This window comes from Pseudomonas sp. 22189 (genome assembly GCF_052045635.1).
GTDB lineage: Bacteria > Pseudomonadota > Gammaproteobacteria > Pseudomonadales > Pseudomonadaceae > Aquipseudomonas > Aquipseudomonas parakoreensis.
The window spans coordinates 1-50,709 of record NZ_JBQEPG010000033.1 but is presented as its reverse complement, the minus strand read 5'-3'; the positions used below and the strand labels follow the sequence as shown (position 1 = coordinate 50,709).

Genomic DNA, 50,709 nt, shown 5'->3' with positions numbered 1-50,709 from the left:
CGCTCATCGTGTTGAGTGGGGCGGCTTCGCCGCATGGGGTGTGCGCGAATAAAATTGTGGGAGCCAGCTTGCTCGCGATGGCGGCCTGACAGCCGACCAATCTCTAACGATGACACCCGATCCCACTGTGGGAGCTGGCTTGCCAGCGATGGCGGCCTGCCAGCCGACTAATCTCTAACGATGACACTCGATCTCACTGTGGGAGCTGGCTTGCCAGCGATGGCGGCCTGATAGCCAACCAAATTTCTAACTGAAAACACCCGATCCCACTGTGGGAGCTGGCTTGCCAGCGAAGGCGGCCTGATAGCCGACCAATTTCTAACTGAAAACACTCAATCCCATGTAGGAACTGCCGAAGGCTGTGATCTTTTGATCTGGCTCTGGCTCTGGCTCTGGCTCTGGCTCTGGCTCTTGATGTGGCTTTTGATCTTCAGCCCCTTCGGCAGGCCGAGCGGAGGTGTTCATCCGGGGGGAGGCGCGCAGCGCCATGCGGCGAAGCCGCATACATCGAGAGGAGGTGCAGCGAAGCAAACCGTAGGCGATGCCCCCGGATGGGCACCGTAGCGAGGGAACACTGAGCCTAAGCGAAGTGCCGTACGCCGGGGCAAAGCCTTTTGGGTTACCTTTTCGCTGGGCCGGCACTCCGGCGTTTGGAAAAGGTGACTCGCTGTAAGAGCGAAACCGCCAGCGGCAGCACCCGAAGAAACGGATATTCACCCAATATCGCCAGCACAAATGGATATTCATCCAATATCGCCAGCACGAACGGATATACACCCAATCCCGCAAAAAACACCAGATCAAAAGATCGCAGCCTTCGGCAGCTCCTACACTGCTATTTACGGCTTATCCCACAAGCCCAGACAACCACCCAAAAAGGAGTCTGCCCCCATGCCCGATAGAAAATGTGACTGCCCAAACTGCAAATGCACCATCAAGGAAGGCGAACACGCCTACGCCGTGCACGGCAAACACTATTGCTGCGAGGCTTGCGCGCATCACCACAAGGGCGGTGAAGAGTGCTCAAGCAAAGGCTGCCATTGCGCCCACCCCAAATAACCGCGCGCAAAAAAAAGTGGAGCCTAATCAGGCTCCACTTGCAGTTTCAGGCTTTCATCATCCAGCCGTTCGGTATGGCGAACCGTGCCTTGCAGACGCCGGCCTTCGACCCTGACCACCACGGTTTTCGCCTGGTCGAGGTCCTCCGGTAACGGCGCCGGCACGCGCAAGGCGAAGCGATAGGGGTCGTCTTCGACAGCTTCAAGACCCACCTGACAGTCCACGCTTCTGGTGATACGTCCGAAAAAGGTGTCCAGGCCATAATCCAGATGCGCCGGGCTGAAGATGCTGGTCATTGTGTACGCCCCCAAAGAGTCCCCACTGCCTGGCGAGAGTCTAGCTCGCCGGTCGCCATGTGACGTTTTCCACGCCGAATTTCTCCGCCATCGGTTTGCTGGTCTTTTGCACTTTTTCCCGGCCGAAACGCGGGATGCGACCCACGCCGGCATCACAGCTTGCCCAGTGCCACGCCTCGGCGTTGTCCATTTTGTCCGAGCGGATAATGAACGACTTGGGCGTGCCGTGAAGGGTGTAATCGATGACAAACAGTTTTGCGTTGTTCATAAAGCCCGTATTCCTCCCTGTGGTATTAGAAGGATCGCGGCGCGTCGCGAAAATTCATTCGGATTGTCCGACGGTATCTATCGTTGGCGGCGCTGTGACCGACTGGTTACCATGCGCCTTCCGCCAACCCCAATGAATACTCGCCATGGCCCTCGCCGCACCCCCCGATCTGACGGATACCGATGTGCCGGTGCAACCGCTGGCGCGTACCTATCCGCGTGGATTGTTCATCGAGCCGCACGAGCATGTCTGGGGGCAGTTGCTGTATGCGATGAGCGGGGTGATGTGGGTCGAGACCCCGCAGGAGGCGCTGGTGGTGCCGCCGCAGCGGGCGGTGTGGTTGCCGCCTGGAGTGCCCCACGGGATTCGCGTGGTGTCGGACTTGCAGATGCGAAATATCTACCTGCGCCCGGTGCTGGCGGCAACGCTGGATGCGACGGTACAGGTGATTGAGGTCGGTGGGCTGCTGCGTGAGTTGATCGTCGGTTTGGTGGAGCAGGGTCACAGCGGCGAGCCGGCTTATTACGACGCCTTGGTCGGGCTGGCGTTGCTGGAACTCAAGCGTGCCCGGCGCTCGCCATTGAAGATCCCGCTGCCCGACGATTCCGACCGGCGTTTGATGAACCTGTGTCAGGCGGTGATGGCGGCGCCGTCGCTGGACATTCCGTTCGAGCAGCACGCGGAAAACGCCGGAGCCAGTGTGCGCACGCTGGCGCGGCTGTTCAAGGACAGCCTCGGCATGGGCTTCGCTGAATGGCGGCGGCAGGTGCAACTGGCGACGGCGGTGGCCGAGTTGATTCAGGGCGTGCCGGTGAATGCGATCGCTCGGGAGCTGGGGTATTCGCCGAGCAGTTTCAGTGACATGTTCCGGCGTGAGTTGGGGGTGGCGCCTTCGCAATTCTCCACCACCTGAACGCGACCCTGTAGGAGCTGCCGCAGGCTGCGATCTTTTGATCTTGTTTTCAAAATCAAAGTCAAAAGATCGCAGCCTGCGGCAGCTCCTACAGGGGAATGTCGGTCTTTTGGCCGAAATTCAGAAGTCCTTGGCCGACACCTCTGCCGATCCTTCCCTAGACTTTGCCCATTCCTTTCACGCGGCGGAGTTTTCCATGAACTACCTGATTTCGCTGGCCATCGGTCTGGGCGTCGGCCTGCTCTATGGCGCGCTGGATTTCCGCTCCCCGGCGCCACCGGCCATCGCGCTGGTGGGGCTGCTGGGCATGCTCGCGGGTGAGCAGCTGTGGCCGCTGGGCCGGCAACTGGTCGCCGGTTGGTTGTCCTGAATGTCCTTTTTTTCCTTTGGTGGATGTCCTCATGAAAGCACTGCAATTCGATAAAACCGGCGACCTGTCCTCCCTGCGTTTCGTCGACGTACCGACCCCGGTGCCCGGCGCTGATGACGTGCTGGTCGAAATCAAGGCCGCCGGTCTGAACCCCAGCGATGTGAAGAACGTACTCGGGCGGTTTCCCTACACCACATTGCCACGGATTCCCGGGCGCGATTTTGCCGGTGTCGTGGTCGAAGGCCCGCAGGCGTTGCTCGGTCAGGAAGTCTGGGGCACCGGGCGCGAACTGGGCTTTTTTGCCGATGGTTCGCACGCGCAATTCGTCAAATTGCCGGCCAATGGCGTGGCGCATAAACCGTCGCACTTGAGCTTCGCTCAGGCGGCCAGCCTCGGCGTGCCTTACACCACCGCTTGGGATGCGTTGGAGCGCAGCCTGGTGAGCGCTGAAACCCGTTTGCTGGTGATCGGCGGTGGTGCGGTGGCGACAGCGGCGTTGGCATTGGCCAAGGTGCGCGGCGCGCAGATCCTCGCGGCTGCGCGGCGGCCGGAGCAGGTCAAGGCGTTGCAGGCACAGGGCTATGCGACGATTCAGCTGGATAAGCCCGAAGACCTCGGCGCGCAGGTCAACGCGGTGTACGGCGGCGGCGCTGACGTGGTCTTCGATACCACCGGTTTCTGGCTGCCCGCCTCGGTGGCGGCACTGGCCGCGTTCGGCCGCATCGCGATCATCGCCGCGCCGGTCGACGGCCACGTGCAATTGCCAGCGCTGGCGTTGTACCGCAAGGGCGGCTCGGTGGTCGGGATCAACTCGCTGCTGTACGGCGTGCAAGCCTGTGCGGCGATGCTCGAACAGTTCGGACGGTTCTTCGATGAGGGGCTGTTGCCGTTGCCGCTGGGGTTGGTGGAGGTGCCGCTGGCGCAGGGAGTGCAGAGCTATGCAGAGGTGAATCATGGGAGTGGGGACAAGGTCATCCTCATCCCCTGATCTTCCAGACACCGCATAACCTGTGGGAGCTGGCTTGCCAGCGATAGCGGTAGAACAGTCGATGAAGATGTTGACTGAACTGGCGCCATCGCTGACAAGCCAGCTCCCACAGGATTCTTTGTCGGGCTCAGGATTGCGGGACGCCGTTTTCCCACGCCGACCAGTTTTTCAGAATGTCCTGCACCAGCGGATTACCCGCGCGATAGAGGTTTTCCAGCGCCGGCACGAACCCGCCCTGATCGGCGTACTTCAGCAGATTGTCCACCTCGCTACCGCCCGGCGCCGGGCGGTCGAAGTCGGAACCGGCGCGCACCACCGCCAGACGCTGCACATCCACCAGACCTTCGCGACTGGCGCGCAACAAGGCTTCATAAGTGGAGTTGTCTTCCTGTTGCGTGGTGCAGTACTCGCCCTTGTTGTCGGTCAACAATTGGGTCCAGACCTCGGCGCGTTCGCTCAGGCGCGTACCGGAGAACCAGGTGTTGCCAGCCAGCGTGTCGCAGCGCGTAACCACTGGCGGCTGATTGGCCGGGGCCGAGGGGTATTTCAGGCGCCAGGCCGCCGATTCCTTGCTTTCACTCAGCTCGACCTTGTGGCTCAGGGCGAAGGCTTTGGCCTGCAGCTTCGGGTTGAGTTCGAAGACTTCGGTCTTGTAGTCCAGCGGCGGTTTTTCGTTGGGGCCCTTGGTGTTGATGCCCAGGTAGCCGGTCGGCCAGCTCGCCGGCGCATCGCGCGAATCCAGCTCCCATTGCGTACCGAACTCCACCAGGTAATGCGCCCACGCGGCGGTGCCGAGGGTCCCGTGTTTCGGGCTGATGCCGGCGATCCCGGCGATCAGGAACCAGCTTTTGCGCAGGTCGAATTTCGGCGACAAGGCCAGTGCCAGGGTTGAAGCAGCGGCGTTGGTCTGACCCATGCCGGTGGTCAGCAGGCACACCTGTTGTGCGTTGCAGCGCACGGTCGGGTACTCGGCGGACAGGCCCGGCACGCGGATTTCCTGCTTGAGATCGAGGCGCTCGATCCAGTGCTGCGCCTCGGGGGCGAACATGGTGATCAACACCACTTTCGGCTGGATCGGCGCTTCAGCCGCCCAAGTGGTGGAAGAGAGCAGGGCCGCAGCGGCCAGGGTCAGACGCGTCATTGCTTGCATGAAAATCTCCTGAATTCAGAACTGGTAGCCGATGCCGGCGTAGTAACCCCAACCGTTGGAGCGCGCGCGGAAATTGCCGTCGCCGAAGTTCAGCTCGCTGCCATCCTCCCAGTTGCCGCCGTTGTGGAAATAACGGCCGACCAGGGTGAAGCGCAAATGGGTGAACGAGTACAGCAAGACGTTGGTCGCCACCGTGGCGTTGGCGGTGCGCGCCGGGTTGTCCTTGTGGATGTCGGAGCCGAAGTCGAAGTTGGTGAAACCGATGTAGGTCAGCGACGCGCCGTTGCTGAACTTGTCGATAGGCACGATGTACTTGAGCTGCGCGCGGTAGCCGTCCCACGAATACTCATTGCTCGCACCGTAGTTTTCCCACTGGTAGCGCCCGTACAGGTTGGCCGACAGGTTGACCCGCGAATGGGTGTCGATGTCGGTGCCGAAGCCGCTGTACAGGGTGTTGGCGCGGTTCTCTTTACGGCTGCCGTGATCGTAGATCCAGTCGAACGCCACGTACCATTCCTTGAACGGGCCGATGGCCAGGCTGCGGCCGGCGAGGTAGTCGATGGAGATGCGCGGCTCGTGCTCCATGAACACCGGTGAGCCATGGTCCCACACGCCTTTGTCGTGGCTGTTGCCGATGTTGAAGATCTTCGGAATGTCGACGTAGCCGTACAGCTCGAACGGCCCCTTGCGCCCGAAGTACTCGTATTCCAGATAAATGTCGTCGGCCGGTTGCGGGCCGAAGCTGATGTCCTTGCTGCCGATCAACGTCAGGTCCTGGTTGTACCAGTCCGACAGATAAGCGCCTTTTTTCGCCGGGGCAGCTTCCGGGCTGAGGGCTTCGCCCTGGGCCGATTCGTCGGGCAGCGCCGGTTGCGCCAATGCGCTGTGGCTGAGAACTCCGGTAACGCCGGTCAGTAGCAGGGAAACAGCAAACGTGCGCGCAAACGGGGCGCGAAGAAGGGAAGCAGCGTGCATTCAAAGTCCTTTTTTGCGGATCAAGGCCCGGGTTCTGCGGGTCTGTACGGTTTTGTTACGAAAAAGCCGATATAGGCAGGTCGCAAACGTTTGCACAACACGTACCAAGTCGCACCGTTCGCCCCTGTAGGCGCAGCGTGCCGCAGCTCCTACAGGGGGATATCGTTTAGGCAAAGTCCTGTGTTTAGGGGCCGAAACCCGCGGTTTAGACGGCCCTAGTATTAAAGTATTAACACCATTTAATCAGTGCCCCATCGCGGGGCGTCTACTAGCTTGTCACCCATAACGCGGTTTTGTGATGACCGTCGCAGTCTTGATTCGCGTGTGGAATAAGCCCGACTTGCACGCCTTCAAGGAAGAATTTGGCCACGACAAGGAGTAGCCCGTGGAAGCAAGGTTTGGTGTCGCCCTCGTTTCGCGTTTTTCCCCTCTTTCCCTTGCCGTGCACCTGAGCGTTGCCGGACTTTTGTTCGGTGGGGTCAGCGAGCAGGCGCTCGCGACATGCTCGGCGGCAGGTTCGACGATTACCTGTTCGGGCGTCCCGACGCTGCCGCTGTTTCTCAATGACTACAGCAGCGCCACCAGCGGCTTGACGGTCAACGTCAACTCCGGGGCGCAGATGAACGCGACGCTGGGTGGCAAGGTCATCAACCTGACCGGGGCCAATATCAACCTGAACAACTCCGGTACCCTCGACCCGGCCTTGCTGGGCCTGGTCTCGATCCTCAGTGGTGGTGCGTTCATCGGTACCGGCGCGACCAGCACGGTGAGCATCGTCAACAACGCCACCGGGATCATTCGCGGTACCGGCATGCTGCTCGGCCTCAACCTGACCAGCATCGACGGGCTGGGGATTGGCGTGAACAACTCGGTGTCGGGCACCACGACCATCACCAACGACGGCACCATCACCTCCACCGGACTGTCGGTCGGCGGCATCACCCTGGCCGATACCCCGGTGGTCGGGGTGTATGGTGGTTCGCAAGTCAACATGACCAACAGTGCCAGTGGCACGATCAACGGCCGGATTGCGTTCGAGACGTCAGTGGCGGGCAACACCTTCACCAACGCCGGCAACATCACCGGCGGTGTGTCGATGGGGGCGGGCAGCACCAACACCTTCTACGCGATCACCGGTTCCAGCGTTAACGTCGGCGACGGTGTGCAAGTCTCCGTCGGCCTCGGGGGCTTGATCGGCATCAACCTGACCTTCGCCCCGACCGGGACGATCGATGGCGGCGCGGCCGGCACTAACACGCTGATCCTGCAAAACCCGATCGGCCTCGGCGGCGGCACCACCGGGACCGGCACGGCGTCCAGCGCGACCTACGTCAACTTCAACAACCTGACCCTCAACAGCGGCACCTGGACCTTGCAGGGGCCGTTGGTCAGCGGTGCGACCACGCTCAATGGCGGTGTCGCGCAGTTCAACGACAACGCGGCGTTCGGCAGCGGCGTGCTGACGTCCAACGGCGGGATCCTGCAGGCCAGCAATGCCGGTTTGACGCTGGCCAACCAGATCAATCTGGGCGCCGGCGGCCTGACCCTGCAGGGCATCAATGGTACGACCCTCAACGGTGTGATCTCCGGCAGCGGCGGCCTGACCAAGATCGGCAGCGGTCAGCTCAACCTCAACGGCATCAACACTTACACCGGCAGCACCGTGCTCAATGGCGGTGTAGTGCTGGTGGGCAACAACCAGTCGTTCAGTACCGGTGGCATCACGGTTGGCGGCTCTTCGAGCATCTCGGCAACGACGCCCATTTCGCTGGCGAACGCGATCACGCTCAACAGCACCCTGACCGCAACCGGCACCGGTGCGCTGACCCTGGGCGGGGTGATCAGCGGCGCCGCCAACCTGACCAAAACCGGCAGCGGCAGCCTGACCCTCAACGGCAGCAACACCTACACCGGGATCACCAGTCTCGGCGCCGGGACCTTGCGCGTCGGCAACAACAATGCCTTGGGCACCGGGGTACTCAACACCAGCAACGGCACCAGCCTCGACAGCACCGGCAACGTGACCCTGGCCAACAACGTCGGCATCACCGGTGCGCTGAACGTGCTCGGCAGCAATGCGCTGACCCTGGGCGGTATTGTGTCCGGCACCGGTGCGATCACCAAGAGCGGCAGCGCCAGCCTGACCCTGACCGGCAACAACACCAACAGCGGCACCACTGCGCTCAACGGCGGCAGCTTGCTCGTCGGCAGCAACACCGCCCTCGGCACGGGCGCCTTGAACGCGGCGGCGGGCACCACGCTGGATGCGACCACCGCGGTGACCCTGGCCAACGCTGTCGCGCTGGCGGCGGATCTGACCCTCGGCGGCACCCAGGCGCTGGGCCTGAGCGGCGTCATCAGCGGTGCCGGCAACCTGATCAAGAATGGCACCGCGAACCTGACCCTCAGCGGCAACAACACCTTCTCCGGCGGCACGGCGCTCAATGCCGGTACGCTGATCGTCGGCAGCAACACCGCGCTGGGCACTGGCGCATTGACCACGGCGGCGGGCACTACCCTCGACGCCAGCACCACCGTCGCGCTGAGCAACGCGGTCGCCCTTGGCGGTAACCTGAACATTGCCGGCAACGCCAACCTGACCCTCGGTGGTGTGGTCAGCGGCAGCGGCGGGCTGACCAAGAACGGCGCGGCCAACCTGATTCTCAACGGCGCCAATACTTTCCTCGGTGCTGTTGCGTTGAACGCAGGCACCATCACGGCGGGTGCCAACGCTGCGCTCGGCAGCGGCGATATCACCGTCGGCGGCGCTGCGACCCTCGACAGCAATACAGCGGTGACGCTGAACAACAACGTCATTCTCAACAACAATCTGGGGATCGGCGGCAGCAACGGGCTGACCCTCGGTGGCGTGATCAGTGGCGCCAGCCAGTTGACCAAGAACGGCACCGCCAACCTGACCCTCAACGGCGCCAACACCTTCACCGGTGGCACCGCGCTCAACGCCGGCAGCCTGACCGTCGGCAACGGCGCGGCACTCGGCACCGGTACGCTGACCGTGGGCGGCGCGGGCGCAACGCTCAACAGCAGCGCCAACGTGACGCTGAACAACGCGATTGCCCTGAACGCCAACCTGACTGCCGGCGGCGCCAACCCGCTGACCCTCGGCGGCGTGATCAGTGGTGGCAGCAACCTGATCAAGACCGGTTCTTCGACCCTGATCCTCACCGGCAACAACACCTACACCGGCGCTACGTCGCTGAACGCCGGGACACTGATCGTCGGCTCCAACACCGCCCTCGGCACCGGCGTGCTCAACGCCGGCAACAACACCACGCTGGATGCCAGCACCGCGACGAGCCTGGCCAACAACGTCAACCTCGGTGGCAACGTGACCGTCGGCGGCAGCAACGCGCTGACCCTCGCGGGCGTGGTTTCCGGCGTCGGTGGGTTGACCAAAAGTGGCCCCGCCGACCTGATTCTCAACGGCGCCAACACCTACTTCGGCAACACCGCACTCAACGTCGGCAAGCTGATTGTCGGCAGCAACACCGCGCTGGGCAGCGGCGCATTGAACGCGGCGGCGGGCACCACGCTGGACACTAATACCGCCGTCACTTTGGGCAATCAGGTCAACCTCGCCGGGGCGCTCAATGTGGGCGGCAGTGCGGATCTGAGCCTTACCGGAACCGTCGCTGGCGCCGGTAGTCTGGTGAAAGACGGCGCGGCCAACCTGAGCCTCAACGGCACCAACACCTACGTCGGCGGCACCACACTGAATGCCGGCACGGTGACCGTCGGCAATAGCTCGGCCCTCGGCACCGGTGCCTTGACCGTCGGTGGCGCAGCAACCCTCGACAGCAGCTCGCCGCTGGCCAGCCTGGCCAACGCGGTCGTGCTCAATGCGGCGCTGAGCGTCGGCGGCACCCAGGACCTGACCCTCGGCGGCGTTACCAGCGGCACCGGCCAGTTGATCAAGAACGGCGCGGCCAACCTGACCGTCAACGGCACCAACACCTTCAGCGGCGGCACCACCCTCAATGCGGGTACGCTGACACTGGGCTCGGCCGCTGCATTGGGCAGTGGTGGCCTGACCGTCGGTGGCGCTTCGACGCTGGATACCAGCACCGGCATGAACGTCGGCAACAACATCACCCTCAACGCCGGCCTGACCCTGGCCGGCAGCAACACCCTGAACCTGAGCGGCGTGATCGATGGCGCCGGCAGCCTGACCAAGGACGGCTTTGGCGATCTGACGCTCAGCGGCAACAACACCTTCACCGGTGCGCTGAACATCGCCTCCGGCAGCGTCACCACCGTGAGCAGCGGGGCGCTCGGCAACACCTCCGGCGCCAACATCAGCGCCGGTGCGAATCTCTATCTCAACAGCAGCGCCAGCCTCAGCGGGCTGAGCGGCAGCGGCAGCGTGCAGGTCGCCGGCGGCAACACGCTGACCGTGGGCGGCGTGAGCAGCACCAGCATCTTCGACGGCGACCTCGGTGGCAGCGGTACCCTGACCAAAGTCGGTACCGGGACGCTGAACCTCACCGGCAGTAACGGCATCACCGGCAACACCGAGGTCAACGGCGGCACGCTGAACCTTACCGGTTCGCTGGCCAGTACCCAGCTCAACGTCAACAACGGTGCGACCCTCACGGGGACCGGTTCGGCGCTTGGCGTCATCACTGTCAACAGCGGCGGTCATCTGGCGTTGTCCTCGGGCAACACCTTGTCCACCTCGTCGCTGATCCTCACGGCCAACAGCAATGTCGACGCAAGCCTCGCTACGCCATCGACCAGCTCGCTGATGAACATCGGCGGCAACCTGACCCTCGACGGTAACCTCAACGTCACCGATGCCGGCGGCTTCGGCGTCGGTGTCTATCGCTTGTTCAACTACATCGGCGCACTGACCGACAACGGCCTGACCGTGGCCGGTGTACCGGTGGGTTACGGCCTTGGCGACATCCTTGTGCAGACCCTTGGCAATCAGGTGAATCTGGTGGTGTCGGCGCCTAACACCAATCTGCGCTTCTGGGACGGCAGCCAGACCATCCCGAACGGTAATGTGGACGGCGGCAGCGGCACATGGACTGCCGGCGGCACCAACTGGACCAACTCCAACGGTACGCTGAACCAGACCTGGGCCGGCGACTTTGCGGTGTTTCAGGGCACGGCCGGTACGGTGTCGGTCAACGGCACGCAACTGTTCACCGGAATGCAATTCCTCACCGATGGCTACAACGTGGTCAACGGCACGTCGGGTCTGCTGACTGCCGTCAATGGCAGCGGTGGAACCACCGCGATGCGGGTCGATCCGGGCGTGACCGCCACGGTCGGCGTGAACATCGACGGCAGCGGCATCCTCAACAAACTCGACGCCGGCACCCTGGTGCTCAACGGCGCCAACAGCTACACCGGCGGCACACAACTGGATGGCGGCACCCTGGTGGTCGGCAGCAACACCGCGCTGGGCAGCGGAGCGTTGATCGCCAACGCCGGCACGCAACTCGACAGCAATACCGCCGTGACCCTGGCCAACGCGGCCACGCTGAACGGCAACCTGACGATCCTCGGCAGCAATGCGCTGACCCTCAACGGTGTCATTTCCGGCACTGGCGGCTTGATCAAGAACGGTTCGGCCAGCCTGACCCTCGGTGGCAACAACGCTTTCCTCGGGCCGGTGGCGCTGAATGCGGGAGGTTTGATTCTGGCGTCGAACAGCGCGCTGGGCTCGGCGACCCTGAACGCGGCGAACGGCACCACCCTGGATGCCGGCGGCGCCTTCACGGCGGGTAACGCGATCAACCTGGCGGGCAACCTCGGCATCGTCGGCAGCAACGATCTGACGCTGAGCGGCGCGATCAACGGCGCTGGCAGCCTGACCAAGGACGGCGCGGCCAACCTGATCCTGAGCGGGGCCAACAACTTTCTGGGTGGCGTCACCCTCAACGCCGGCACCCTGACCGCCGGCAGCAACGGCGCCCTCGGTCTGGGCAACCTGACCGTGGCCGGTGCCTCGGCGCTGGACAGCAACACCTCGGTGTCGTTGGGCAACAACGTGGTGCTCAACGCCAATCTGACCAACACCGGCAACAGCGACGTAGCGCTCAGCGGCGTGGTCAGCGGTACCGGCGGTCTGATCAAGAACGGCGCGTCCAACCTGACCCTCAACGGCATTAACACCTACAGCGGCGGCACCACACTGAACGCCGGCACCGTGACCCTGGGTACCTCGGCGGGCCTGGGCTCCGGCGCGGTGACCGTGGCGGGTGCGTCGACCCTCGACACCACCGCGCCGCTGGTGCTGGCGAACAACATCAACGTCAATGCCAACCTGAGCGTGGCCGGCAACAACAACCTGACCCTCGGTGGTGTGATCGCCGGGGCGGGCACCCTGACCAAAAATGGTCTGGCCGACCTGACACTGTCGGGCAACAACACCTTCAGCGGCACCTTCGATGTGCAGTCCGGCAGCTTGACCACGCTGGGCAATTCGGCGCTGGGCAGTAACGCCGGAGTCAATCTCGGCGCTGCGGCGACGCTGAATCTCGGCGGCTCCGGCAGCCTCGCCAGCCTGACCGGCAGTGGCACCGCACTGATCGGCGGCGGCAACACCTTGAGCATCGGCGGCAACAACGCCAGCAGCCTTTTTGCCGGTGTACTCACCGGTACTGGCGACTTGAGCAAACTCGGTACCGGCACGCTGACCCTGGCCGGTCTCAACAGCCTGACCGGCAACACCACCGTCAACGCCGGCACCTTGAACGTCAGCGGTTCTCTGGACAGCGCCAGTGTGCTGGTCAACAGCGGCGGCACCCTGACTGGCGGCGGCTCACTGGGCGGTGCCGTGACCGTGGCCGATGGCGGTCACCTGGCCGGCGCCACCGGCAGCACCCTGTCGGTGAACTCACTGGTGTTCAACGCCAATTCCAACTTCGATGTCGGCCTCGGTGTGCCGGTTTCCGGTGGCGGCAATGCGCTGGTCAACGTCGGTGGCAACCTGACCCTCGACGGCACCCTCAACGTCAGTGACATCGGCGGTTTTGGCAGCGGCGTGTACCGGTTGATCAACTACACCGGCGGCCTGACCGACAACGGCATGCTGATCGGCACGGTGCCGGGCAGCGTCGCCCCGGGGGATCTGACCCTGCAAACCGCGCTGGCCAACCAGATCAATTTGCTGGTCACCGCACCGGGCGTCACCGTGCAGTTCTGGGACGGCAACCAACTCGTCGCCAACGGTTCGGTCGATGGCGGCAGCGGCACCTGGGGCACCGGCACCACCAACTGGACCGACGTCAACGGCACCACCAATCAGGCCTGGACCAATAATTTCGCAGTGTTCCAGGGCACAGCCGGCACGGTCACCGTCAACGGCGCGCAAACCATCACCGGCCTGCAATTCGTCACTGATGGCTACAGCCTGCAGAACGGCACGGCGGGTTCGCTGAACCTGGTCAACGGTTCGCTGGGTAACGCCACGGTGCGAGTCGATCCGAACGCCACCGCGACCGTTGGCGTAGCGCTCAACGGCAGCGGCACCCTCGGCAAATACGACAGCGGTACGCTGGTGCTCAATGCCGCCAACGGCTACACCGGTGGCACCGCACTTAACGGCGGCAAGATTGTCGTCGGTAATAACGCGGCGCTGGGCACTGGCGTCTTGACTGCCGCAGACGGCACCGCACTGGACAGCAACGCGGCCGTCACGCTGGGCAACGATGTGGTGGTGAACGGTGGCCTGAGCGTCGCTGGCAGCAACGCCTTGACCCTCGACGGTGTGGTCAGCGGTGCAGGCAGCCTGATCAAGTCCGGCGCTTCGAGCCTGACCCTCAACGGCAGCAACACCTACAGCGGCGGCACGCAACTCGCTGGCGGTACGCTGGTGCTGGGCAACAACAGCGCCATCAGCAGCGGTGCATTGAGCGTGACCGGCAACGGCAGCCTCGACAGCACCTCGGCGCTGCAACTGGCCAATGCCGTCAACCTTGGTGGGCAACTGACCCTGGCCGGCAACCAGAACACCACGTTGCTCGGCGCCATCACCGGCACTGGCAGTCTGGTGAAAAACGGCAGCGGTGACCTCGTGCTCAGTGGTGCCAATACCTACAGCGGCGGCACCACGCTGAACGCTGGCACGACCACTGGCGACACCAGCAGCCTGCAAGGCGCCATCGTCAACAACGCGGCGCTGACTTTCGCGCAAAACGCCGACGGCAGCTACACCGGCAACCTCACCGGCAGCGGCACGCTGAACAAAACCGGTACTGGTCAGTTGCTCCTGACGGGCAACAACACCTTCACTGGCAACACCTCGGTGCAGGCCGGCGACCTGATCGTCAACGGCGTGCTCAACAGCGCCAACGTCAACGTCGCCAGCGGTGCGCAAATCGGCGGCAGCGGGCAACTGGGTGGCAACGTGCAACTGGCCAGCGGTGCAACGCTGAGCGGTGGCGGTTCGGCCACGCCGTTGTCGGTCGGTGCGCTGGCGCTGTCCTCGGGGACCAACCTGGACTTCAGCCTCGGCTCGGCGGCCAGTTCGACCACGGTGGTCAACGTTGCCGGCAACCTGACCCTCGACGGTACGCTGAATATCAGCAACACCGGTGGCTTCGGCACCGGGGTCTATCAACTGTTCCGCTACGGTGGCAGCCTGACCGACAACGGTCTGGTCTACGGCAGCCTGCCGGTGTCGGCGGCCAACCTGACCCTGCAAACCGCGATCGCCAATCAGGTCAACCTGCTGGTGCAGGGCACGCCAGGTGAAGTGCAGTTCTGGAACGGCGGCACCACCAATCCTGACGGCAGCATCGGCGGCGGCAGTGGCGTGTGGGGCCCGGGCACCAACTGGACCGATCCGAGCGGCACGCAGGCGCTGGCGGCCAATGGTCAGTTCGCGGTGTTTGGCGGTCAGCCAGGTGTGGTCACCGTGCAGGGCAATCAGAATTTCACCGGCCTGCAATTCCTCGTCGGTGGCTACAGCCTGGTGCCGGATGCCGGTGACACGCTGACCCCGGTCAATGGCCCTGGCGGCACGCCCGCACCGATCCGCGTGAATGCCGGTGCCAGCGCCCAAATCGATGTGCCGCTGATCGGCACCGGCGGGATCGAAAAGCTCGATTCCGGCACGCTGGTGCTGACCGGTGCCAATACTTACAGCGGCGGCACCACCGTCAGTGGCGGTACGCTGATCGGTAATACCACCAGCCTGCAAGGCAACATCACCGACAATGCCACGCTGGTGTTCCAGCAGAATACCAATGGCCAGTTCAACGGAATTCTCAGCGGACTCGGGGCGATGGCCAAACGCGGCAGCGGCACGTTGCTGCTGACCGGCAATCAGCCGTTCAGTGGCACCGTCTCGGTCGATCAAGGCCTGCTGCAAGTTGGCAGCCGTGCGGCCCGGGCTTCTCTGGGGGCACAAGTCACGGTCGCCAACGGCGCAGGCCTGAGCGGTAACGGCAGCGTCGGTTCGGTGGTCAACCACGGTGTGGTGGCTTCCGGTGGTGCTGACGGCACCTTGAGCGTGGCCGGCAACCTGACCAACAGCAGTGATGGTGTGCTGGCGCTGACGGTCAGCTCGCCAACCGCGACACCGTTGGTGGTGGGTGGTACGGCAGCCTTGGGTGGCGGTCTGGTGGTCAACAGTCTCGCGCCGTTCACCGGTAATACCACTTACTCGCTGATCACCGCCGGTGGCGGCGTGACTGGCACCTTCAGTGCCGCCGATCTGCCGCAGTACGCGTTCCTCAGCAGCTCGCTGGTCTACGGTGCAGATTCGGTCACCCTGGCCGTCAGCCGCAACGGCAACTCGTTCGCCGACGTCGCCGCCACGGGCAACCAGCGCGGCACCGCCACGGCACTGTCCAATAACGGTGCGGCCGGCGCGGCGTTGCAGAACCAGATCGTCAACCTCAGCGTGGCCGGTGCGCGCAATGCGTTCGACAGCCTCTCCGGCGAGATCCACGCCAGCACCGCCAGCGCCATGCTTGAGGACTCGCGCTTCATCCGCGAGGCGGTCAATGACCGCATGCGCCAGCCATCGTGCAGCGCTGCGGATGATCCGCGTCGTACCCTGGCACCGAGCGACACGCAACTGAGCAGTAACGGTTGCCACGGTGAAATGGTCGGCTGGATCCGGGCCATCGGTGCCTGGGGCGACATGGGTGGCGACAGCAACACAGCCAAAGTCGATCGCAACCTCGGCGGTTTCATGCTCGGCACCGACAAGGCGCTGGATGACAACTGGCGTGCCGGGATGGCTGCCGGCTACACCCGCAGCAATCTCAACGCGCATGATCGCAACTCGGACGCCAAGGTCGACAGCTACCACTTGGCCGGCTATCTGAACTCGCAATTCGATGCACTGGCGGTGCGCCTCGGCGCGGCTTACAGCTGGCACAGCATCGAGACCAAACGCGACGTCAGCGTCGGCAGCTACAACGATCGCCTGAAGGCCGATTACGACGCACGCAGTGCGCAGGTGTTCGGTGAAGTGGGTTACGCGATCAACGCGGCAGGCGTTGCCATCGAACCGTTCGCCGGGCTGGCCTATGTCAATTACGACAGCGACACCGGCAAGGAAAAAGGGGGAGTGGGGCGCCTGAAGGCCGACGCCGATCAGGACATCACCTACTCGACCCTCGGCGTGCGCGTCGGCAAGTTGGTGACCCTGGCCAACGGCAGCCAGCTGACACCACGCGCGGCCATCGGCTGGCGGCACGCCTACGGCGACACCAAACCTGACGCCGACCTGACCTTCATCGACGGCGGCGCCTCGTTCAGCACCCAGGGCGTACCGATTGCCAAGGACAGCGCACTGCTCGAAGCCGGCATCGACTTCCAGGTCACCCCGACCGGCAAGCTGGGCATCGGCTACTCGGGCCAGGTGTCGAGCGACAACAACGACAGCGCGTTCAACATCAGCTTCAGTCAAAGCTTCTGAATCATGGTCGAAGTACTTTAGCCGCCCGAAAGGGCGGTTTTTTTTGGGAGGCAGAATAGAGCGGCTTTATAGGTCCGGCGATGAAGTGGCGGTGACCGCTCGATAGCTTTCGCGAGCAGGCTCGCTCCCACATTGGCTCTCTGTCACTCACCTACTCTGTGTCCACTGGAGATCCCGTGTGGGAGCGAGCCTGCTCGCGAAGAGGCCCGGACAGTCAGCGCAAAAATCTGCCGGCTCGCGCTCTGCTAGAATCCGCCCCATCAACTGCCAGAGACTCTCCCATGAGCGAGCCGATTCGCCTGACCCAATACAGCCACGGTGCCGGTTGTGGCTGCAAGATTTCCCCGCAGGTGCTGGAAGTGATTCTGGCCGGCAGCGGAGCGCAGAACCTTGACCCGAAACTGTGGGTCGGCAATGCCTCGCGTGATGACGCGGCGGTGTATGAGATCGATGCCGAACGCGGTGTGGTGTCGACCACGGACTTCTTCATGCCGATTGTCGACGACCCGTTCGACTTCGGCCGTATCGCCGCGACCAATGCGATCAGCGACATCTATGCCATGGGCGGCGACCCACTGATGGCGATTGCGATCCTCGGTTGGCCGGTCAATGTGCTGGCGCCGGAGGTGGCGCGGGAAGTGATTCGCGGCGGGCGTGCGGTGTGCGACGCCGCCGGCATTCCGCTGGCCGGCGGGCATTCGATCGATGCGCCGGAGCCGATCTTCGGCCTGGCCGTGACCGGTCTGGTGGAAAAGCGCCACATGAAGCGCAACGACACCGCCACCGCCGGTTGCCTGCTGTACCTGACCAAGCCGCTGGGCATCGGCATCCTTACAACCGCCGAGAAAAAGGGCAAATTGCGCCCCGGCGACATTGGTGTGGCCCGTGACTGGATGTGCACCCTGAACCAACCGGGCAGCCGCTTCGGCAAACTGGCCGGCGTCACCGCAATGACCGACGTCACCGGTTTCGGCCTGCTCGGGCACCTGGTGGAAATGGCCGATGGCAGCCACCTGACCGCTCGCATCAGCTACAACCACGTGCCGCGTCTGGACAGCGTCGAGTACTACCTCGAACAAGGCTGCGTGCCTGGTGGTACCCTGCGTAACTTCGACAGCTATTCGAGCAAGCTCGGTCGTCTGCAGGAGTTGCACAAGCGCGTGCTGTGCGACCCGCAGACCAGTGGTGGTCTGCTGATTGCGGTCACCCCTGAAGGCAACGACGAGTTCCTCGCCGTGGCCACCGAACTGGGCCTGGACCTGGCGCCGATTGGCGAGCTGGTTGAGCGACAGACCCACGCAGTCGAGGTGATCTGATGTACCGCGACTGCACCGATTACCGCGACATTTTCCTCAACGACCGGCCGATGATGGACGCCCGCGCGCCAGTCGAGTTCGCCCACGGCGCATTTCCCGGCGTGGTCAACCTGCCGCTGATGAACGACCGCGAGCGCGAGCAAGTGGGCACTTGCTACAAGCAACACGGACAACAATCCGCCATCGCTCTGGGTGAGCGGCTGGTGTCTGCCGAGGTCCGGGAGCAGCGTATTCAGGGTTGGGTCGAGTTTGCCCAGGCGCACCCCGACGGCTACCTGTATTGCTTTCGCGGCGGCTTGCGTTCGCAGATCGTCCAGCAATGGATCAAGGAGGAGGGCGGGATCGATTACCCGCGTGTCGGCGGCGGCTACAAGGCTATGCGCACGTTCCTGCTGGAAACCATCGATCAAGCCGTGGCCGAGTGCGATCTGGTGTTGCTGGGCGGCATGACCGGCACCGGCAAGACCGAACTGCTGGTGCAGTTGCGCAATGGTCTGGATCTGGAAGGCCACGCCAATCATCGGGGATCGAGTTTCGGCAAGCGCGCCACTGGGCAGCCGACCAATATCGATTTCGAAAACCGTCTGGCCGTTGATGTGTTGAAAAAACGCGCCGGCGGCGTCCAGCAGTTTGTGCTGGAAGACGAGAGCCGGGTAGTCGGCAGTTGTGCCTTGCCACTGCCGTTGTACCGAGGCATGCAAGTGGCGCCGATGGTCTGGCTGGAAGACAGCCTGGAACAGCGGGTCGAGCGGATTCTGCAGGACTATGTGATCAACCTGCACGCCGAGTTCGTCGCCGTGCACGGCGAGCAGGGCTTTGCGCTGTATGCCGAGCGGTTGATTGCTAGCTTGAACAATATCCAGCGCCGGCTGGGCGGCGAGCGCCATCAGCGGATGTTCCTGCAGATGGAAGAGGCCTTGACCGAGCAGGCGCGCAGCGGATCGGTCGAGCAGTTCCGTGACTGGATCAGCGTGTTGCTGCGTGAATATTACGACCCGATGTATGCGTTCCAGCGTGAGAAAAAGGGCGGGCGGATCGAGTTTGCCGGGGAGCGCGGGGCGGTGCTGGAGTATTTGCGCGAGCGAGTGAACCAGCGGGTTTGAGGGTGGCTTTGCTGGCCCAATCGCTGGCAAGCCAGCTCCCACAGTGTTTTAGGGATGCTGTAAATGTAAGCATCACCCAAACCCTGTGGGAGCTGGCTTGCCAGCGATGAGGAACCGACAAACAGCCAATCCCTCAAGTCGGACAGGTCGCCTTGCCGTTATCCAGCCCCTGCTTGTAGCTGTGACTCTGCAGGCTGGCCTTGCCGTTGTGCCAGGTCAGGGTCAGCACATACAGCGTATCGAAATCGCCCGCCGCCCAGTCGTCGGTGATGGTCTGCTTTTCGCCGACCGCGTTGCCCGCGACCTTGTTGATCAGCTCCGGCAGATAACCGTGGGACCACGCGGTGTAGATCGTCGCGTTGTGGTATTTGTCTTCGGTCAGTTCCCGCGCCAGGTCACTGGTATCGTTGGCGGAGAACTCGATGTTCACCGGCAGGCCGAGCTTGATCGCGGCGGGGCTGATAGTCATCAGCGGGCGGATGTAGCTGTAGGAGTTGTCCCGTTCGCCTTCCTCGACATTGCGTGTCGGGTCGGCGGCGAACACGTAATCGGCCTTGCCGAATTTTTCCGGCAGCAGGGTCGACAGCTCGATCGCCCGGTTCAGGCCCTGGCAGTTGAGCTGGCCGAGGCCGCCGGCGGGCTTTTCCGCGTGGCGCAGGAAAACCAGGGTCTGGGTGCCGTCTACCGGCTGGGCGCGAATCTGGCTCGATTCGAGCGACAAGGTCAGCGCACTGACCGCCAACAGGGAGGGCAGGGCCACGCAGGCGCGATGTTTGAAGCGTTTGGCGAAACTCATGAGGTTCGTCATTGAATACAGAATTCTTCAGAAAATTCGGTGGGGGCTGACCAACCCTTGCACCACGGGCTCCCTGCGCCGGGTGTTGTCCATGTCGTGTGTCGCGCTTCCGTTACGAAGGGCATAGCTCAGAGTCCTCTGAGGCCGGTTTGGTTCATGCACATTACCCGCAGGATGTTACGGTTCGTGTAGCTCCTACATTATGATCAGCGCTTTCCATGTGACTGGATGTTTCCCATGACCGATCTGTCCGCGTTCCCGATCACCCAGAAATGGCCGGCGCAGTACCCCGACTGGATTCAGCTCTATTCCCTGCCGACCCCCAACGGCGTCAAGGTCTCGATCATGCTCGAAGAGATCGGCCTGCCGTACGAGCCGCACCGTGTGGGCTTCGACACCCAGGATCAGATGTCACCGGAATTCCTCTCGCTGAACCCCAACAACAAGATCCCGGCGATCCTCGACCCTCATGGCCCCGAGGACCAGCCACTGGCGCTGTTCGAGTCCGGCGCGATCCTGATCTACCTCGCCGACAAGAGCGGCCAGTTGCTGGCCCAGGAAGGCGCGCTGCGTTACGAGACGATTCAGTGGCTGATGTTCCAGATGGGCGGTATCGGCCCGATGTTCGGCCAGCTCGGCTTCTTCAACAAATTCGCCGGCAAGGATTACGAGGACAAGCGTCCGCGTGACCGCTATGTCGAGGAGAGCAGACGCCTGCTCAACGTGCTCGACAAACGTCTGCAAGGTCGCGACTGGATCATGGGCGAGCGCTACACCATCGCCGACATCGCCACGTTCCCGTGGGTGCGCAACCTGATCGGCTTCTATGAGGCGGGCGATCTGGTGGGGATCAGCAATTTCCCGAATGTGACCCGGGTGCTGGAGCGCTTTCTGGCGCGACCGGCGGTTGTTCGCGGGCTGACCATTCCCTCGTAACCCCACACAAATCCCCTGTAGGAGCTGCCGCAGGCTGCGATCTTTTGACCNAAGATCGCAGCCTGCGGCAGCTCCTACAGTGAACGTGTGTTGCCTGACGGATTATTGCGCTCTCGGTAATGCTGTCTTGATTGATCCAGGTTTGTACCTGCACCCAGCGAAGGCATAAGCTTCGCCCCCTACGACTTTCGTCTCATCTTCCGATTTCAGGAAAGCCTCATGTCCAGCCAGTTCCCCGAAGCACGTCCCCGCCGTCTGCGCCGCAATGCGAGCCTGCGCAGCCTGTTCCAGGAAACAGAGTTCAGCCTGAATGATCTGGTGCTGCCGATTTTCGTCGAAGAAGAAATCGATGACTTCGTGCCGATCAAGAGCATGCCCGGGGTGATGCGCATTCCCGAACGCAAGCTGGCCAGCGAAATCGAGCGTTATGCCCGTGCCGGGATCAAGTCGGTGATGACCTTTGGCGTGTCCCATCACCTGGACGCCAATGGCAGCGACACCTGGCGTGAAGACGGCCTAGTCTCGCGCATGTCGCGGATTGCCAAGGACGCGGTGCCGGAAATGATCGTGATGTCCGACACCTGTTTCTGCGAATACACCGATCACGGCCACTGCGGCGTGATGCACAACCACGAAGTCGACAACGACCAGACCCTGATCAACCTCGGCAAGCAAGCGGTGGCGGCGGCGCGTGCCGGTGCTGACGTGATCGCGCCGTCGGCAGCGATGGACGGTCAGGTGCGGGCGATCCGCCAAGCGCTGGACGCCGCCGGGTTCACCCAGATTCCGATCATGGCCTACTCGACCAAGTTCGCCTCGGCGCTGTACGGCCCGTTCCGTGAAGCCGGCGGCAGTGCGCTGAAGGGCGACCGCAAAAGCTATCAGATGAACCCGATGAACCGCCGTGAAGCCCTGCGCGAATCGCTGCTCGACGAGCAGGAAGGCGCCGATGCGCTGATGGTCAAACCGGCCGGTGCGTACCTCGACATCATCCGCGACATCCGTGAAGCCTCGAACCTGCCGCTGTCGGCGTATCAGGTCAGCGGTGAGTACGCGATGATCAAGTTCGGCGCGCAGGCCGGTGCAATCGACGAGGACCGCGTGGTGCGCGAGAGCCTGGGCGCGATCAAGCGCGCGGGTGCGGACCTGATCTTCACTTACTTTGCGATGGATCTGGCGCTGGCCGGGATCTGACGTCCAACGTTTAGCCCCTGTGGGAGCGAGCCTGCTCGCGAAAGCGGTCTTTCAGCAGACATCCATGTTGACTGACACGACGCATTCGCGAGCAGGCTCGCTCCCACATTTGATTTGTGCTGTGTCAGGGGCAGTTGAAGTAGGGCCGGATGCCGTGATCGCGAAAATACCGCTCAATCACCTTCGGATCCGCACTGTTGTCGGCAATCGCCACATAGGTATCCGGGCGCAGCAGATAAAACCCGTTACGCCCCAACCCCGCCGTTTCAAACGCCGGGCGCCAATCGAACACGTGCAGCGGCAAATGATGCTCGTGGCACCAGGCGATCATCTCGTCGCTGGTGTCGCCGTACACGTGCACCTGCCAGCAGGGCTGGCGTAGCGGCTCGTAATTATCGCCCTCACCATCATGCGCCCACGGCAAGCGGTCGCCGCCGTGGACGTGGCCGGCCGTGCCCTGGCTCAGCGGCATGCCGCGATAGTTGAGGGTGACTTGCGAAACGGTGCGAAAAAGGAATTCGCGGCTGGCCTCGAACGTGGCCATTTTCGGGATCAGAAACGGTGCCAGGCGCGTGCGCAGCAGATCGGCGATGCGCCCCTCGGCGGTGACGAAAGTGAACACCTTGTCGGTGGTCGACACCAGCCGCCGGGCGAAGGCGATGCGCTCGGTTTCGTAAGTGTCGAGCAGTTGCGCCGTGGCGCTGCCGTTGAGCACGGCGGCGAGTTTCCAGGCCAGGTTGATTGCATCGCCAATCCCGGTGTTCATGCCCTGGCCGCCGGCAGGGCTGTGCACGTGCGCCGCGTCACCGAGCAGAAACGCCCGACCGCTGCGAAAGTGCTCGGCCACGCGGTGATGCACACGGTAGGTGGAGAACCAGTTGACCTCGTCGATGTGTACGTTCAGGTGTTCGATGGCGCGGCGGCTGACGTCGGCGAATTGCAGGGTTTCGGCGCGATCGGCACGTTCATCGCGCACCGTGCCGATCAATCGCGCACGGCCTTCGCCGGCCAACGGGAAGACGGCGAGAAAATCCGCTTCGTCCAGATCCAGGTGCAAATCGCCGTTAAGCGCCGGGCCGCTGGCCTGCACATCCGCGACGTAAAAAATCTGCTGATAGGTGCCGCCCGGGAAACCGGTGTCGAGGGTTTTGCGCACCACCGAACGCGCGCCATCGCAGCCCGCGAGAAAGCATGCCTGACAGATTTCCTGCTGCCCGTCGGGCAAGCGCAGATGCGCGGTGAGGCCGTCGCCGAGTTCTTCAAAACTTTCGAGTTCGGTGTTGCGCTCAACCACCACGTCATAGTCTTCGAGGCGTTCGAGCAGCAGCCGTTCGTGCTGGTCCTGGGGAAAGATTTCGATGAACGAGTAGGGCGTCAGGCCTTCGCCGATGCGCTGCAGCGACAACTGCGCAACCGGTTTGCCCTTGACCCAGAAATGCGCCGCCGCGACCTTGTGCCCGTTGCGCACCACGGTGTCGGCCAGATCCAGCTGGCGATACAACTCCAGCGTGCGCGCCTGCACCGCCAGCGCCCGCGAAGTGGTGCCGGGCGCGGACGTCTTGTCGATGATGCGCACGCGCACGCCCAGTTTGCTCAGCCACAGAGCCAGCACCAGACCGGTCGGGCCGGCGCCGATGATCAGTACGTCGCTGCGGTGCATGAGCCTGTCCTCCGTTGGCTGTGCAGCAAGTATGGATCAGATGGAAAGGCTAGCCAGTGCCGGACTCTTCGCGAGCAGGCTCGCTCCCACAGTCGAACGCATTCNCGCGAAGGGGGCTTACCACCCGCCACAAAAAACAAAAAAGGCCCCGCAACGGTAAAGCTGCGGGGCCTTTGTTACGGCGGGATGACGCTTAGAAATCGATGGTGCCCGACAACTTCGCCACCCGTGGCTCTCCCTGGGTCAGATAGCCGCCCTGCGCCGATTCCCAATACTTCTTGTTCGCCAGGTTTTCGACGCCCAGACGCAGGGTCACGTCTTTCTGCGCGACCTTGAAGGCGTAACGCGCACCGGCATCGAAGCGATTCCAGGTCGGCAGGCTAAGGTTGTTGGCCGCGTCGGCGTACTGGCCGCCGGTGCGCAGCATCCGCGCATTCAGCGCCACGCCTTGCAGGCCCGGTACATCCCAGTCGGCGCCGGCGTTGAACTGGAAGCTCGGCACGCCAATGGCGCGGTTGCCGTCGTTGGCGCCGTTCTGGGTGTTGCGCAGTTCGGTGTCCATCAGGGTCAGGCCGCTGATCAGACGCAGGCCGTTGATCGGCTCGCCGAACACGTTCATCTCTACGCCTTTATTGATCTGCTCGCCTTCACGCACGTAGGTGCAGGTGGTGGCGCTGTTGATTTCACAGTAGCCATCGCTCGGCTGCTCGATGCGGTACACGCCCAGGCTCGCGCCGTAAGTGCCCATGTCGACCTTGACCCCGGCCTCGGTCTGCTTGGAGCGTGCCGGTGCGTAGACTTCGTTGCCGTTGGTCACGCGCAAACCGCCGGTGCTGGTCGGCGAAGTCGGGCCTTGCGCCAGGCCTTCGATGTGGTTGGCGTAGAACGACACGTGCTCCCACGGTTTGAAGACAATGCCGTAGACCGGCGTGGTGATCGATTCGTCGTAGCTCGACTTGCGACTGCCGCTGCCGTAATTGGCGTAGTTGTAGCCTTGCACCACCAGTTGCTGACGACGCAGGCCTGCGGTGATCAGCAGGCGGTCATCGAAGAAACCGAGGGTGTCGGAGAGTGCGAGGCTGCGGTTGAAGGTCTTGCCGACGATGCCCGGATCGCTGAGGTCGCCGCCGGAAAAATTACCGACCGGCGACGGGGTTTCCACCGGGTGGTAGATATTGTTGGCGTACTGGGTCAGGTCGAAATCATAGGCGCTGCGCTGTTCGGCCCACAGACCGCTAAGGCCGAAATTGAACTTGTGGCTGACCGCGCCGGTGTTGAATTTGCCGTTGAGGCCGGCCATCAGGCTGGTGTTGTCCTCGTCGTGGGGGATGAACGAGCCGGTGGTGTACGAGGCGCCATTGTTGCCCACCAGCGTGGTCGAGTTGTAGCGGCCGACTTCGCGGGTGTGCTTGGCGCCGCCGGCGACGTACGCGGTCCAGTTGTCGTTCAGGTCGTATTCGGCACGGAGCATGCCGAAGGTGTCTTCGATGTCGGTGTAGCCCCACTTCGGCGCGTAGTTGGTGTCGGCCGACGGCGCGTCCGGAATGTGCGTGGCGGTGCCGAGGTTGACCGAGTTGCGGCCACCGTTGACGCGTTCCTTCTGGTAGGCGAAGTCGCCGGAAATACGCAGCGCGTCACCGCGATAATCGAGGCCGATGGCGAACAGTTTCGAACGCTGGTTTTCGTGATCGATGCCGGTGTCGCCTTCGCGCTGGGACAGGTTGACCCGCGCGCCAAAGCGGTTGTCTTCGCCGAAACGCTGGCCAATATCGAGGTGCTGACCGATCCGGCCTTCGCTGTTGATGTCGGTGGTGTAGCGGCGCAGCGGCTCGTCGCCGGCACGCTTAGGCTGCAGGTTGACGCCACCGCCGATGCCGGAGCCGGTCGGGGTCACGCCGTTGATGAAGGCGTTCGGGCCTTTGAACACTTCCACGCGTTCCAGGGCGTCGCTGGAAATGATCTGCCGGGGCAGCACGCCGTACAGACCGTTATAGGAAATGTCGTCACCGTTGAGCGGCAGGCCGCGAATCATGAACACCTGCGCCTGGTTGGAGAAGCCCGAAGCCTGACGTACCGAGGCATCGTTGAGCAGGACATCGGCAACGTTTTCCGCTTGCTGATCCTGAATCAGCTGTTCGGTGTACGACGCAGCGCTGAACGGCACGTCCATCATGTCCTGATTGCCGAGCACGCCGAGTTGACCACCACGGGCGACCTGACCACCGGCGTAGACCGGGGGCAGGGCGTTGGGCGTCGGTGCCTGGGCGTTGACGTTGACATTGTCGAGCACCAGCGCCTTGCCGTTTTCATCGGCAGCGTGGGCGGTGACCGTCAGGGAGCACAGCAGGGCGAGAAGCGTCGGGCGGAACGGGACAGCGAGGCGAACTGAAGCGGGCATGTATTCGTACCTGGAGGCGCAGGGCCGGTAAGAAAAAATAGGGCGGCGCGGGGAACTCCTTGCGCAAATACGACTCCAGGTGCAAATGATAGGAGTTCGCAGTAACGTTTTGCAATCAGTTTGTCATCACCCCTGAAAACACCCATGCACCTGTAGGAGCTGCCGCAGGCTGCGATCTTTTGACTTGGTTTCTAAAAGACAAGATCAAAAGATCGTCCGATCGCGGCCCGAGCCTGCGGCAGCGCCTACACGGATTGTGTATGGTGTCCGGGCTTAATGGACTGGATGGAGCAACATGCGATTACTCATTACCCTCGCTGCGCTGCTGGCGCTCGCCGGTTGCGCCGGCCAGCGCAGTCAGGAGCCGGCGCCGCGTGCGCCGGCTGAAGTGAAGGCCGAAATCGTGCGGCTGATGCCGGCCAAGGTGCCCGACCGCGAGGGCTGGGCCACCGACATCTACGCCGCGTTCGCCGCTCAGCACATCAGCCCGACCACGCAGAATCTCTGTTCAGTGCTGGCCGTGGCCGAGCAGGAATCGACCTATCAGGTCGACCCGACGGTGCCGGGGCTGGGCAAGATTGCCCGCGACGAAATCGACCGTCGTGCCGCCAAAGTGCATATCCCCGGCCTGTTGGTCAGCGGCGCGCTGCAAGTGCGCTCCACCAACGGCAAGACCTACAGCGAACGCTTGAACGCGGCGCGCACTGAAACAGAACTCAGCGCCATTTTTGACGACTTCATCGGCAGGGTGCCGATGGGCCGCACCTTGTTCGGCGGCTTCAACCCGGTACACACCGCCGGACCGATGCAGGTCAGCATCGAATTCGCCGAGCAGCACGCCAAGGACTATCCATACCCGGTAGACGGCACGATCCGCCACGAAGTGTTCACCCGCCGAGGCGGCATGTACTTCGGCATCGCGCATTTGCTTGGCTACCCGGTGAGTTACCGCGAGCCGCTGTACCGCTTCGCCGACTTCAATGCCGGCTGGTACGCCAGCCGCAATGCCGCGTTCCAGAACGCCGTCAGCCGAGCTTCGGGCATTCCGCTGGCGCTGGATGGCGACTTGATTCGCTACGACTCGATCATGCCCGGCAGCACCGAACTGGCGGTGCGCACCCTCGGCAAAGCGCTGGGCCTGCGCAACCCGACGATTCGCGATCAACTGGAAAAGGGCAAAACCCTGGAGTTTGAAGACACCAGGCTTTATCAACGGGTGTTCGAACTGGCCGAGAAGGCTGAAGGCAAGACCTTGCCGCGCGCGGTATTGCCAGGGATCGTCCTGCAGAGCCCGAAAATCACCCGCAAACTGACCACGGCGTGGTTCGCCAAACGCGTGGATGAGCGCTACAAACGCTGCATGGCCAAGGCCGGTTGACGCGGGTTCAAAGCACTTTGACGGCGCGGCCGATCGCCTGAATCGGCCCGGTCGGTTTACCGATCGGCGAGCCATTGGCGCCTTCCAGCGTCAGCTCGAACAGCTGATTCGGTTGCAGCGGCGGCAATTTATCCAGCGGCACCGACAGCGTCTGCCCCGGTTTGACCAGCCCCAGCGACACCGGCCCTTGCCAGCCGTCAGCCTTGGTCCAGAACTCCAGCGCCTTGTCCGCCGGCACTTCGACCACGCCCAGCGGGATCAGCTGAATTTCCCGGGCGTTGCTGGCCTGAATCACCCAGCCCGGTGCCTTGTCCTGCGGCGCGACCAGCACCACCAGATAACTGGGTTTCGGCGTGGTCTGGGTCAGCAGAATCGAGCCCAGGATCAGCGTCGCGGCCAGTCCGAACGCGCTCAGCCCACGCCACAGCGGCAGCAGATTCCACCATGAGGTGGGCGCCGGAGCCGGTGTTTTTCGTGAGAGTTGCTCGACACTGCGCTCGATACGCGGCCACAAGTGCGGCGATGGCTGCTGCGTCCCGGCGAGATCGGTCAGGTCGAGCAAACGTCGCTCCCAGGCGTCCACCGCCGCTTGTAGCTCGGGCTCGTGGGGCAGGCGCCGTTGCACCGCTTCGCGCTCTGGCGCCGACAGGGTGCCGAGCACGTATTCACTGGCCAGTTCATCGCGTTCCTGCGCCGATTCAGTGGTCATCCCATGCACTCCCGCAAAGCGTTGAGGCTGCGTTTGATCCAGGCTTTGACCGTGCCCAGCGGCGTGTCCAACCGTTGGGAAATCTGCGCGTGGCTGTAGCCATCGACATAGGCGTGGAGGATGCAGCTTCGGCGTTGTGGGTCGAGTTGTTCCAGGCAGCGATGGATGCGCCCTGAATGCGCCTGGGCATCGAAGCCGTCATCTTCGTTCGCGGGCATTTCATGATCTTCGCTGAACGGCGTCTCCCGAGCCTGATTGCGCAGCAGATTCAGCGCCAGATGCCGGGTCACGCTGAACATCCAGCCGCGCGCTGAACCGCGCGCCGGATCAAATTGCGCCGCACAGTTCCAGATCTTGATGAACGCCTCATGCACGATGTCTTCGGCCAGCGCCGTGTCACGTACCAGTCGCTTGGCCACGCCGAGCAGGCGCGGGCCTTCCTGCACGTACAAATCGCGCAGGGCCGAGTGCTCGCCGCGGGCGCAGGCCGCGAGACGGGCGTCGTAATCGAACAGCGGTTCAGGCAAAGACATGGGGTGCAATCTAGCTCACATTCTTCAAACATCCAGCCAACAGTCTTCTACTGTGGGAGCGAGCCTTTGTGGTGAGGGGATTCATCCCCGACCGGCTGCACAGCAGCCGTAACCGTTGGTTGCGGTGAATTCCTGACCCCGCTGTTGCCGGATATTGGGGCGCTTCGCGCCCCATCGGGGATGAATCCCCTCGCCACCAGTTCGCTCCCATAGGAGCATCAAGGAACTAGTTCGCCGCCCAGAAAATGTAGTCGGCCTGATACTTCACCACTTCCTGTTTGCCCTTGTTCGCCGCCGTGCATTCGCTGCCCGGGGCCACGCCGCCCTTGAGCGCGACACGCTGGATATAACTCACGCCACTCATCGCGCCTTTGCCTTCGGCGGGGTTGGCCTTGACCAGTTGATAGGGCAGGTTGCCCGGGCTCGACGGGGCGACGGCCAGTTGCGTGCCGGTGACTTTCGAACCGTCCTTGGCCTGCCAGGTGGCGGGCGGGCCGAAGTAGGTGCCGACCTGCTGGCCGCTGCGATCATTGAGCACCGCTTTCGGGCCGACGAAGGTCCATTCGGTCTGCCCGGCCGCGTTGGGCTTGTCGCGGCATTCATAGGTGATCTCGCCGACGCCGGTGGTTTCCATGGCGATCTTGTGGCCTTCCGGGACTTTGATCGCGTCGGGATAGCTGCTCTGGGCGAAGGTTGTCGAGGACAGGGCGAGCAAACCGGTGAGGCCAATCAGTTGAGTGATGTTCATCTGTGTTATCTCCGAAAGGGGTAAACCGCTGACAGCCGAAGAGGGCTGCTACAGGGACTACCCGTGACGGAGGCGTTTGGATGCAGTGGCCGAAAAATATTCTCCAGGCCCCACCAATCCCCTGTAGGAGCTGCCGCAGGCTGCGATCTTTTGCTCTTGAAAAACAACATCAAAAGATCGCAGCCTGCGGCAGCTCCTACACAAGCTCGGCAGTTTTACGCGGGACGCTCAGGCCGGAGGCTTTCAGCAGTTCCTGGGTGTAGGGGTGCTGCGGCGCAGCAAAGATCTCCCGCGACGCCCCTTGCTCGACCACCTGGCCGTCCTTGATCACCAGCAAGTCATGAGCCAGCGCCTGCACCACCGCCAGGTCATGGCTGATGAACAGATAGGTCAGCCCATGCTTGATCTGCAATTGTCGCAACAGCTCCACCACTTGTTTCTGCACCGTGCGATCCAGCGCCGAGGTCGGTTCGTCGAGCAGGATCAGCGCCGGCTCCAGCACCAATGCGCGGGCGATGGAGATGCGCTGGCGCTGGCCGCCGGAGAATTCGTGGGGGTAGCGATGGCGACTCTTCGGGTCGAGGCCGACTTCCTCCAGTACGCGAATCACCGCCGCCTCGCGCTCGGCCTCGGTGCCAATGCCATGAGTCAGCAGGCCTTCGGCAATGATCTGTTGCACCGACATGCGCGGGCTCAGGCTGCCGAACGGATCCTGGAACACCACCTGAATCTGCCGCCGCAACGGGCGCATCAAACGCTGATTGAGCAGGCTCAGTTGCTTGTTGCCGAAGCGGATCTCGCCTTCGGATTCCACCAGCCGCAGGATCGCCTGGCCCAGCGTGGATTTGCCCGAACCGGATTCGCCGACAATCCCCAACGTTTTGCCGCGTTGCAGGCGGAAGCTGACGCCGTCCACCGCTTTGATGTACGCCTGCGAACGACTGAACAGCGCCTTTGGCAGAGGAAACCAGACCTTCAGATCATCGACTTCCAGCAGATTGTGTTGATACGCACTCGGCACCGGAGCACCGCTGGGTTCCGCTTCGATCAACAAGCGACTGTAAGGATGTTGCGGGGTGCGAAACAGCGCCTCGCAATCGGCCTGTTCGACGATTTCACCGTGGCGCATTACGCACACCCGTTGCGCGATGCGTCGCACCAGATTCAGATCGTGACTGATCAGCAACAGTGACATGCCCAATCGTTGTTGCAGTTCGATCAACAGCTCAAGAATCTTCTGCTGCACGGTCACGTCCAGCGCCGTGGTCGGTTCATCGGCGATCAACAGTTCCGGCTCGTTGGCCAGCGCCATGGCGATCATCACCCGTTGCCGTTGTCCGCCCGACAGCTGATGCGGATAGGCTTTCAAGCGCTGCAAAGGCTGGCGAATACCGACCAGTTCCAGCAGTTCCAGCGTCCGCTCACGTGCCGCGCGCCCCTTCAGGCCTTTATGAATTTCCAGCACTTCACTGACTTGCTTTTCCACCGTGTGCAACGGGTTCAGCGAGGTCATCGGCTCCTGGAAAATCATCGCAATCCGGTTGCCGCGTAAACCGCGCAGGTGTTGCTCGCTGGCCTGCAGCAAGTTCACCCCGTTGTAAGTAATCGAACCGCTGCTGCTGACGCTTTTACCCGGCAGCAAACGCAGGATCGAATGCGCCGTGACCGACTTGCCCGAGCCGGACTCACCGACCAGCGCCAGACATTCACCACGGCGAATGTCGAGGTTCAAACCGTGCACCACGGCCTGCTCGCCAAAGGCCACGCGCAGGTCGCGAATCTCGATCAAATGGTTTTGCATGTCAGCTCCTCGGATCAAACGCGTCTCGGCAAGCCTCACCGATGAACACCAACAAAGACAGAATCAGCGCCAAGGCAAAAAACGCCGTCAGGCCCAGCCACGGCGCTTGCAGATTGCGCTTGGCCTGGCCAATCAGTTCGCCCAGTGAGGCGGTGCCCGCCGGCATGCCGAAGCCAAGAAAATCCAGCGCGGTGAGGGTGGCGATGGCGCCGGTCAGAATGAATGGCAAATAGGTCAGGGTGGAGGTCATTGCGTTGGGCAGAATGTGCCGGCACATCAGCTCACTGTCGGTCAGCCCCAGCGCCCGCGCGGCTTTGACGTATTCCAGATTGCGTCCACGGAGGAACTCGGCGCGCACCACATCCACCAGCGCCAACCAGGAGAACAGCGCCATGATCCCCAGCAGCCACCAGAAACTCGGCGAGACAAACCCGGACAAAATGATCAGCAGATACAGCACCGGCAGCCCCGACCAGATCTCCAGCAGTCGTTGCCCGAGCAAATCCACCCAACCGCCGTAATAACCCTGCAACGCGCCGGCAACGATACCGACCAACGCACTGATGCCGGTGAGGATCAGCGCAAACAGGATCGAAATTCGTGTGCCGAAAATCACCCGCGCCAATACGTCCCGCGCCTGATCGTCGGTGCCCAGCCAGTTGCTCGCCGAGGGCGGGCTTGGCGCCGGTTCGGTGAGGTCGTAGTTGACGGTGTCGTAGCTGAACGGAATCGGCGGAAACAGCATCCAGCCGCCTTGATCCTCGATCAGCGAGTGCACGTAAGCGCTGGCGTAATCCGGCTGGAACGGCAGCTCGCCGCCGAAATCGGTTTCCAGGTAATCGCTGAGGATCGGGAAGTACAACGCGCCGTGGTAGCGGATCACCAAGGGTTTGTCGTTGGCAATCAGTTCGCCAGCGAGGCAGATCAAGCACAGGCCGAGGAACAGCCATAACGACCAGCGCCCACGGCGGTTGGCCTTGAACTGCGCGGCCCGGCGCTGACCCAGAGGAGAGAGTGTGAACATCAGGCAGTCCTCGCCGAGAAGTCGATGCGCGGGTCGAGCAGGGTGTAGCTGAGGTCGCCGATCAGCTTGATCAACAGGCCGAACAGGGTGAACAGGAACAACGCGCCGAACACCACCGGATAGTCCCGCGACACCGCCGCCTCGTAGCTCATGCGCCCGAGGCCATCGAGGTTGAAAAGGGTTTCGATCAGCAAGGAGCCAGCGAAAAACACTTCGATCAGCGCCGACGGCACACCCGCCACCACCAGCAGCATGGCGTTGCGAAACACGTGGCCGTAAAGCACGCGGCGTTCGGTCAGACCCTTGGCCCGTGCGGTAATCACGTACTGGCGGCTGATCTCGTTGAGGAAGCTGTTTTTGGTGAGGATGGTCAGGGTGGCGAAGCCACCGATGACCAGCGCCGTGACCGGCAACACCAGGTGCCAGAGGTAGTCGCCGACCTTGCCCAACGTGCTGAGGTTGTCGAAGTTATCCGACACCAGCCCCTGCACCGGGAACCAGTTGACGTAGCTGCCGCCGGCGAACACCACGATCAGCAGAATCGCAAACAGAAACGCCGGCATCGCGTAGCCGATGATGATCGCGGTGCTGCTCCAGACATCGAATGCGCTGCCGTTGCTGATCGCTTTGCGGATGCCCAACGGGATCGAAATCAGGTAGGTGATCAGCGTCGCCCACAAGCCGAGCGACAACGACACCGGCAGTTTCTGCAGGATCAGATCGGTGACCTTGGCACCGCGAAAGAAACTGCTGCCCAGATCCAGCTGCGCGTAATTTTTCAGCATCAGCCACAGGCGTTCGTGCATCGGTTTGTCGAAACCGTAGTGGTGTTTGATTTCCTCGATCAGCGCCGGGTCGAGGCCACGGCTGCTGCGCCCGGCACCGCCCGTCGCAGCGACTTCGCCACCACCGCCCATGCTGTGCCCGCCGAAACCTTGCAGACGCGCGATGGCTTGTTCCACCGGGCCGCCCGGCGCGGCCTGCACGATGAGGAAATTGACCACCAGGATGCACAGCAGCGTGGGGATGATCAGCAGCAAACGTCGACTCAGATAACGCAGCATGTCACTGGCCCCCCGCAAGCTGGGCGTGCATCTGTTGCGTGGTCAACGGCTTGGCCGAGACCTCCCACCAGGTGTTGAGGCCTTCGTCGTAAGCCGGTTGCACCGGCGGCATGCCGAAGCGGTTCTGATACACCGTCGGCGTGCCTTTGGAGTAGTAGTTGGGAATCATGTAGTAACCCCATTGCAGCACCCGGTCGAGGGCGCGGGCGTAATGCACCATGGCATCGCGGGTGTCGGCCTTGACCAGCCCGTCGATCAGTTGATCGACCGCCGGGTTGGCCAGCACCATCGAGTTCGAACTGCCGACTTGCGTGGCACTTTGCGAGGCGTACAGGCTGTACAGTTCGCGGCCGGGGGAGACGATCGGATCGCCACTGCGCGGGAAACTGGTGACGATCATGTCGTAGTCGCGGGCGTTGAGCCGATTGACGTATTGCGCCGAATCGATCCGGCGTAAATTCAGGGTGATGCCGATCTGCGCGAGGGTGCGTTTGAATGGCAACAGCATGCGGTCGAAGCCGCCCTGACCGTCGAGGAAGGTGAACGCCAGCGGCTCGCCATCGGCGTTGACCAGTCGGCTGTGTTGCGGCGTCCAGCCCGCCTCGGCGAGCAGTTTCAGCGCCTGCAACTGCTTGTCGCGTATGTAGCCGCTGCCGTCGGTTTTCGGCGCCTGATAGACCTCGGTGAACACCTCGTCCGGGATCTGCCCGCGCAACGGTTCGAGGATCTTCAATTCCTCGGCGTCGGGCAGGGCGGTGGCGGCCATTTCACTCTTGGGCCAGAAGCTGTTCTGACGCACGTAGAAGCCGCGCATCATCTGCTTGTTGGTCCATTCGAAATCCCACAGCAGGCTGATCGCCTGACGCACGCGGCGATCCTGAAAAATCGGGTTTTGCAGGTTGAACACGAAGCCTTGCGCCGCCGTGGGTTTTTCCGGGGCGAGAATCGCCTGTTGCAAACGCCCGTCACGCAATGCCGGGCTGTCGTAGCCGACCACGTAACCGGACGAAGAAAACTCGCGGTTGTAATCGAACGCACCGGCCTGCAGCAGTTGGCGAGCGACGTCGGTGTCGCCGTAGAAATTCACCGTGAGCGTGTCGAAGTTGTACATCCCGCGACTGACCGGCAGGTCCTTGCCCCACCAGTCCGGATCGCGCTGGAAACTGATGCTGCGCCCGGCGTCGACCTTGCTCACGCGATACGGACCGCTGCCCAGCGGCGGTTCGAAGCCGCCGCCGTTGGCGAAGTCGCGCGTCTTCCACCAGTGTTCGGGCACCACGCGCAGCGTCGCCAGGTCCAGCGCCAGGGTGCGGTTGAGGTTGTTCTTGAAGGTGAAGCGCACCTGCCGTGGACCTTCGATCAGCACGTCCTGCACGTCGGCGTACTGCTGGCGATAACTGAGGCTGCCCTTGGTCATCAGCAGGTTGAAGGTGTAGCGCACGTCTTCGGCGGTGATCGGCGTGCCGTCGGCGAAGCGGGCCTTGGGGTTCAGGGTGAAGCGCACCCAGAGCCCCTCGGGATCGCGTTCCATTTGTTGCGCGACCAGTGCGTAAACGGTGTAGGGCTCGTCCAGCGAACGGAACGCCAGCGGCGCATACACCCAGTCGTTGACCTGCACCACGGAAATGCCCTGATCGGCATACGGGGTGATGTAGTTGTACTGGCCGATTTCCATCGACGCCCGGCTGAGCGAACCGCCCTTGGGCGCGTCGGGATCGACGAAATCGAAATGCTGGAAACCCGCCGGATACTTCGGCGCCTCGCCGTACACCGTCAGTGCATAGCTGCCGGCGGCCAGTGCCGGCACGGCAGCGCAGAGTAAAGCTCCGCCGAGCAGCAGGCCTGCCATGTTGCGCATGAATCTCATGAAGTTTTTCCTCTAAGCCCGAAAACTCACTGGCAACGCTGAAAACTGTGGGAGTGCCCTGTGGTGAGGGGATTTATCCCCGACCGGCTGCGAAGCAGTCGCAAACCCATTGCATGCGGTGATTCTGGTCATCCGCAGTTCAGGTTTTGGGGGCGCTTCGCACCCCATCGGGGATGAATCCCCTCACCACAAAAGCTCAGTCACACAAAGGATGTGTCCAGCCCTGGGGTTAGAAGTGGTACGTCATGCGCGCAAACAGCGTGCGGCCCAGCGGGTCGGTGTAGCGCGGGTCATAGCCGCTCTGGAAGTTGTAGGCCTGGTTGGAGAACGGTGGGTTGCGGTCGAACATGTTCTTCATCCCGGCATCGACATCCAGCACCTTGTTGAAGGTGTAGCCGGCCGACAGGTCCCACACCGAATACGACGCCACGCGCGCATGGGTATCGCGGTCGTAGTCGTTGTAACCGGTGGTGAAACGGTTGGTCAGCGACGCCCTTGCGGCGCCGAAGGTCCAGCTGCCGGTGAGGTTGTGTTTCCAGCGCGCGATCACGCCGTCCCCTTCGAAATCGCCGACCTTGTCGGTGAACGGGCCTTTGATGGTGCTCTGGAAGTCATAACTGTCGACGTAGGTGCCTTGCAGCCCCAGGCCGAACTGGCCGTACGGGGTGTTCGGGAAGCGGTAGTCCAGCGACACATCGACACCGTTGGTTTCGACGATGCCGAGGTTGGCGTTGCCGGTGACGATGTAGTTGAGCGTGCCGTCGGCGTTGCGCACGAAGCGATCCGGGTAGCTGCCAGCCTGATCGAACACGGTGGATTCAGGGAACGGCTGGATCTGGTTGGAGATGTGAATCCACCAGAAATCCAGCCCCACCGACAGGTTGCTGACCGGCTGATAGACGAAGCCCAGCGTCACGTTGCGCGCCTTCTCCGGAGCCAGATCTTCATTGCCGCCGATCTGATTGAGGAACTGCTGACCGCAATCGCGCCCGCCGTTGCCACCCGGTTGCACCACGCCGCCGGTACACAGCACCGGATCGTTGTAGTAGCCCTGGGTGTAGGTGATGCTGCGCGGCGAATACAGCTCGTAGAGCGACGGCGCCCGGAATCCTTCGCTGTACGCGCCGCGCACCACCAGCTCTTTGAGCGGCTGATAACGGAACGAGTATTTCGGGTTGGTGGTGCTGCCGAAGTCGCTGTATTTGTCGTGACGCACAGCGGCGGACAGTTCGAGGCTGTCGAGCACCGGCACGTTGATTTCCGCATAGGCGGCTTTCACACTGCGGTCACCCTCGACGCTACCGGCCGGGTCGATGCCGAGGCTCTGGATGTCACCGGCAAACTGCTCGAAATCCTGATGGAATTTCTCTTTGCGGTACTCGCCACCCAGCGCCAGACCGGCCGGCCCGGCACCGAACCAGTCACCGATTTCGCGGCTGACCCGCCCGTCAAAACCGGCCACGCGGCCGACAGCGGTGGTGTAGGCGCCGTGGTACATCGCGGCGTCGATATATTGCTGACCGGCGGCGGATTGCGGGCCGAACGGGTTGAGCAGACCACTGGCCAGACCGTTGATCATCGCCTGATCGCTGACATAGCCGCTGGTGACGCTGGAGACGATTTTGTTCTGGTTGTACGAGGCGCCGACGTTGTAATCCCAGCCGCCGACCAGACCGTCGAAGCTCAGCAGAAAGCGCTGGCTGGTGTTCTGGTCTTTCGATTCCCGTGGGCCGGCGGCGGTTTCGCGCCAGTTCACATCGACCGGTTGCGTCGGGTCGAGGGCGAAGCCCGTCGGGCCAGGCGTGATGCCGTTGCCGGGGTAGTACGGCGACGAGGAATCCAGGCTCAGGCCGGTGAGCGGGGCCGGGCCGACCGCCGTGGCGTTGTTGTTGCGTGACCAGAAGTATTCGAGGTTGACGTTGTGATCGTCGCCGAGTTTGCCGGTGGTCTTGCCGAAGAACGAGGTCTTTTCGGTTTGCGGAATCAGGTCGATGTATTCGCGGGTGCTGAAGCGGCACAGGCCATCGCGCGCGACCAGGTTCGGCCCGTTGCAATTGCTGTTGGCCAACGGGTTGGTGGCGTTGCCGTTCTGGCTGTAGTTGCCGGGGAACGCGGTGCCGGAGGTCTGATCGAGGCCACGACCAGGATCGTAGTCGCGGGCGAAGGAGCGGTCGTTGGCGTCGAGGTTCTGCTGCTTGTTGTAGTTGAACACGCCGAGCACGTTGAAGCGGTCTTCCTCCAGATCGCCATAGCCCCAACTGGCGCTCATGTCTTTGGTGGCACCGCCGCCGCTGTGGGTCGGGGTTTCGCCACCGAGGGTGAGCTGGCCGTCGGTCAGGGATTTTTTGGTGATGAAGTTGATTACGCCGCCGATGGCGTCGGTGCCGTACAGGGCTGATGCGCCGTCGCGCAGAACTTCCACGCGCTCGATGGCGGCAAACGGGATCATGTTCAGATCCACCGCGCCACCGGCCGAGTTGGTGCCGGACAAGGCATTGTTGGCCAGGCGTCGACCGTTGAGCAGCACCAGGGTCTTGTTTGCGCCGATGCCGCGCATGTCGGCAAACGAAGCGCCACCGGTGGCGGCGCCGACCGAGCCTGCGCTGTTGTTGATCGACTGGCTGCCGGTGATCCGCTGCACCAGTTCGGCGGTGGTGGTCACGCCCTGTTTGCGCAGCTCATCGGCTTTCAGAATGGTGATCGGCACGGCCGTTTCCGCATCGACCCGGCGAATCGCCGAGCCGGTCACTTCCACCCGTTGCAGTTGCGTGGTCGGTGCCACCACTGCGGCTGCAGCGGGGACGGCGGCGTTGTCGTCCTCGGCGGCTTGCACGGTCCCGGCGCCCATCCCCATGGCCACCAGGTACAACGGAACAAAACGGTGACGAGAAATCGTTGCCACCAAAGGTTTGAGCGTGAAGCGTGGAGTGTTCATCAGCATGGTTGTTTCCGACTTGATCAGACGTTATCGAATTGGCCTTGTGAGCCCCTCATTGCTCCGCTTTCGGTGATACCGCATGCGGAAAGCCACTTTCTTCAAGCAAGCCGATCCCCTCCGAAGACGTCTGGCGTTTTTCGGTCGGCTGATTGCGACGGGAAGCGGTTCGCGGTGTCGGGNCGCGCGCCCGACACCGCACTCAGTGGGTGGTCATCACCGAAATCTTGCTGATGCCCGAGCGTTCGATGGACGCCATGGCCTTGGCCACCTGGCCGTAATTGACGTTGGCGTCGGCCTGCAGCTGCACGCGCACCTCGGCGTCCTTGGCCTTGACCTCCTTGAGGCTGGCCTCCAGAGATTCCGGTGCCAGTTCGGTTTTCGCCAGGTAGAACTTGCCGTCCTGATCGACGCTGACCACCACCGGGTCTTTCTTCTCGGCGGGGGCGACGGCGTCGGTTTTCGGCAGGTTGACCTTGATCGCGTTGGTCATCAGCGGTGCGGTGACGATAAACACCACCAGCAGCACGAGCATCACGTCCACCAGCGGCGTGACGTTCATTTCGCTGAGCACTTCATCGCTGTCTTGAGTGGAAAAGGACATCAGCTGGCCTCCCGCACGGCGGCAGTGGTTTTGCTGGCGATGGCCTGGCGGCTGATGGAAAACGCGCTGCGCGAGGCGAGGGCGTCGAAGTCGTGGGCGAAGTCATCCATGTCTGCCGAGGCCAGTTTCAGGCGGCGCAGAAAGAAGTTGTAAATCAGCACCGCCGGGACCGCGACGGCGATCCCGACGCCAGTGGCGATCAGCGCGTGACCGATCGGGCCGGCGACCGCTTCAAGGCTCGCCGAACCGGTTTCGCCGATGCTTTGCAGGGCTTCCATGATCCCCCACACGGTGCCGAACAGACCAATGAACGGCGCGGTGCTGCCGATACTGGCGAGGATCGCCTGGCCGTTTTCCAGCGAGCGGCGTTCTTTCTGGATCTGCTGGCGCAGGTTGCGTTCCAGGCGATCCGAACGGTTGATGGTGTGCGCCAGTTGTTGCGTGGTACGCGGCGATTCTTCCACCAGCAAGGCTTCGAAACCGCTGCTGGCGATGCGCGCCAGCGAGCCCGGATACTGGCTGGCGTGTTCGGCAGCGGTGAGCAGATCCGGTGCCCCCCAGAAGGCTTTGCTGAACTGTTTGTTCTGGGCTTTCTGGCGCAGGTATTGCGCCGACTTGACCAGCAGGATCGCCCAGCTGACCACGGAAAACAGCACCAGGCCCCAGAGCACACCGGGGACAATCATCGAAGACAGTGAATTGTTCATCGCTACACCTCGCTTGCATTAAGTCGGTTGTGAGTTCGTCGGGTTGTGCCGTTATTGCGGCAATTTGAAATCGATGGTTTGGGTGGCGAAGCCGTCAATCGGCGTGTCACCGCGTTTGGCCGGAATGAACTTCCAGTTCTTTACCGCCGCGACGGCGGCGTCATCCAGTTGCGGCTTGCCGCTGGACTTGGTCACTGTCACCGAGCCGGCGCGACCGTTGGCCAGCACCTGAATGCGCAGCACCACACTGCCTTCCCAATTGCGCCGCAGCGCCAGCGACGGGTATTCCGGCGGCGGGTTGCCAAGGCTGGCAAGGCCGGAAATCGCTGCCGATTCCTTGACCGGGCCAGGCGCGGCGGCCGGGGCCGGTGGCGCGCTCGGTGTCACCGGCGCAGCGGGAGCGGCCGGTTGTGCCGGGGTGGGCGGAGCTTTCGGCGGCTCGACTTTCTTCACCGGTTTGGGCTTCTCGACCGGTTTCGGTTTTTCGATCGGCTTGGGTTTTTCCACCGGTTTTGGCGGTGGCTTGACCGCATCTTCGTCTTCCACCGGTTGTTCCGGTTCCGGAGGTGGAGGGGGCGGCGGTGGCGGTGGCGGTTCCGGTGTGGGCGGTGCCGGCGGCGTCGGGCTGGTCAACTCGACGGTCATTTCCGGAATCTGCGGCGGAGTCGGCAGTGGCTCGGGCCGGGTCTGCTGGAAAAACCACCAGGCGCCGCCGTGTATCAGCGCCGATACCGCCACCAGCAACAGCATTTGCTGTTTGTTCAACCCGCCGGGTTGCGAGGTATTGGCCGTGAAGGCTGGCCTGTCCGGTGACAGCGGGATTGGCGCTTCCCGTAACGACCCCGGCAGGGTTCTGTGCTTTACCGCATCGTTCATTAAAGCTCCCTCGGGTTGATGAAGGGCAATAAGGTGCCGTCCGAACATTTCGGTGATGTTCGAGTGGGTGGGTGTAACTTTCTTTTGGGTGTAAGCAAGCCGATAGTTGAACTATCTATTGAATAGGCTTGTGCAGGCTTACTGGTTTAACGCCAATGACTTCGTTTGTTCATTCGCCATTCCCTGGTGTTGTTCTGTATCGGTATGGATTGTTTCAATGGTCGTGATTCATTTTGCAACCGCTGTGCCAAATATTGCTGAAATGTAGCGCGGTTATTTCATGGCTGTTACTCATGTCGCATTTATATAAGTTTTACAGAATGTCCCGGTTTTCTTTAGTGCATGACTGTCCGCGGCCCCGAACGCCGGGGCTTTTTTGCAGGCGAGTCAGACCGGGCGCTGTATCGGCCGGATTAGCCAGATAGAGCCGCTGAGCTCGGGTCCGCCCAGGCGCTTGATGGTGCGCGACGGACTGATTTGGTGCGGGTCAATGTTTTAGCGGGTCACGGCGCATGTTCCTTGTTTTTGTTTAAATGAAATCAGTATTTCGGATCTGCGTTAGTTGCGTGCGCAGGAACGCTTTTGGTGCAATTAAAAAATCAGTTGAAATTATTGTTCGACAATTCGGCAATCGTTGATTGACGCAGTGCTTGCGCAATAACTTCATGGGTCTTATTTAAAAAATAAATAACACGCTGCTGTCGGCACATTATTCAGCGCCAACACAGTGGTCGTTTGTCAGGTTCAGGTAATGACGTAAATTCGCGGATGGCCGGTACTGTTCAGGTGAACTCGACATTGCGCGGATGGATATAAACAGGCCGTGAAACGGCAGAACGATTGAAGATTCACGCAGTGACCTCCTTGTTGCCAGTTCGGATACGCGAACTTTTGGTCCGGTATCGCACCTTACAAGAACGCGGATAGCGTTCGATGATTGCTCTTGGTGCGGGATGGGCACCGCCAGCGCGGTTTTGCGGGGTTTGAATTCGCAAGTCGCGAATGCATGGGAAAAACGTGCCAAAGCCGATACACCCGCTATAAATAGGGCTACACAGATCCGTCGAGATCGAGGAGGGGGCATGTATCAACTGTACGGACATCGCAATTCGGGTGCTGCAGCCATCGAAGCAGCGCTGGAGTTATGCCAGATCGCCTATCGCTTCATCGATATCGAAGCTTCGAGCGAGGCGGCCGAAGCCCTGGCGCGCCTCAATCCACTGAAACAGGTGCCGACCCTGCAGTTGCCCGATGGCAGTGCGATCACCGAGAGTGTGGCGATTCTGATTCACCTGGGCTTGCGCTTTCCCGGATTCGGCCTGTTGCCGGCCGAGGCCACTGATCGCGATCAGGCGATTCGCGGCATGGTCTACATCGCAAGCAATTGCTACGCGGCCATCGGCGTCATCGATTACCCCGAACGCTGGCTGGTGATGCCGGACGAAGCCTCACGACAGAATCTGATGGCCGGTGCCCGCGAGCGCTTGCACTGGAGTTGGGAAGTGTTTGCCGACCAGTTTTCCGCCGAGTTGTACCTGGACGACGAGACGCCCGGCGCACTGGACGTGCTGGCAGCGGTGGTGACGCGCTGGTCGGGGAGTCGCGAGCACCTGCGTCAGACCCGCCCCGGGTTCTACGCGTGGTTGCAGCGCATTGACCGGCACCCGGTGCTGGCGCCGGTGTTTGCCCGGCATTGGCCGGTTTGACCACCACAAGATCCTGTAGTGAGGGGATTTATCCCCGATGTGGCACGAAGCACCCCCAAAAAAGCCGGGACCGCTACGCAGTTCATCGGGGATAAATCCCCTCACCACAGGGCTCACTCCTAAAGGAGGGAGGGACTTATTCCCCGCGAATGTACTGCTCCAGCTGCTTGATCAGCTCGGCCTGTTCGGCAATCGCCTCTTTCACCAGGTCGCCGATCGACAGCAAGCCGATCAGTTTGCCGTTCTCCACCACCGGCAAGTGGCGCAGGCGTCTGTCGGACATGATGCCCAGGCAGGTGTCGACGGTCTGGTGGGTGTCCACGGTGATGACATCCTTGACCATGATGTCGCGCACCGGTGTACCGACCGAGGAGCGCCCGTGCAGTACCAGTTTGCGCGCGTAATCACGCTCACTGATGATGCCGACCACTTTTTCGTCTTCCACCACCAACAGGGCCCCGACGTTTTTTTCGGCCATCTTCATCAGCGCTTCGAGCACCATGTGATCGGGTTTGATCTGATGCACTTCCTGATTTTTCTGATCTTTGAGCTTGAGCAGTTGGGCGACGGTCTTCATGGTGGTTACTCAGGTGTTGTCGTTGTTCTCCAAGCATCGTAGACGCTGGCGTGCAGGGCAAGGTGGCAAAGCGGCAGATAGCACGCAAAAAACGTCATTTGCCGAAAATACCTACCCCTGAGCCTGCGCGAAGGGAAACCTTGTGGTGAGGGGATTTATCCCCGATGGGCTGCGAAGTAGCCCCAAACTCATGAAGCCGGATTTTTCTGACATATATCACTGGATGGCTTTGGGCCTGCTACGCAGGCCATCGGGGATAAATCCCCTCGCCACAGGGAATGGGGTTATCCCGTGAATGGCAGCGTAGAATGCCCCTCTGATTCAATTCCTGAGGTTGCAGTGGTGGATTTACAGCAGGGCTTCGTCCTGACCCGGCATTGGCGCGACACCCCGGCCGGCACCGAAGTCGAGTTCTGGCTGGCGACCGACGCCGGGCCGCGCCGTGTGCGTCTGGCGCCGCAGACGTCAGTGGCGTTTATCCCCGCTGCACAACGCGAAGCGGCCGAACGTCTGCTGCACGATGAAAAGAATGTCGAACTGCGCCCGCTGGCCCTGCAGGATTTCGAACATCGCCCGGTGCTGGGCCTGTATTGCCAGCAACACGGTCAATTGATGCGCCTGGAAACCGCGCTCAACCGCGCCGGGGTCGACGTCTTTGAAGCCGACGTGCGTCCGCCGGAACGCTACCTGATGGAGCGCTTCATCACCGCGCCGGTGCTGTTCAGTGGCAGTGCCGATGACGACGGCGTCTTGCTCAATGCCCAACTGAAACCCGAACCCAACTACCGACCGCAACTGCGGCTGGTCTCGCTGGATATCGAAACCACCGAAACCGGCGAGCTGTATTCCATTGCCCTGGAAGGCTGCGGCCAGCGTCAGGTGTACATGCTCGGCGCACCGAACGGTGATGCGAGCATGGTCGACTTCGACCTTGAATACTGCGACTCACGCACCGTCCTTCTCAAAAAGCTCAACGACTGGTTCGCCCGGCATGACCCCGACGCGATCATCGGCTGGAATGTCGTGCAGTTCGACCTGCGCATCCTCCACGAACACGCGCGGCGCCTCGGCGTGCCGCTGAAAATCGGCCGTGGCGGTGAAGAGATGCAGTGGCGCGAACACGGCAGCCGCACGCACTACTTTGCCTCGGCAGCAGGGCGGCTGATCATCGATGGCATCGAATCGCTGCGTTCGGCGACCTGGAGTTTCCCTTCGTTCAGCCTGGAAAACGTCGCCCAGACCCTGCTTGGCGAGGGCAAGGCGATCGACAACCCGTACCAGCGCATGGACGAAATCAACCGCATGTTCGCCGAGGACAAACCGGCGCTGGCCAAGTACAACCTCAAGGACTGCGAACTGGTCACGCGGATCTTCGCCAAGACCGAACTGCTGACGTTTTTGCTCGAACGCGCCAGCGTCACTGGTCTGCCGGCGGACCGCAGCGGCGGCTCGGTGGCGGCGTTCACCCACTTGTATATGCCGCTGATGCATCGCCAGGGTTTCGTAGCGCCCAACCTGGGCACCAATCCACCGCAGGCCAGCCCGGGCGGCTTCGTCATGGATTCACAGCCAGGGCTGTACGAGTCGGTACTGGTGCTCGATTACAAGAGCCTGTACCCGTCGATCATCCGCACCTTTCTGATCGACCCGGTGGGGCTGATCGAAGGTTTGCAGCACCCGGACGATGCCGATTCGGTTCCGGGTTTTCGCGGCGCGCGTTTCTCGCGCACCCGGCATTGCTTGCCGTCGATTGTCGCGAGGGTCGCCGAAGGTCGCGAGACCGCCAAACGCGAGCACAACGCGCCACTGTCGCAGGCGCTGAAGATCATCATGAACGCGTTCTACGGCGTGCTCGGTTCCAGCGGCTGCCGGTTTTTCGATACGCGTCTGGCGTCGTCGATTACCTTGCGCGGCCACGAGATCATGCTGCGCACCCGTCAACTGATCGAAGCGCAGGGCCATGCGGTGATCTATGGCGACACCGATTCGACCTTCGTCTGGCTGCGCCGGCCTCACGGTCAGGAGGAGGCGGCGCAGATCGGCCAAGCGCTGGTCAAGCACGTCAACGACTGGTGGCGCGAGCACGTGCGGGAAGAATACGGCCTGCAAAGCGCCCTCGAATTGCAGTACGAAACCCACTACAAACGCTTTCTGATGCCGACCATTCGCGGCGCCGAGGAGGGCAGCAAGAAACGCTACGCCGGACTGGTGACCCGCGCTGATGGCAGCGAAGAAATGGTCTACAAGGGCCTGGAAACCGTGCGCACCGACTGGTCACTGCTGGCCCGGCAGTTCCAGCAGGAACTCTACGAACGGATCTTCCAGCGCAAGCCGTATCAGGATTACGTGCGTGATTACGTGCGCAAAACCCTGGCCGGCGAGTTCGATGAACGACTGGTCTACCGCAAGCGCCTGCGCCGCACTCTTGATGACTACGAACGTAACGTGCCGCCGCATGTGCGGGCGGCACGACTGGCCGATGATTACAACGCGCAGCACGGGCGCCCACGGCAGTACCAGAATGGCGGCTGGATCAGTTACGTCATCACCCTGGCCGGGCCGGAACCGCTGGAAGTGCGCCGCGCCGCGATCGACTACGACCACTACATCACCCGCCAGCTACAACCGGTGGCGGATGCGATTCTGCCGTTTGTCGACGACGATTTTTCAACCCTGATCGGGGGCCAACTAGGCCTGTTTTGAGTCCAGCAGTTGCAGGGTCCATTCGTCGAGGATGCCGTGGAAGTAGCGCTCCAGTGCCTGAGCGAACGGGCAGTCGTCGGCGCTGAACTGCGCAAACAGGGTCATCGAGGAGTGGAATTTCAGGTCGTCGGGGTGGCCGAAAATCTCGGCTATCGAGCGCTGACGGATGTTCAGCACCAGTTGCGTGCAGGTGCGCAGCCGTGCACCGAGCAAATCGTGGGCCAGATAGGCCCGCGCCTCTTCGGCAGACTGAATGGCGAAGCGTCGAGACATTTCACTGCCACCCAGCCCGGCGAACTGCGGGAACACAAACCACATCCAGTGGCTGCGCTTGCGCCCCTCGCTGAGCTCACGCTGGACCCGTTCGAACACCGGATCCTGCGCCTGGACGAAACGCTGCAGGTTGAACGGGTCGTACTGATCAGTGCTTCTCATGACGAAGACCTCGCCAGCAGCCAGCGACTCAGACCATCGCCAGCCGCTGCTTGCGTTGTGGCGCTTTGAATACCTGGTCCAGCGCCGCCAGATCCCCGGCATCCAGTTGCAACTGCGCCGCTTGTGCATTGAGTTGCACGTGTTCCGGTCGCACAGCCTTGGGAATCGCAATCACACCATCCTGGCGCAGAATCCACGCCAGTGAAACCTGTGCCGGGGTCACCTTGTGACGAGTGGCAATCTGCTTGAGTACCGGTTCGGCCAGCATCGCACCGCCCTGACCGATCGGGCAGTACGCCATCAATGGCATGCGTTGCTGTTGGCACCATGGCAGCAGATCGAATTCGACGCCGCGCTCTTCCAGGTTGTACAGCACCTGATTGGTCGCGCAGGCCGGGTTGGCCAGTTCTTCGAGGTCATCGACGTCGAAATTCGACACGCCCCAACGGCCGATCTTGCCGTCCGAACGCAGGCGTTCGAAGGCTTCGACGGTTTCTTCCAGCGGATACTGGCCGCGCCAATGCAGCAGATAGAGGTCGATGTAATCGGTGTCGAGCCGGCGCAGACTGCGCTCGCAGGCTTGCGGAATGCCTTTGCGGCTGGCGTTGTGCGGGTAGACCTTGCTCACCAGAAACACTTGGTCGCGCAGGCCCGCGATGGCTTCGCCGACGACAGATTCGGCACCGCCTTCGGCGTACATTTCTGCGGTGTCGATAAGGGTCATGCCCAGTTCGATGCCTTGGCGCAGCGCGGACACTTCACGCGAGTGCGCCGAGCGGTCTTCGCCCATGCGCCAGGTGCCTTGGCCGATCACTGGAACCTGCACGCCTGCCAGTTCAAGGGTACGCATTCAAACCTCCTGTGCTGATGGTCATACCTTAGTGGGCAGCAGGATAGCGCAGGGGTTCCAATGGAGGGCGATGAACCTGTGGCGAGGGGATTTATCCCCGATGGGCGCGTAGCGCCCCCAAGAAGCAGGGTTGCTGCGCAACCCATCGGGGATAAATCCCCTCACCACAAGGCCGGTGCTATTTAGCGGAGAACTTCAACACCACACTGTGGTTGTAAGTCTGCCCCGGATCGAGACGCGTACTTGGGAAGTCCGGCTGATTCGGCGCATCCGGATAGTGCTGCGTTTCCAGGGTAAACGCGCCCCAGTGCGGATAGACCTTGCCGCCCTTGCCTTTGACCGTGCCGTCGAGGAAGTTGCTGGTGTAGAACTGCACGCCCGGCTCGCTGGTGAACAGCTGCAGATGCCGTCCGGATTGCGGATCACTGACCTCGGCGGCAACTTTGCTCACATCACCTTTTGTGTCCAGCACCCAGTTGAAATCAAAGCCGCCCTGTTTCGGTTCGGCGAATTTCAGCTGCGGGTGATCAGCCTTGATGTGGGTGCCGATGGCAGTGGGCTGGGTGAAATCCATCGGCGTGCCGGCCACGGGCGCCAGTTCGCCGGTCGGGATCAGCTTGCCGGTGACCGGGGTGTAATGGCTGGCGTGCAAGGTGGCCACCTGCTTGAGGATGTCGCCATTGCCGGCACCGGCGAGGTTGAAGTAGCTGTGGTTGGTCAGGTTGAGCACCGTCGGTTTATCGGTGCTGGCCTTGTAGTCGATGCGCAACTCGTTGTTGTCGGTCAGGCGATAGGTCACTTCGGTGGTGAGATTGCCGGGGAAGCCCATTTCACCGTCCGCCGACAGATAGGTGAGGGTCACGCCGACTGAATCCTTATCCTTGGTTTCCTGCGCTTTCCAGACTTTCTTGTCGAAACCCTGAGTACCGCCATGCAAGGCGTTGGACTTGTCGTTCTGCGGCACTTGATAGCGCTTGCCGTCGAGTTCGAATGCACCCTCGGCCAAGCGATTGCCGAAACGGCCGATGGTCGCGCCGAAATACGCCGTGCCTTTCTGGTAACCCTGAACATCGTCGAAACCGAGCACCACGTCAGCGGCTTTGCCGTGCTTGTCCGGCACCAGCAGCGATTGCAAGGTGGCGCCGTAGGTGATGACGGTCGCCTGCATGCCGTGGCTGTTGCGCAGGATGTATTGCTCGACGGGCGTGCCGTCATTGGTTTTGCCAAAGGCTTTGTGTTCGGCGCTGAGGCCGGCCGCGTTGGCGGAGAGGGTGGCGATCATCAGGGACAGTCCGAGGCCGGAGAGCAGGTGTCGGGATTGAAGCATGGTTGACCTTCCTTTTTGTTGTTGTTTTCAAAACACCACAATTCCCCTGTAGGAGCTGCCGAAGGCTGCGATCTTTTNACTTTTGTTTTTCAGGATCAAGATCAAAAGATCGCAGCCTTCGGCAGCTCCTACACGGCACTAGTCAATCTATTTTCGCGTGTGGAAAAGATTTATAGCTGATTGAACGTGTATTTCAACAATAAAGACTGACTAATTAGCTTGGCGCTCATTCGCCGCCAATCAACCGGGCAGATCCGCCACTGCACTTTTTTGCAATTGCCGGCTCTATCCATGGCCAGGATGCGGCGACGCCCGCCGCGCAGGAATGTGCCCGTTCGAGAATCCATGCCGAGAGCTTTTCACCCGATCATCCGATTTGTTCGCCGCCCATGTCTGCTGCTGGCCTGTCTGTCATCGCTGTTTGTCAGCGGTTGCACGCACCAGACCGGCAACGGTTTCATCGCTCAGATGCGTGACGGTCAACCGCAGGAATTCCTGCAGACCAGCGTCGATCGCATGGCCACGTTGGCGATGCGCGACAACCTCAACAGCCTTTATCGGTTGATGGGCAAGCTGTATTTGCGCAACCCGGAAGAACTGCGCAAGTCGGGCTTCCTCGACATCAACACGGCGGTGAAACAGGTGCGCCTGGCGGTCGAGCAGCAGCAACCGTTACCGGTGTTGGGCGGGCGCAAAGATCTGGCGGCGCTCAGCTATGCGATGAGTCCGGAGTTTCTCGGGGATCGGGTCGGCGCCTTCATCTATGCCATCGGCAGCATGCTGGTCACCGCCCACGGCAATCGCATCGAGTTCTACATGACCGATGCAATCAACCCGACCTTCGTCTACAACGCCGCGCGCAATATCGAGAAAGCCACGTGGATTCTGGCCCAGCGGCAGAACAAGGAAGGCCAGCCGCTGCTGTTCTCCAATGAAATCTCGGAGGAGGGCAGCAACCTGAGCTTCGCCACCGAATTCGGCAAGATCGTCGCGCGGCTCGACTTGCTGACGCAGATGCTCGACGAGCGTTACCGGCGTATTGGCCTGAATTACGCGCAGAGCCTGCTGTTTCTGAATTTCCTCCCGGTGCAGTAATCCCTGTAGGAGCTGCCGCAGGCTGCGATCTTTTGATTTTGTTTTCTAAGATCAAGATCAAAAGATCGCAGCCTGCGGCAGCTCCTACAGGGAAGTGTTGTCAGTCATGATGGATAGGTTGTATACAATCCTCCGTCACATTTGACTCAAAGGGAGCTGCACCTGTCATGACCGACTCCGCAAGCACCGACTTCAACCGCATCGACCGCGTCGCCCGTACAGAAAAACTGCCGTACGCCGCGTTGCTGGCGTTCGCCATGACCGGCTTCATCGCCATCCTCACCGAGACCCTGCCGGCCGGGCTGCTGCCGCAGATCGGCGCCGGGCTCGGCGTCAGTGAAGTGCTCGCCGGGCAACTGGTGACGCTGTATGCGCTGGGTTCGATTGTCGCGGCGATTCCGTTGACCGTGGCCACCCGGGGCTGGCCACGGCGCCGGGTGCTGCTGATGACGGTCGGTGGTTTCCTGCTGTTCAACACCATCACCACGTTCTCCAGCCATTACGGCCTGACCCTCGCGTCGCGGTTTCTCGCCGGGATGGCCGCAGGACTGTCGTGGGGCATCATGGCCGGTTACGCCCGCGGGATCGTGCCGGTGCATCAGCAAGGACGGGCGTTGGCAATCGCCATGCTGGGCACCCCGGTGGCGCTGTCGCTGGGCACCCCGGCGGGGACGTGGCTGGGCAATCTGATCGGTTGGCGTGCGTCGTTCGGAATAATGTCGGCGCTCGCATTGGTACTGGCGGCGTGGATTGTGCTGGCGGTGCCTGATCGTCCGGGCCAGTCCAGCGCCGAACGCCTGCCGTTGCTGCAGTCATTGCGCCTGCCGGGCGTGCGGCCGGTGCTGTTCGTGGTGCTGACCTGGATGCTCGGGCACAACATTCTTTACACCTACATTGCGCCTTTCCTGATGCAGGCCGGGCTGGCCGAGCGTGTCGATCTGGTGCTGCTGGTGTTTGGTCTGTGTTCGCTGGTCGGAATCTGGATCATCGGCGTGCTGGTGGATCGCTGGCTGCGCTGGCTGACCCTGATCAGCCTCGCGGTGTTTGCCGTGACTGCACTGGTGCTGGCGTTGATGTCTCCGTCGCCGTGGCTGATCTACACCTGTATGGCGGTGTGGGGTCTGTCATTCGGCGGCTCGGCGACGTTGCTGCTGACGGCTGCGGCGGATTCGGCCGGCGAGCATGTGGACGTGGTGCAGGCAATGCTCACCACGTCCTGGAACGTGGCAATTGCCGGCGGCGGCCTGTTTGGCGGGTTGCTGCTGGATCGGGCGGGAGCGATGTCGTTTCCGTGGGCGCTGTTGATCCTGTCGCTGATTGCGCTGGCGACGGTGTGGATCAACCGGCATCACAGTTTCAAACCGGGCCGGCGCCAGCACTGAACCACACCTCCACTGTAGGAGCTGCCGGAGGCTGCGATCTTTTAATTTTGTCTTTTAATC

General features: G+C 62.1%; 36 protein-coding genes. 14 read left to right on the top strand and 22 right to left on the bottom strand.

The genetic code is table 11. The features are described from left to right. The first annotated feature begins 891 nt into the window (after positions 1–891). The gene (locus ACTJKS_RS25090; protein ID WP_080963240.1) at positions 892–1,059 is read left to right on the top strand and encodes a metallothionein; all 168 of its coding nucleotides are present in this window, start codon (positions 892–894) and stop codon (positions 1,057–1,059) included. A gap of 23 nt (positions 1,060–1,082) precedes the next feature. On the opposite strand, the gene ACTJKS_RS25085 is transcribed toward ACTJKS_RS25090, so the two are convergent. Then, complete coding sequence (locus tag ACTJKS_RS25085; RefSeq protein ID WP_041074175.1) at positions 1,083–1,355, bottom strand: hypothetical protein; 273 nt, start codon at positions 1,353–1,355, stop codon at positions 1,083–1,085. A gap of 40 nt (positions 1,356–1,395) precedes the next feature. After that, positions 1,396–1,623: a DUF6555 family protein gene (locus ACTJKS_RS25080; RefSeq protein ID WP_003223528.1), complete on the bottom strand. Its 228-nt coding sequence runs from the start codon at positions 1,621–1,623 to the stop codon at positions 1,396–1,398. A gap of 145 nt (positions 1,624–1,768) precedes the next feature. Here ACTJKS_RS25080 and ACTJKS_RS25075 point away from each other — a divergent pair, with 145 nt between their 5' ends. From ACTJKS_RS25075 to ACTJKS_RS25065, 3 genes are all read left to right on the top strand, one after another. Beyond that, on the top strand, positions 1,769–2,536 hold the full coding sequence (locus ACTJKS_RS25075; protein WP_262949107.1) for an AraC family transcriptional regulator: 768 nt from the start codon (positions 1,769–1,771) through the stop codon (positions 2,534–2,536). A gap of 196 nt (positions 2,537–2,732) precedes the next feature. After that, entirely contained in the window at positions 2,733–2,906 is a 174-nt protein-coding gene (locus ACTJKS_RS25070; RefSeq protein WP_073471384.1) for a DUF1427 family protein, read from the top strand. Between the two features lie 31 nt (positions 2,907–2,937). Further along, the gene (locus ACTJKS_RS25065; RefSeq protein ID WP_108182236.1) at positions 2,938–3,894 is read left to right on the top strand and encodes a quinone oxidoreductase family protein; all 957 of its coding nucleotides are present in this window, start codon (positions 2,938–2,940) and stop codon (positions 3,892–3,894) included. A 127-nt stretch (positions 3,895–4,021) separates the two neighbouring features. On the opposite strand, the gene ACTJKS_RS25060 is transcribed toward ACTJKS_RS25065, so the two are convergent. Then, entirely contained in the window at positions 4,022–5,044 is a 1,023-nt protein-coding gene (locus ACTJKS_RS25060; protein ID WP_108182237.1) for a purine-nucleoside phosphorylase, read from the bottom strand. Positions 5,045–5,059: 15 nt separating this feature from the next. Then, entirely contained in the window at positions 5,060–6,019 is a 960-nt protein-coding gene (locus ACTJKS_RS25055; protein WP_108182238.1) for a nucleoside-specific channel-forming protein Tsx, read from the bottom strand. 385 nt (positions 6,020–6,404) lie between these two features. Here ACTJKS_RS25055 and ACTJKS_RS25050 point away from each other — a divergent pair, with 385 nt between their 5' ends. The 3 genes from ACTJKS_RS25050 (at position 6,405) to mnmH (ending at position 19,344) form a co-directional block, all read left to right on the top strand. Continuing rightward, positions 6,405–16,925, top strand: coding sequence for an autotransporter-associated beta strand repeat-containing protein (locus ACTJKS_RS25050; protein ID WP_262949103.1), 10,521 nt, complete (start codon positions 6,405–6,407; stop codon positions 16,923–16,925). Between the two features lie 281 nt (positions 16,926–17,206). Next, entirely contained in the window at positions 17,207–18,241 is a 1,035-nt protein-coding gene (gene selD / locus ACTJKS_RS25045; protein WP_108182240.1) for a selenide, water dikinase SelD, read from the top strand. Continuing rightward, positions 18,241–19,344 (top strand): tRNA 2-selenouridine(34) synthase MnmH, encoded by a 1,104-nt coding sequence (gene mnmH / locus ACTJKS_RS25040; protein ID WP_262949101.1) that lies wholly within the window; start codon positions 18,241–18,243, stop codon positions 19,342–19,344. The genes selD and mnmH overlap by 1 nt, the downstream gene beginning before the upstream one ends. A 133-nt stretch (positions 19,345–19,477) precedes the next feature. Here mnmH and ACTJKS_RS25035 read toward each other — a convergent pair whose 3' ends face one another. Continuing rightward, positions 19,478–20,152 carry a histidine phosphatase family protein gene (locus tag ACTJKS_RS25035; protein ID WP_108182242.1) on the bottom strand — a complete coding sequence of 225 codons (675 nt, stop codon included), beginning with the start codon at positions 20,150–20,152 and terminating at the stop codon, positions 19,478–19,480. Positions 20,153–20,377: 225 nt separating this feature from the next. Here ACTJKS_RS25035 and ACTJKS_RS25030 point away from each other — a divergent pair, with 225 nt between their 5' ends. Both ACTJKS_RS25030 and hemB read left to right on the top strand, forming a co-directional pair. Then, positions 20,378–21,076: a glutathione S-transferase family protein gene (locus ACTJKS_RS25030; RefSeq protein WP_047291489.1), complete on the top strand. Its 699-nt coding sequence runs from the start codon at positions 20,378–20,380 to the stop codon at positions 21,074–21,076. A 219-nt stretch (positions 21,077–21,295) separates the two neighbouring features. After that, positions 21,296–22,270, top strand: a complete 975-nt coding sequence (gene hemB / locus ACTJKS_RS25025; protein WP_041074196.1) for a porphobilinogen synthase — start codon at positions 21,296–21,298, stop codon at positions 22,268–22,270. A gap of 124 nt (positions 22,271–22,394) precedes the next feature. On the opposite strand, the gene ACTJKS_RS25020 is transcribed toward hemB, so the two are convergent. Then, positions 22,395–23,930 (bottom strand): FAD-dependent oxidoreductase, encoded by a 1,536-nt coding sequence (locus ACTJKS_RS25020; RefSeq protein WP_108182243.1) that lies wholly within the window; start codon positions 23,928–23,930, stop codon positions 22,395–22,397. Positions 23,931–24,123: 193 nt separating this feature from the next. Beyond that, positions 24,124–26,328 (bottom strand): TonB-dependent receptor, encoded by a 2,205-nt coding sequence (locus ACTJKS_RS25015; RefSeq protein ID WP_108182244.1) that lies wholly within the window; start codon positions 26,326–26,328, stop codon positions 24,124–24,126. 295 nt (positions 26,329–26,623) lie between these two features. Between ACTJKS_RS25015 and ACTJKS_RS25010 the strand changes: the two genes are divergently transcribed. Beyond that, positions 26,624–27,706: a DUF1615 domain-containing protein gene (locus ACTJKS_RS25010; RefSeq protein ID WP_440829034.1), complete on the top strand. Its 1,083-nt coding sequence runs from the start codon at positions 26,624–26,626 to the stop codon at positions 27,704–27,706. Between the two features lie 7 nt (positions 27,707–27,713). On the opposite strand, the gene ACTJKS_RS25005 is transcribed toward ACTJKS_RS25010, so the two are convergent. From ACTJKS_RS25005 to ACTJKS_RS24955, 11 genes are all read right to left on the bottom strand, one after another. Further along, entirely contained in the window at positions 27,714–28,415 is a 702-nt protein-coding gene (locus ACTJKS_RS25005; protein ID WP_108182246.1) for an anti-sigma factor, read from the bottom strand. Continuing rightward, positions 28,412–28,948 carry a sigma-70 family RNA polymerase sigma factor gene (locus ACTJKS_RS25000; RefSeq protein ID WP_108182247.1) on the bottom strand — a complete coding sequence of 179 codons (537 nt, stop codon included), beginning with the start codon at positions 28,946–28,948 and terminating at the stop codon, positions 28,412–28,414. Before ACTJKS_RS25000 ends, ACTJKS_RS25005 begins: the two co-directional genes overlap by 4 nt. Positions 28,949–29,174: 226 nt before the next feature. Continuing rightward, positions 29,175–29,696, bottom strand: a complete 522-nt coding sequence (locus ACTJKS_RS24995) for a DUF3455 domain-containing protein (protein WP_108182248.1) — start codon at positions 29,694–29,696, stop codon at positions 29,175–29,177. A gap of 196 nt (positions 29,697–29,892) precedes the next feature. Further along, positions 29,893–31,497, bottom strand: coding sequence for an ABC transporter ATP-binding protein (locus ACTJKS_RS24990; RefSeq protein ID WP_108182249.1), 1,605 nt, complete (start codon positions 31,495–31,497; stop codon positions 29,893–29,895). Position 31,498: 1 nt separating this feature from the next. Further along, on the bottom strand, positions 31,499–32,521 hold the full coding sequence (locus tag ACTJKS_RS24985; RefSeq protein WP_108182250.1) for an ABC transporter permease: 1,023 nt from the start codon (positions 32,519–32,521) through the stop codon (positions 31,499–31,501). Continuing rightward, entirely contained in the window at positions 32,521–33,585 is a 1,065-nt protein-coding gene (locus ACTJKS_RS24980; protein WP_108182251.1) for a microcin C ABC transporter permease YejB, read from the bottom strand. The genes ACTJKS_RS24985 and ACTJKS_RS24980 overlap by 1 nt, the downstream gene beginning before the upstream one ends. Before the next feature lies 1 nt (position 33,586). Next, a complete protein-coding gene (locus ACTJKS_RS24975; protein ID WP_108182252.1) occupies positions 33,587–35,452 on the bottom strand; it encodes an extracellular solute-binding protein in 1,866 nt (621 codons plus the stop codon). 229 nt (positions 35,453–35,681) lie between these two features. Continuing rightward, the gene (locus ACTJKS_RS24970; protein WP_440829033.1) at positions 35,682–38,393 is read right to left on the bottom strand and encodes a TonB-dependent receptor; all 2,712 of its coding nucleotides are present in this window, start codon (positions 38,391–38,393) and stop codon (positions 35,682–35,684) included. A 196-nt stretch (positions 38,394–38,589) separates the two neighbouring features. Further along, complete coding sequence (locus tag ACTJKS_RS24965) at positions 38,590–38,991, bottom strand: ExbD/TolR family protein (protein ID WP_003223575.1); 402 nt, start codon at positions 38,989–38,991, stop codon at positions 38,590–38,592. Beyond that, on the bottom strand, positions 38,991–39,698 hold the full coding sequence (locus tag ACTJKS_RS24960; RefSeq protein ID WP_007966644.1) for a MotA/TolQ/ExbB proton channel family protein: 708 nt from the start codon (positions 39,696–39,698) through the stop codon (positions 38,991–38,993). Before ACTJKS_RS24960 ends, ACTJKS_RS24965 begins: the two co-directional genes overlap by 1 nt. Positions 39,699–39,749: 51 nt before the next feature. After that, entirely contained in the window at positions 39,750–40,574 is an 825-nt protein-coding gene (locus ACTJKS_RS24955) for an energy transducer TonB (protein WP_108182253.1), read from the bottom strand. 1,082 nt (positions 40,575–41,656) lie between these two features. On the opposite strand from ACTJKS_RS24955, the gene ACTJKS_RS24950 reads away from it, so the two are divergent. Further along, positions 41,657–42,280 carry a glutathione S-transferase N-terminal domain-containing protein gene (locus tag ACTJKS_RS24950; protein ID WP_041074054.1) on the top strand — a complete coding sequence of 208 codons (624 nt, stop codon included), beginning with the start codon at positions 41,657–41,659 and terminating at the stop codon, positions 42,278–42,280. Between the two features lie 136 nt (positions 42,281–42,416). Here the strand turns inward: ACTJKS_RS24950 and ACTJKS_RS24945 are convergent, their stop codons facing one another. Then, positions 42,417–42,857 carry a CBS domain-containing protein gene (locus ACTJKS_RS24945; protein ID WP_041074056.1) on the bottom strand — a complete coding sequence of 147 codons (441 nt, stop codon included), beginning with the start codon at positions 42,855–42,857 and terminating at the stop codon, positions 42,417–42,419. A 342-nt stretch (positions 42,858–43,199) separates the two neighbouring features. On the opposite strand from ACTJKS_RS24945, the gene ACTJKS_RS24940 reads away from it, so the two are divergent. After that, a complete protein-coding gene (locus ACTJKS_RS24940; RefSeq protein ID WP_262949097.1) occupies positions 43,200–45,560 on the top strand; it encodes a DNA polymerase II in 2,361 nt (786 codons plus the stop codon). Here ACTJKS_RS24940 and ACTJKS_RS24935 read toward each other — a convergent pair. The 3 genes from ACTJKS_RS24935 to ACTJKS_RS24925 all read right to left on the bottom strand — a co-directional run bounded on the left by ACTJKS_RS24935 (position 45,546) and on the right by ACTJKS_RS24925 (position 48,172). Then, positions 45,546–45,995, bottom strand: coding sequence for a DUF1810 domain-containing protein (locus ACTJKS_RS24935; protein WP_108182255.1), 450 nt, complete (start codon positions 45,993–45,995; stop codon positions 45,546–45,548). The genes ACTJKS_RS24940 and ACTJKS_RS24935 overlap by 15 nt on opposite strands. Before the next feature lie 28 nt (positions 45,996–46,023). Then, positions 46,024–46,845 (bottom strand): aldo/keto reductase, encoded by an 822-nt coding sequence (locus ACTJKS_RS24930; RefSeq protein ID WP_108182256.1) that lies wholly within the window; start codon positions 46,843–46,845, stop codon positions 46,024–46,026. Between the two features lie 178 nt (positions 46,846–47,023). Beyond that, positions 47,024–48,172, bottom strand: a complete 1,149-nt coding sequence (locus ACTJKS_RS24925) for an aldose epimerase family protein (protein WP_108182257.1) — start codon at positions 48,170–48,172, stop codon at positions 47,024–47,026. A gap of 345 nt (positions 48,173–48,517) precedes the next feature. Between ACTJKS_RS24925 and ACTJKS_RS24920 the strand changes: the two genes are divergently transcribed. Beyond that, positions 48,518–49,267 (top strand): hypothetical protein, encoded by a 750-nt coding sequence (locus tag ACTJKS_RS24920; RefSeq protein ID WP_108182258.1) that lies wholly within the window; start codon positions 48,518–48,520, stop codon positions 49,265–49,267. A gap of 167 nt (positions 49,268–49,434) precedes the next feature. Further along, positions 49,435–50,649, top strand: coding sequence for an MFS transporter (locus ACTJKS_RS24915; protein WP_108182259.1), 1,215 nt, complete (start codon positions 49,435–49,437; stop codon positions 50,647–50,649). The last annotated feature ends 60 nt before the right edge of the window (positions 50,650–50,709 follow it).

Coding starts and splice junctions, on each gene's coding strand:
- ACTJKS_RS25000 (WP_108182247.1), bottom strand. CDS start 28,948: ATGTCTTTGCCTGAACCGCTGTTCGATTACGACGCCCGTCTCGCGGCC.
- ACTJKS_RS25010 (WP_440829034.1), top strand. CDS start 26,624: ATGCGATTACTCATTACCCTCGCTGCGCTGCTGGCGCTCGCCGGTTGC.
- ACTJKS_RS25085 (WP_041074175.1), bottom strand. CDS start 1,355: ATGACCAGCATCTTCAGCCCGGCGCATCTGGATTATGGCCTGGACACC.
- ACTJKS_RS25005 (WP_108182246.1), bottom strand. CDS start 28,415: ATGACCACTGAATCGGCGCAGGAACGCGATGAACTGGCCAGTGAATAC.
- ACTJKS_RS25035 (WP_108182242.1), bottom strand. CDS start 20,152: ATGACGAACCTCATGAGTTTCGCCAAACGCTTCAAACATCGCGCCTGC.
- ACTJKS_RS24925 (WP_108182257.1), bottom strand. CDS start 48,172: ATGCTTCAATCCCGACACCTGCTCTCCGGCCTCGGACTGTCCCTGATG.
- ACTJKS_RS25030 (WP_047291489.1), top strand. CDS start 20,378: ATGACCGATCTGTCCGCGTTCCCGATCACCCAGAAATGGCCGGCGCAG.
- mnmH (WP_262949101.1), top strand. CDS start 18,241: ATGTACCGCGACTGCACCGATTACCGCGACATTTTCCTCAACGACCGG.
- ACTJKS_RS24960 (WP_007966644.1), bottom strand. CDS start 39,698: ATGAACAATTCACTGTCTTCGATGATTGTCCCCGGTGTGCTCTGGGGC.
- ACTJKS_RS24930 (WP_108182256.1), bottom strand. CDS start 46,845: ATGCGTACCCTTGAACTGGCAGGCGTGCAGGTTCCAGTGATCGGCCAA.
- ACTJKS_RS24950 (WP_041074054.1), top strand. CDS start 41,657: ATGTATCAACTGTACGGACATCGCAATTCGGGTGCTGCAGCCATCGAA.
- ACTJKS_RS24945 (WP_041074056.1), bottom strand. CDS start 42,857: ATGAAGACCGTCGCCCAACTGCTCAAGCTCAAAGATCAGAAAAATCAG.
- ACTJKS_RS24970 (WP_440829033.1), bottom strand. CDS start 38,393: ATGCTGATGAACACTCCACGCTTCACGCTCAAACCTTTGGTGGCAACG.
- ACTJKS_RS24920 (WP_108182258.1), top strand. CDS start 48,518: ATGCCGAGAGCTTTTCACCCGATCATCCGATTTGTTCGCCGCCCATGT.
- ACTJKS_RS24975 (WP_108182252.1), bottom strand. CDS start 35,452: ATGAGATTCATGCGCAACATGGCAGGCCTGCTGCTCGGCGGAGCTTTA.
- selD (WP_108182240.1), top strand. CDS start 17,207: ATGAGCGAGCCGATTCGCCTGACCCAATACAGCCACGGTGCCGGTTGT.
- ACTJKS_RS24935 (WP_108182255.1), bottom strand. CDS start 45,995: ATGAGAAGCACTGATCAGTACGACCCGTTCAACCTGCAGCGTTTCGTC.
- ACTJKS_RS25065 (WP_108182236.1), top strand. CDS start 2,938: ATGAAAGCACTGCAATTCGATAAAACCGGCGACCTGTCCTCCCTGCGT.
- ACTJKS_RS24985 (WP_108182250.1), bottom strand. CDS start 32,521: ATGTTCACACTCTCTCCTCTGGGTCAGCGCCGGGCCGCGCAGTTCAAG.
- ACTJKS_RS25070 (WP_073471384.1), top strand. CDS start 2,733: ATGAACTACCTGATTTCGCTGGCCATCGGTCTGGGCGTCGGCCTGCTC.
- ACTJKS_RS25080 (WP_003223528.1), bottom strand. CDS start 1,623: ATGAACAACGCAAAACTGTTTGTCATCGATTACACCCTTCACGGCACG.
- ACTJKS_RS24980 (WP_108182251.1), bottom strand. CDS start 33,585: ATGCTGCGTTATCTGAGTCGACGTTTGCTGCTGATCATCCCCACGCTG.
- ACTJKS_RS24990 (WP_108182249.1), bottom strand. CDS start 31,497: ATGCAAAACCATTTGATCGAGATTCGCGACCTGCGCGTGGCCTTTGGC.
- ACTJKS_RS25015 (WP_108182244.1), bottom strand. CDS start 26,328: ATGCCCGCTTCAGTTCGCCTCGCTGTCCCGTTCCGCCCGACGCTTCTC.
- ACTJKS_RS25060 (WP_108182237.1), bottom strand. CDS start 5,044: ATGCAAGCAATGACGCGTCTGACCCTGGCCGCTGCGGCCCTGCTCTCT.
- hemB (WP_041074196.1), top strand. CDS start 21,296: ATGTCCAGCCAGTTCCCCGAAGCACGTCCCCGCCGTCTGCGCCGCAAT.
- ACTJKS_RS24995 (WP_108182248.1), bottom strand. CDS start 29,696: ATGAACATCACTCAACTGATTGGCCTCACCGGTTTGCTCGCCCTGTCC.
- ACTJKS_RS25020 (WP_108182243.1), bottom strand. CDS start 23,930: ATGCACCGCAGCGACGTACTGATCATCGGCGCCGGCCCGACCGGTCTG.
- ACTJKS_RS25075 (WP_262949107.1), top strand. CDS start 1,769: ATGGCCCTCGCCGCACCCCCCGATCTGACGGATACCGATGTGCCGGTG.
- ACTJKS_RS24915 (WP_108182259.1), top strand. CDS start 49,435: ATGACCGACTCCGCAAGCACCGACTTCAACCGCATCGACCGCGTCGCC.
- ACTJKS_RS24965 (WP_003223575.1), bottom strand. CDS start 38,991: ATGTCCTTTTCCACTCAAGACAGCGATGAAGTGCTCAGCGAAATGAAC.
- ACTJKS_RS25090 (WP_080963240.1), top strand. CDS start 892: ATGCCCGATAGAAAATGTGACTGCCCAAACTGCAAATGCACCATCAAG.
- ACTJKS_RS25055 (WP_108182238.1), bottom strand. CDS start 6,019: ATGCACGCTGCTTCCCTTCTTCGCGCCCCGTTTGCGCGCACGTTTGCT.
- ACTJKS_RS24955 (WP_108182253.1), bottom strand. CDS start 40,574: ATGAACGATGCGGTAAAGCACAGAACCCTGCCGGGGTCGTTACGGGAA.